Source organism: uncultured Stenotrophomonas sp. (assembly GCF_963519925.1).
In the GTDB taxonomy this organism is placed as follows: domain Bacteria; phylum Pseudomonadota; class Gammaproteobacteria; order Xanthomonadales; family Xanthomonadaceae; genus Stenotrophomonas; species Stenotrophomonas maltophilia_AE.
This window is the reverse complement of the sequence record NZ_CAUQPH010000022.1, coordinates 1-44521: the sequence shown is the minus strand read 5'-3', so window position 1 is coordinate 44521 and position 44521 is coordinate 1. Positions and strand designations below refer to the sequence as shown.

The window sequence follows — 44521 nt, the reverse complement described above, 5'->3', positions numbered from 1 at the left end:
GCCTGGCCCTGCACGCGGCTCTTTTCGCGTGCCACGGCCGGCGCACGCGGGGTCGGCGGCACCCAGCGCCGCGCCTCGTTGAACACGGCGATGCCGACCACGCCGATATTGTCCGGGCGCCCGGTGCGGTCGGCGTAGCTGTTGCCTGGGTCGGTGAACACGAACTGCGCCACCTCGTGCCGCGACTTGCGCCACCCGGTGATGTCCGCGCTCTGCCACGGGTCCAGCACGTAGCCGGTCTGGTCCGGCGAGGCGACCTCGCCGCTGATCGCGTTCAGGCCGTCCACCGACAGGACCACCAGCACCCGCTCGGGACTGTTGTTGCGCAGACGCACCGCATACGGGGTGCCCTGGCTGCCGGCCACCCAGCGCTGGCCACGGTGCGGCCAGGCGGGCAGTTCCCGGCGCTGGTCGCGATCGACCAGGACCAGGGTGACCGGGCCGACATCGGCGCGGGGCGGTACGACGGGCTTGAAGCCACACAGGGCCAGCACGGCAAGCAGGGGCAGGGTCAGGCGTTTCATGGCAGGGGCCTTCGCGGTTGGGTAGTGCATTCAACGCGCCGGGCCGGGCAACGGGGTTGCGCGCGGGCAGGTAAACTGGGGGTGTTCAACTGTCCGTAATGATTCCCACATGACCACCCGCGTTCTTACCGGCATCACCCCCTCCGGCACGCCCCACCTGGGCAACTATGTCGGCGCCATCCGTCCGGCCATCGCTGCCAGCGCTGCGTCAGGCATCGAGAGCTTCTTCTTCCTGGCCGACCTGCACAGCCTGATCAAGGCGCAGGAGCCGGAGCGGACCCAGCGCTCGACCCTGGAGATCGCCGCCAGCTGGCTAGCGTGCGGGCTGGACCCGGACAAGGTCTGGTTCTACCGGCAGAGCGACATTCCCGAAACCACCGAACTGATGTGGTTCCTGACCGCCATCGCCAGCAAGGGCATCCTCAACCGCGCCCATGCCTACAAGGCGGCGGTGGACAAGAACCGCGAAGAACAGCTCGACGAAGATGCCGGGATCAGCGCCGGGCTGTTCATGTACCCGGTGCTGATGGCCGCCGACATCCTGATCTTCAAGGCCAACCAGGTGCCGGTGGGTCGCGACCAGATCCAGCACATCGAGATGGCGCGCGATTTCGCCCAGCGCTTCAACCACGTCTACGGCAAGGAGTACTTCCCGTTGCCGGAGGTGGTGATCGACGAGCAGGTCGCCACCCTGGCCGGGCTGGACGGCCGCAAGATGAGCAAGAGCTACCACAACACCATTCCGCTGTTCGCCCCGCGCGCGGAGCTGAAGAAGCTGGTGTTCTCCATCCTCACCGATTCGCGCGCGCCGGGCGAGCCGAAGAGCACCGAAGGCTCGGCGCTGTTCCAGATGTTCCAGGCCTTCGCCAGCCCGGAACAGACCGCCGCGTTCGCGCAGGCCTTCGCCGACGGCATCAGCTGGGGCGATGCGAAGCAGCAGCTGTTCGAGCGCATCGACGCCGAGCTGACCCCGCTGCGCGAGCGCTATGACGCGCTGATGGCCGAGCCGGAAAAGATCGAGGCACTGCTGCGCCGTCGCGGCCAGCAGCTGCGCGAGCAGTACGCCGTGCCGCTGCTGAAGGAGCTGCGCCATGCGGTGGGCCTGCGCGACCTGTCCAGCGCCGGCGACATCGCCGCCGAGGACGGTGGCGTGGCCCGCGCTGCGCCGCCGCTGTTCAAGCAGTACCGCGAAAAGGATGGCCGTTTCTACTTCAAGCTGCAGGCCGGCGACGGCACCTTGCTGATCCAGAGCGAAGGCTTCGATTCGCCACGCGATGCGGGCCAATTGATCGGCGTGCTCAAGCAGACCGAGCACGGCGATGGCCTGCAGAGCGAGCTGTTCAAGCTCGAAGCGGAAGTTGACGTGGTGTTGGCGGCATTGCAGGAACTGCGCGAGCAGGCGTGAGGTTACGGCGTACCGACCAACGGTCGGTACCTACCGGGGCTGGCGGATCCATGGTGTGCGATACATCCAACGCGGTCGGAACGGCACGGTAGCCACCGACCGTTGGTCGGTGGACACGTAAACGGAGGAAACCACGATGGCCTGGTTGTCGTTGTTGCTGTTCCTGCCCTGGTTCATCCTGCTGGGCACCGTGTACTGGCTGTTCCCGCGCCAGCCGCGCCACACCGCGCGGCGCCTGTTCGACGGCACCGCGTTGCTGCTCGCCTTCGTGCTGAGCATCCTCGCCATGTTGTGGGGCCACCACATCGGCGTGGTGCAGAGCGACGCCGGCCCGATCTGGCGACAGGTACTGGCGGTGCTGTATGCCTACGGCGCGTTCCTGGCGGTGATGGTGGCCGCAGTACTGCTACGCGGGGGATGGCTGGCCGCGCGTGCGACCAAAGCCGCATCGAAGTCGGCCGGCGACACGGCCTAGAATCAGGCGTATACCGCCTGCTGCCAGGGATGAGCCGATGTCCTCCGACCCCAGCATCTACACCATCGACACCGCGTTCCAGCGCAACGATTTCGACGCCGCCTACCTGATCGTCGAGAATGGCCGGGCAGCGTTCATCGATTGCGGCACCGGCCTGGCCGTGCCGGCCATGCTGGCCGCGCTCGAACGTGCCGGGTGCACGCCGGAGCAGGTCGATTGGCTGGTGCTTACCCATGTCCACCTGGATCACGCCGGCGGTGCCGGCCTGCTGATGCAGCAGCTGCCCAACGCTACCCTGGTGGTGCACCCGCGCGGCGCCCCGCACATGGTCGACCCGACCCGGCTGCTTGCCGGTGCCACCGAGGTGTATGGCGCCGAAGAAATCGCGCGCAGTTACGGCCCGGTCCTGCCGGTGCCACCCGCCCGCATCGTCATTGCCGAAGACGGCCACCGCGTCGACCTGGCCGGGCGAATCCTGCTGTGCCTGGACACCCCGGGCCATGCCCGCCATCACCTGTGCGTGTGGGACGAGCGCAGCCGCAGCCTGTTCACCGGTGACACCTTCGGCCTGTCCTACCGCGAACTCGACAGTGCACGCGGCGCCTTCATCATTCCCACCTCGTCGCCGGTGCAGTTCGACCCGGAACCGCTCAAGCACTCCATCGCGCGGCTGGTCGCGCTGCAGCCGCAGGCGGTATACCTCACCCATTACGGGCGGGTGGAGAACATTCCCGCATTGGCCGCCGACCTGATCGAGCAGATCGACGCGATGGTGGAGATCGGGCGCCAGTGCGACGAACGTCCCGACCGCCACCGCTGCCTGGTGGCCGCACTCACCGCGCTGTACCAGGAACGCGCGCAGGCGCATGGCTGCCCCCTCGACGACACTGCGGTGGCGCAGGTGCTGGCGATGGACATCGAACTCAATGCGCAGGGCCTGGCGTGCTGGCTGGACCGCGACCGGCGCTGACCGCGTCCACGTGGTGTGCAGGCGGCGTGCACGGTAACTGAAGTGTCACGTTACACTTCGGCCTTCCGTTTTTTGAACTGGTGTCTGCCGTGAATCCGATGCGCATGCTGCTGTTGTCGTCCTGTCTGTTCGTGGGCGGGCTGGCCCACGCGGCCAATGACCTGCCGGGCGGCGGCATCGACCCGGAAGCGTTGTCGCGCCACGTGCGGATCCTGGCCTCGGACGAGTTCGAAGGCCGCGCGCCGGCTTCGCCCGGCGAAGAACGCACCGTGCAATACCTGATCGAGGAATTCCGCAAGTCCGGCCTGCAGCCCGGTGGCGTGGATGGCAGCTGGGTGCAGCCGGTGCCGATGGTGCGTGCCCAGGTGGACGGTCCGGTTAACGCGCAGCTGCGCCAGAAGGGCAGGAGCCGTGCGTTGGAAAACGGCGTGGACGTCACCCTGCAGAGCCTGCGCCCGCAGGCGGCGGTGGACATCCGCAACGCCCCGCTGGTGTTCGTCGGCTATGGCATCGATGCCCCGGAACGGCAGTGGAACGATTACAAGGACGTCGACCTGCACGGCAAGATCGCGGTGATGCTGATCAACGACGCCGACTTCGAAGCCGAGCGTCCGGGTGCCTTCGACGGCAAGGCGGTGACCTACTACGGCCGCTGGACCTACAAGTTCGAGGAAGCCGCGCGGCGCGGTGCGCAGGGCGTGCTGATCGTGCATGAAACCGCCCCGGCCGCGTATGGCTGGGCCACGGTGAAGAGCTCGGGCACCTCGCCGCTGTTCGACATCGAGCGCCCGCAGGCCCAGGCGCTGGCCCAGCACGTGCCGGTACGCGGCTGGATGCAGCGCGCGCTGGCCGAGCAGCTGTTCCGCGACGCCGGGCTGGATTTCGACGCCGAGAAGCGCAGGGCCATGACCCCGGCGTTCCAGCCGGTGGTGCTGGGTGACGCCACGCTGTCGGCGCAGTTCAAGCTCAAGCGGGAGCAGGTGGTCACCCGCAACGTGGTGGCCAAGCTGCCCGGTGGCGCGCACGCCGACGAAGCGGTCATTTTCTCCGCGCACTGGGACGCGTTCGGCATCGGCCAGCCCGATGCCAAGGGCGACCGGATCCGCCGTGGTGCGATCGACAACGCCACCGGCGTGGCCACCGTGCTGGAACTGGGCCGGGTGTTCGCCGCCGGCCCGCAGCCGCAGCGCACCCTGTACTTCGTGGCGCTCACCGCCGAAGAAAAGGGCCTGCTGGGCGCCAGTTACTACGCCGCACACCCGCTGGCGCCGCTGGACAAGACCGCTGCGGTGATCAACATTGAAATGTTCAGCCCCGACGGCGCCACCCGCGACATCGCCTCGTGGGGCAAGGGCCGGGTCTCGCTGGAAGGGGACCTGGAGCGCGTGGCCAAGGCGCGCGGGCGCAGCTACAGCCCCGACCCGAACCTGGAAGCGGGCTTCTTCTACCGCGCCGACCACTTCGCCTTCGCCCGTCTGGGCGTGCCGGCGATCACCATCGGACCGGGCCTGGACAAGCTCGACGGTGGCGTTGAAGCCGGCAAGGCGCTGCGCGAGAAGTACTTCGCCGACTGCTACCACCAGGCCTGCGACGCCTGGACCCCGAGCTGGGACCCGGCCGGCCATGCCGCCGACACCCTGCTGGTCTACGACCTGGGCGCGGAACTGGCCAACAGCCGCCGCTGGCCGCATTGGGAAGAGGGTTCGGAATTCCGCAAGGCACGGGAACAAAGCGAAGCGTCCCGCCGCTGATCCCTGCGTGGGTCACGACCAGAACGTCCTCGGGTAGATCACGACCGTTGGTCGTGATCCCCACGATCCCAAACGAAAAACGCCGGGCAATGCCCGGCGTTTTCGTTTTCCGTGCCGTGGCCGCTGGCCGCTGCCCGGTTATTTCCGCGTGCCATCCAGGTAGTTCGGGCCGTGGTTCTTCAGGAAGAACACATACACCACCAGCGACACCGCGATGATCGCCGTGACATAGATGGCGAAGTCGCCCACGCGGTCGGTCTTCAGCGCGCCTTGGTACAGCAGCGGCGCGGTACCACCGAACAGCGAGTTGGCTAGTGCGTAGCCGAAGCCCACGCCCAGCGCCCGCACATGGGTGGGGAACAGTTCGGCCTTCACCACCGCGTTGATCGAGGTATACCCGGTAAGGATCACAAACCCCAGCGCCAGAGTCAGGAACGCGATCAGCGGATCGTGCTGGTTCGGCAGCTCGGTGACCAGATACCAGCTGTACAGCACGCCACCCACGCCGAAGAACACCAGGAGGCTCTTGCGGCCGACGATGTCCGACAGCCAGCCACCAATCGGCTGCAGCACCATCAGGAAGGTCAGCACGCCCAGGTTGATCAGCGTACCGGTCATCACGTCGGTGCCGGCGAACGCGCTCTGGATCATCTTCGGACCGTTCACCGAGTAGGTGTAGAAGGCCACGGTGCCACCGGCGGTGATCAGGAAGCACAGCAGCAGCGGGCGCCACTGGTTCACGAACAGCTCGTACATCGAGCCCGACGCCTTGGCGCGGCCTTCGCGCGCGGCTTCGATGGAGTCTTCGCCCAGCGATTCATCCATCGAGCGGCGCAGCCAGAACACCACGATCGCGGCCAGGCCGCCGATGCCGAACGCGATGCGCCAGCCCCACGCCGAGATTTCCGGCTTGTCCCAGAACAGCAGCATGGTGAACAGGGTCAGCTGCGCCAGCACGTGGCCACCCACCAGGGTGACGTAGTGGAACGAGGACAGGAAGCCGCGGCGACCCGGAATGGCCGCTTCGGACATGTACGTTGCGCTGGTGCCGTACTCGCCACCGGTGGCGAAGCCCTGCAGCAGGCGCGCGAACAGCAGGATCAGCGCAGCCCAGCCGCCGATGGTGTTGGCCGTGGGGGTGAGTGCGATCAGGAACGAACAGGCGGCCATCATCGACACCGACACGGTCAGTGCCAGGCGGCGGCCATAGCGGTCGGCGAAGCGGCCGAAGTACCAGGCGCCGATCGGGCGCATCAGGAAGGTGGCGGCGAAGATCGCCCAGACGTAGATGGTGGAGTTCTTGTCGGCGGCCGAGAAGAACTGCGACTCGAAGTACACCGCGAATACCGAGTAGACGTAGACGTCGTACCACTCGACCAGGTTGCCCGCCGACCCTTTGAGGGTATTGGAGATCGAGCGTTTGAGCGCGGCCTTGTCAGAGGCGGGCGCGGAAAGGGTGGGGGAAGTGCTCATGCTGGAAAACGGTCCTCACGGTGGAGCGGTGGTTCTGCGACTTTTACCTTACCCCACGTGCATGACCGGTGGGCATTGCACCATGTAACTAGTCCGGGCACGACAGCGTGCCACCACAGGGCATGCCGGGCCTGCCGCAAAGGCCTAGAATCGCCACTCCCCCCGCCCGCTGGTCCCGCATGGCCGCTACCCCCGCAACCCCGCAGGCCGCCCCCCGCAGCGGCCTGGTCGTCCTGGCCCTGTTGCTGGTGTACGTGGTGTGGGGGTCCACCTACCTGGGTATCCGCTTCGCCCTGGAGGGCGGGGCGCTGCCGTTGACGACCGTCTCCGGGGCCCGGTTCATCGTGGCCGGCAGCCTGATGTACGCGGTGCTGCGCTGGCGGGGCATGCCCGCGCCCACCGGCCGCCAGTGGCGCAACCTGGGCATCATGGGCCTGACCATGCTGGTGCTGGGCAACGGCATGGTGGTGCTGGCCGAGCGCACTGTGTCCTCCGGCCTGGCGGCCACGGCGGTGGCCTCGGTGCCGCTGTGGATGGCCCTGTTCGGCGCCATGCGCGGCCAGCACGCCACCCGCGGTGAATGGCTGGGCATTGCCATCGGCTTGCTGGGCGTGGTCTGGCTCAACGCCGGCAGCAGCCTGACCGCGTCTCCGCAGGGCCTGATACTGCTGCTGATCGCGCCGATCGGCTGGGCCTTCGGCTCGATCTGGGCACGCGGCCTGGACCTGCCCAGCCCGTTCATGACCGCCGCCGGGCAGATGCTGTGCGGCGGGGTGATGCTGGTCGCACTCGGCCTTGCCACCGGCGAGCGGCCGACCAGCTGGCCCAGCATGGATGGCCTGCTGGCGGTGGCCTACCTGTGCGTGTTCGGCTCGATCGTGGCCTTCACCGCCTACGTGTGGCTGCTGCAGAACGTGCGCCCGGCGCTGGCCGCCAGCTACGCCTACGTCAATCCGGTGATCGCGGTGCTGCTGGGTGCGCTGATCGGGCATGAGCACTTCGGCCCGCGCGACCTGCTGGCCATGGGCGTGATCCTCGCCGGCGTGCTGGTGCTCACCCTGGCCCGGACCCGCGCCAAGTGAGCACGCCCGAACGCACCCCGCTGCAGGAACAGCGCCGTGGCCTGGCCATCACCGCGTTCACCTTCACCCTGTGGGGGCTGGTGCCGGTGTACTGGCACCTGCTCAAGGCGGTCCCGTCGCAGCAGATCATCGCCCACCGCATCATCTGGAGCACCGTGCTGGTGGTGGCCTGGCTGCTGCTCAGCCATGGCACCGGCTGGTGGAAGCAGATCGCCGCGCAGCCGCGCGCGCTGCCCACCCTGGCCCTGAGCAGCATGGCCATCGCCTTCAACTGGGGCCTGTACATCTGGGCGATCAACGCCGGGCACGTGATCGAAACCAGCCTGGGCTACTTCATCAACCCGCTGGTCAGCGTAGTGCTGGGCGTGGTGGTGCTCAAGGAGCGCCTGCGCGGCCTGCAGTGGCTGGCGGTGGCCTGCGCGGCGCTGGGCGTGGCGTGGCTCACCATCGACGCCGGCACCCCGCCGTGGATCGCGCTGGGGCTGGCCTGCTCGTTCGGGCTGTACGGCCTGCTGCGCAAGATGATCTCGGTGGACCCGGTGGCCGGGCTGGGCATCGAGAGCCTGTACCTGTTCCTGCCCGCGATCGGATTCGCGCTGTGGAGCGAGGCCGGCCACGGCGGCGGCTTCTTCGGCGGCTGGGGCTGGCGCAACGACCTGCTGCTGATCCTGGGCGGCGCGGTAACCGCCCTGCCATTGATCGGCTTTGTCTATGGCGTGAAGCGCATCCCGCTGTCGCTGGTGGGCATCCTGCAGTACATCGCCCCCAGCCTGGGCCTGCTGCTGGGCGTGTTCTTCTTCCGCGAGCCGTTCGACAGCGCCAAAGCGCTGGGCTTCGCCGCCATCTGGACCGGCCTGCTGCTGTTCATCGGCGACAGCCTGTGGCGCTCGCGGGGACCTGGGCGGGTCTGACATCCCGCAGCCACGCAGGGCGTGGCTCTACGCAGCTTGCGACGACCCGCATTGGCGCTGGCTCCGGACGTAGCGCCACGCCCTGCGTGGCTGCTCTACGCAGCTTGCGACCGACCTGGATTGGCGCCGCGCCCCGGACGTAGAGCCACGCCCTGCGTGGCTGCGCGGCATCCCACCATCCACGCATCATCCCGAATGATGCAATTCCCACACGCGCTTTCGCCCAGTTCCGATGTCTTTGCCTGGCGCGGGCTGCTCCACTCGATTGGCCCGCGCGTGCGGGTCTTGAGGGAGCACGAAATGAAGAACTTGGCGTGGTTGCTGCTGGCGGCGCTGCCGCTGCAGGGCATGGCGCAGGAGCGGATGGAAGATCCCATCGCGCGGCCCTGCTACTACTGTACCAACGACGAGATGTCCGAGCGTGCGAGGTCGCTGGGGGTGGGCGAACATTATGTTTACAACAGCGCAAGCCAGACCAATATCCAGGGCTTCAACGTAACCAATGTGGGCGGGGAGCTGGTGGCCACGCATTTCGTACCGCCGGCCTGGATTCGTACCCAGTACAACGCGATGATGAAGCTCTACCAGTCGTCCAGCGGCCGATTTGTCGACCAGTGGGGTACGGTGAACCTGCAGCCGCCGGGATCGCCGCATGTCTTCATGGAACAGATCCAGCGCGACACGGTGCTGTGGGGGCACCACGTCAGCGACCTCTACCCCCGCCACCTGGAAGCGAGGGAAACCGTTCGCCGCATGCTGACGCGCGCACCGCGCTTCGACTTCCTCAAGGCAGACACCGAGCATGGCCGCATCCTGCGCTTCGAGTCGCAGCTGCAGGGTGGGTCACCGTTGATCTCACGGCTCAACATCCTCTTTTTCCTGGGGTGGGTCGAGTCATTCTTCGATTACGACACCCGACAGTGGGTGTACCTGCAGTCGAGTGATGGCCGTAACCTCATCCAGGAATCAGCGGATGATTTCGTGCGCCCGGACGGCAGCCCGCGTCGCCTGACCAATGACCGGGAATTCGATCCCTACTTCAGGCAGCGCGCCGTCTGGGCGGGCGTGGACGTGGTCGGGACACTGCCACAGCGATATCGGGATGCAACCTACCTGTGTAGTCGCGAGGCAGGGAAAATCCAGTGCCTGCTCCAATCCGTGACCGTGCCCCCGGTGTGATGACATCGCCCTGCATCAGGTCTCCCGCAGGGCAGTGGTGATCGGCAGGCGCGCTGCGCGCAGGGCGGGGAACAACCCGCCCACCAGCCCGATCCCCAGCGCCCACTTCAGCCCGCTCCAGAGCAGCTCGGGCGACACCTTGAACTGGAACACCACCTGGCTGAAGTTGCTGCCGATGGTGGAGACGCTGTAGCCATTGAAGATGGCCCAGGCCACCAGGCCGCCGAGCAGGCCGCCGATCAATGCCAGCAGCATGGTCTCCAGCATGATCGCGGTGACCACCGGCACGCCACGGAAGCCGATCGCGCGCATGGTGGCGATCTCGCGTGCACGGGTGGCCACCGCCGCGTACATGGTGTTGAGCGCACCGAACACCGCGCCCACCGCCATGATCGCGCCGATCACCGTGCCCAGCACCTTGATCAGCGTGTTGAGCCCGCCGCCCTGCTTGGCGTAGTAGGCCTTGGTGGTTTCCACGTCCAGCTTCAGCCGCGGATCGGCGGCGACGCCGGCTTTGAACTGCTTGAAGCCGGCTTCGCCCTCGGTGCGCACGCTGATCGACTGCCAGGCGCTGCGCTGGTAGGTGTTAGCCAGGGTCTCGGCGTCGGTCCACAGCTCCGAATCATGCGCGTCGCCGGAGTTGAACACACCCACCACGGTCCACTGCTGGTTGCCCAGGGTGAGCGTCTTGCCCACCTCCAGCCCGCGGAACTGGCTCTGGGCGCCCTTGCCGACCACGATCTCGCGCAGGCCCGGATTGAAGCGGCGGCCTTCGGTGATCTTCACCCTGTCGTGCACCGCCCAGGCCATCTCGCCCACGCCCCGGAACTGCGCGTTGACGTCGGTACCGTCGCCCTTGGAGACCAGGTTCACCACCTGTGACAGCTCCGGCGAAATCATCGGCTTGCCGTGCGCGTCGCGGGCCACGCCCGGCAGCGTGGACAGCAGCGGCACCTGGTCGCGGGTGATCACCGAATTGGTCTCGGCCTGCGAACCGCCGCGCAGCACGATGGCCGTGGTGTCATCACCGGTGCTGTTGAGCGTGGCCTGGAAGCCCTGGCCCATGGCCAGCATCGCCACCAGCACGCCCACCACGCCGGCGATGCCCACCACCACCACCGAGGACGCACCCCAGCGCTGCGGCAGGCTGGCCACGCCGATGCGGGTGGCGGCCAGCGCCAGCCGCCCGCTGCGGGTGAACAGCAGCCACAGCACCACGCCCACCACCACCGCCAGCACGCCCTGCCACGGCAGCGCGATCCACACCGCCAGCGCGACCGCCAGCAGCAGCACCGACAGCAGATTTCCCACCCATTGCTTCTTCATGTCGGTTCTCCTCAGCGGCCCGCAAGGGCATCGACGATCTTCAACCGCTTGGCGCGCAGCGCCGGCAGCAGGCCCACCACCACCCCGATCAGCAGGATCAGTGCCACGCCCATCGCCCAGGTCGGGGTCGGTACATGCGGCGGCAGCAGCCCCTGCGTCTTCGGCGACAGCACCGGCAGGATGCTGGCGGCCAGGCCCATGCCGATCGCGCCGCCCAGCCCGATCAGCAGCACCGCCTCGATCATCACCAGCACCAGCACCGTGCTGTCCTTGAAGCCCAGCGTCTTCAGCGTGGCCAGTTCCGGAACGCGCTCGCGTACCGCCTGGGCCATGGTGTTGCCGGTCAGCAGCAGCAGGGTGAAGAACACCGCGCCCATGATCGAGGTGACGATCAGCCCGATGTCGGCGAACTGCTTGACGAAGGCCTGCTGGAACGCCGATTCGGTCTGGGTCTTGGTTTCATGGTCGGAGTTGGCCGAGATCGCATCGATGGCCTGGGCCACGCGCGAGGCATGGTCCGGGTTGTCCAGGGTGACGGTGAACCAGCTCACCTGGTTCTTGATGTAGTCGTTGGACTCGTCGAAGTACTTCCAGTTCATCATCAGCTGCCGTTCTTCATTGGCGGCCAGCGTGCGGTCCTTGGAGCGGAAGATGCCCACCAGCTGCAACGGCCAGTCGTTGCTGCCGCCGCGCGGGAAGATGGTGGCCTGCAGCGGGATGGTGTCGCCGATCTTCCAGCCGAACTCCTTTGCCAGGGTCTCGCCGACCACCGCGCCGGTGCGGGTGTCCTGGAACGCCTTGAGCTGCTCGGGCGGCAGCTGCAGTTCGCGGTAGACCTCGAAGTAGTTCGGCGCCACCGAGAAGTTGGCGAAGAAATTCTTCGGGTCCTGGTAGATGCCGCCGAACCACATGCCCGAGGTGACGTCCTTGACCCCGGGAACCTGCCGCACCTGCGGTTCCAGGCGGATCGGCAGGGACTGGGTGATGGACAGGCGCGAGGCGACGATCAGGCGGTTGGCGCCTTCCACGCTGCCGCCGGAACTGAAGGCCACGCGCACCGAGTCGAGCATGCCGAACAGCAGGAACGCGGCCACCACCGAAAGCAGGGTCAGCAGGGTCCGCGTCTTGCTGCGGAACAGCTGCGCCCAGATGAGCGAGAAATACTTCATCGCAGTGACCTCCGTCAGTGGGCCGCAGGCGCGGCGGCCAGCTCGCCCTTGTCCAGGTGCACCGTATGGGTGGCGTACTCGGCGGCCTTCGGGTCGTGGGTGACCATGATGATGGTCTTGCCGTGCTCGCGGTTGAGCTGCTGCAGCAGCAACAGGATCTCCTCGGCCGAAGCGCGGTCGAGGTCGCCGGTGGGCTCGTCGCAGATCAGGAAGGTCGGGTCGGAGACGATGGCGCGGGCGATCGCCACGCGCTGCTGCTGGCCGCCGGACAGCTCATTGGGGCGGTGGCTGCGGCGGTCGGCCAGGCCGACCAGGGTCAACGCGATCTCGGCATTGCGCTTGCGCTGGGCCGCGCCCAGGTGGGTGAGCAGCAGCGGCAGTTCCACGTTCTTCTGCGCGGTGAGCATCGGCATCAGGTTGTAGAACTGGAACACGAAGCCCACGTGGTGGCTGCGCCAGGTGGAGAGCTGGCCGCCGGACATGCGGTCGATGCGCTCGCCCTCGATCTCGATCTCGCCACCGGTCGGGGTGTCCAACCCGCCGATCAGGTTGAGCAGGGTGGTCTTGCCCGAGCCGGACGGGCCCATCAGCGCAACGAAGTCGCCCTTCTGGATGTCCAGGTCGATGCCGTGCAGCACCTGCACCTTCTCGGGACCGCGCTGGTAGGTCTTGGTGATGTTGCGGAGCGAAACCAGGGTGGACATGGGTGGTTCTCCGTGAATCGTTGGAAGAAGAAACCATGCAGGCAGCCGCGCGCATGCGCGCCGGGCCGGCACGGGAATCGCACACCTTCGGTTCGCGACCGGGTCGCGCTACCGCCTTGCTTATTGCGACTGCTTTTCCACCACCGCGCTGCCATCGCGCAGTTCCGGTGGCGGGTTGCTTACCACCTGCTGGCCGGCGCTGAGGCCGGCGGTGACCTGGCGGTCGTTGTTGAGCGCCACGCCTACCGTGACCGGTACCTGCTGCACGCGCTGGTCATCGCCCACCACGAACGCCACCGTCTTCTGCTCGCGCTCGACCAGTGCCGAGGCCGGCACGCGCACGCCCTTCGGCGCGGCGGCCTGGGCCGGCGCGGCCGATTCCAGGAAGCTCACCCGCACGCCCATTTCCGGCACGATGCGCGGGTCTTTCACCTTCAGTGCCACGCGCACCTTGACCGTGGCCTTGCCGCGGTCGGCGGTGGGAACGATCGCGATCACCTCGGCCGGGATCTTCCACTCCGGGTACGCATTGAGCGTGGCTTCCACCGGCATCTTCGGCTGCACGCGGCCAATGAAGGCTTCGCCGACTTCCACTTCGATCTCCAGCGAGTCCATGTCGACGATGGTGCCGATACCGGTGCGGGTGAAGCCGCCGCCGGCCGACAGCGGCGACACGATCTCGCCCGGCTGTGCCGCCTTGGCGGTGACCACGCCGGAGAACGGCGCGCGTACCACGTTGTTGTCCACGCCCAGGTCGGCAATCGCCAGCGAGTCGCTGGCGACCTTGGTATTGCGCTGGGCGGTGCGCAGCTGTGCGCGCAGGCTGTCGCGCTGGGCCATGGCCAGGTCGAACTGCGAGCGCGAGACCAGCTGCTGGTCCACCAGTTTCTGCAGGCGCCCGGCTTCGGCATCGGCCTGGGCCACCTGGGCCTGCAGGCCGGCCAGCTGGCTGCGCGCGGCTTCCAGCTGCGACGCCGACAGGCTGCGCTGGGCGTTGGCATCGATCGGGTCAAGGGTCGCCATGACCTGGCCTTCTTCCACCCGCATGCCTTCTTCGATCATCACCTCGCGTACCTTGCCGGTGATCTTGGCCGACACGGTGGCCATGCGCCGGGCCACCACGTAGCCGCTGGCGTCGAGCACCGAGCTGCTGGCGGTGCCCTGCTGGATCGCCACCACCGGCGCGGTGGTCACCTCGATGGGCCGTTCGCGACCGAACACGAACCAGGCGACAGCGCCCAGAAGCAGCAGGGCCACGATGGCCAGCACGATCCACAGGCCACGGCGTGGCGACGAAGGCGGCGGGGCCGATCCCTTCCTGCGGTCGATGCGGAGTTCCTTGAGCAGTTCAGCGGATGCGTTCATCGTGAGTCTGGACGTGGAATCGGGCCGAGTGTGACCGCAACCATGGTTGCGGGCAAACCGGCGGGGTGCCGGGTGGGGCAAAGCATGCCTGCGCGGCGGGGTCAGCGGCAGTGACAGCTGTCATCCGAACCAGGTGATTCAGTCCACTGCCCAAGCCAGCCCCGCCAAGGGATCGTAGAGCCACGCCCTGCGTGGCTGCGCGGTCCCCAGGCCAAGCGTGATCCAGGCACCGCGCAGCCACGCAGGGCGTGGCTCTACCCCACTGGAAGCTGCCATGATCGCGCCTCGACCCTCGTCCGACCGGGAACCCACCATGTTGCCCCGCTGGCTTGCCTCCCTGCTTCGCCCCGCGCCGGATTCGGCCGTGGCCGACAACCTGCGGCGGGGAAAGCCCGCCTGGTCCGACGCGGTGCACCTGTTGTGGACCGGCTGGGTCTTCCTCACCCCGATGTTCGGCGGTGGCTTCACCCTGCTCTGGCTGTGGCTCACCCTGCTGACCTACCCGGTATTCCTGGCCCTGTACGCCCGCCAGCTGCTGTCGCCGCGCCGGCATGCGCCGCGCTACGCGATGGCGATGGTGGCCATGGGCCTTGCGCTGCTGCCGTGGTACCCGTCGGGCATCAGCTACTTCATCTTCGGCTGCGTCACGCTACGGGTGTGCCGTACCGGCAGCGCGTGGCGCTACCTGGCGCAGCTGGCCGCGCTGAACGCGGCGTTCGTGGCCATCGCGCTGTGGGTGGGCTATCACTGGCAGCTGGTGGTGTGGATTCCGTCGATGGCGTTCATCATCGGCGTCATCATCAATGTGGAAAGTACCAACAAGGACCGCGATGCGGCCCTGCAGCTGTCGCAGGACGAAGTGCGCCGGCTGGCCGCGACCGCCGAGCGTGAGCGCATCGGCCGCGACCTGCATGACCTGCTCGGCCACACCCTGTCGATGATCACCCTGAAGCTGGAGCTGTCGCGCAAGCTGTTCGACCGCGACCCCGAGCGCGCCCGGCTGGAAATCACCGAAGCCGAGGCCGTGGCCCGGCAGGCGCTGGCCGAAGTGCGCAGCGCGGTCACCGGCATCCGTGCCAGCGACCTGGCCGCCGAACTGGCGGCCGCACGGTTGCTGCTGGAGTGCCAGCACGTGCACCTGCACTACAGTGCGCCGCCACCGATGCCGGTGGAGGTGGAACGAGGGCTGGCGCTGGTGCTGCGCGAGGCGGTCACCAACATCGCGCGGCATGCCGATGCGCGGCAGGCTTGGGTCTCGTTCGCGCAGGAAGGGCGCACGCTGTCGCTGCAGGTCCGCGATGACGGCCGGGGCGGCGTGCAGGTGGACGGCAACGGGCTGGCCGGCATGCGCGAACGCGTGGCGGCGCTGCGCGGCACGCTGCGGCTGCAGTCCACGCGCGGGGAGGGCACCACGGTGGCCGTGCAGGTGCCGCTGCCTGCGGCGACCACGTCCACGTCTGTGCAGCAGGAGCTGGCCCCGACGAAAGCGCCTGAGGCGAGCGTCACGCCGACCACGACCGTGGCAGCCGTTGCCGGTCTGCCCGCGCAGGCACTCGGCGAGGCGACGCCATGATCCGTATCGTGCTGGCCGAAGACCAGGCCATGGTGCGCGGCGCGTTGTCGGCGCTGCTCGGGCTGGAGCCGGACATCGAGGTGCTGGGTGCGGCCGCCGACGGCGAGGCGGCGTGGCGCATGCTGCAGCAGCTGCAGCCGGACATCCTGGTCACCGACATCGAAATGCCGGGATTGTCAGGCCTGGAGCTGGCGCAGCGGATCGCGCGGCAGGGGTTGCCGATCAAGGTGGTGATCGTGACCACCTTCGCGCGCTCGGGCTTCCTGCGCCGCGCGCTGGATGCCGGCGTGTGCGGCTACCTGCTCAAGGACGCACCGGCCGAAAAGCTGGCCGACGCACTGCGCCAGGTGCAGCACGGTGGCCGCGCCATCGACCCACAGCTGGCGCTGGATGCATGGTCGCAGGCCGACCCGCTGAACGACCGCGAGCGCCAGGTGCTGCGCCTGTCCGGCGACGGTCGCTCGGCCAGCGAGATCGCCACCCAGCTGGGCCTGTCGCACGGCACCGTGCGCAATTACCTCTCCGAGTGCATCGGCAAGCTCGGCGTCGCCAACCGCATCGAGGCCTATCGCCTGGCCCGGCAGAAAGGATGGTTGTAGCCACCAACGGTGGCGACAACCATCCGGTAGCACACGACCGTTGGTCGTGTGCCCTTGTCAATGGTCTCTCGGCCCCTTCGCCATCGCCTGGAACACCCCATCGCGCCGCACCCACAGGTGGAACAGCGCCGCACTCAGGTGCACCACCACCGTGGCGAACAACGCATACGCAAGCACGCTGTGCGCGCCGCGCAGCGCGGCATACAACGCCACGTCATGCGGCAGGATCGGCGGCAGCAGCACGCCCTTCCACATCTGGATCGGGTAACCACCGGCCGACAGCATCGCCCAGCCCACCAGCGGCATCGCCAGCATCAACCCGTACAGCACCCAATGCGACGCATGCGCCGCGAACACCTGCCACGCCGGCAGGTCGGCCGGCAGCGGCGGCGGCCGGTGCCGCAGCCGGTTCACCAGCCGCACCACCGCCAGCAGCAGGATCGCAATCCCCAGCGGCCGGTGCAGGTCCACCAGCATCGGCCGCCAGTGCAGCGACGCCACCATGGTCACGCCCACGAACAGCATGGTCAGGATCAGCACCGCCATCAGCCAGTGCAGGACGCGCGCGGTGAGATTGAAGTGGCCGGCATCGCGGTTCATTGCGCCTTCTCCTGGTCGCGCGCCGCCTTGCCGCCGGCAAGCTCCCGCTCGCGGCGGTTGAACGATTCGGAATACACCGCCGAGCGTGCCGCCAGGATCGGGTCATCGGTACCGGCGATGCCACTGGGCAGGATCAGCGGATCGAAGTTCACGTTGTTGCAGGCGCCGCCGGCCTGCGGCTGCATCGCGGTGAGGCTGAGCGTGCCGGCCTTTACCCGGCGCCGGTCGTCGGGCCAGGCAATGGAGGGGTCGTTGATGTCATCGCCATCGCCGGCCAGCGTCACCCACATGTCCCAGCGCACCGGCCCCTGCGCCAGCCGCTGCGCGAATTCGTCGGCCAGGTAATCCAGCCCGGCCTGCGCGCGCTGTTCGGGACTCATTGCTTCGAATGCGGCCTGCGGGCGCATGCTCCAGCGCACTGCGTGTTCGTTGCCATCGGCGGCGGTGAAGCGGAAGCTGTTCACCCCGTTGTAGTCGGTATTGGCCCAGCTGGTCGACCACGGCGCGCTCTTGGCCCATTCGCCGAACGCACGCGCGGACGGGTACTTCGCGGCGATGGCCGCCATCTTCGCCGGGTCCGGCTTGCCGGTGGCCGGGTCGGGAATGCCGGCGCGGGTCTGTTCCAGGAACGCCTCGGTGGTGGGCACGGCGAAGAACGGGAAGCTGTTCATCGCCATGCGCCATTCCTGGCCGTCGTCGGTCACCAGCTGCAGCGCCATGCTGCGGACCCGCGCGCTGGCGTCGGCACCATGCGGGTCACCGCCGCCGATCGACAGCCGGCCCAGCACCGGCACCTGCTGCTGGCGGAACACCCGCGCCGAACTCAGCGCGGCGCCGTCCGGCGAGCCCTGGAAGGTGCCGCTGACGCACACGCCCTTGCTGTGCGCGCGGCGGAAGCCGGGGTGGTTGGCGCCGGTGGCTTCAATGGTGTCGGTGAAGGTCTGCGCGGTAACGCGGTCGCGGCCCAGCCAGCCGGCCAGCCAGGCGAAGGCCAGTACCACCACACCGGCGATCAGCGCGATCAGCGCGATCCACAGCAGCGGCGAATGGGGCGGGCGCGGGGCATCCGGCTCGCGGCCGGCGCGGGTGTAGCGAAAGAGCGACATGGGCCGTTACCTGCCTTCTCGAACGTGAGCGGGGTGGGTGGGGCCCATGGTCGCAGAACCCCCGCCACGCCGATATTCACATTTTCGACAACATTCGGCCGATCAGGCGTAGCGCCCCTTCAACATCGTCCACGCCGACCGCAACGCCAGCGCCTCGCCACCGGCCGGGCGGCCCGGGCGTTCGCCATCGTTCCAGGCATACACGTCCAGGTGCGCCCACACCTGGCCTTCGCCGATGAAGCGTTCCAGGTATAGCGCCGCGGTGACCGAGCCGGCCATGCGCGAACCGGCGTTGGCCAGGTCGGCAATGCCGCTGTGCAGGTAGCGCAGGTACGGGCGCCACAACGGCATGCGCCAGACCGGGTCGCGGGTGCTCTCACCGGCCTGCAGCCACTGCTGGGCCAGCGTGTCGTTGTTGCTGAACAGCGCCGGCAGGTCCGGGCCCAGCGCGATCCGCGCCGCACCGGTGAGGGTGGCGAAGTCCAGCACGATCTCCGGGCTCTGCTCGCTGGCGTAGGTCAGCGCGTCGCACAGCACCAGGCGGCCTTCGGCGTCGGTGTTGTCGATCTCGATGCTCAGGCCCTTGCGGGTGGCGATGACTTCGCCCGGGCGGAACGCGTCCGGCCCGATCGCGTTTTCCACCGCCGCGATCAGCAGGGTCAACTGCACCGGCAACTCCTGCGCCATCACCAGCCCGGCCAGTGCCAGCGCATGCGCGGCGCCGCCCATGTCCTTCTTCATGTTGCGCATGCCGTCGGCCGGCTTGATGTCCAGCCCGCCGGTGTCGAAGCACACGCCCTTGCCCACCAGCGCCACGTGCGGGCGACCGGCCTGGCCCCAGCGCAGCGCGATCAGGCGCGGCGCGCGGTGCGAAGCGCGGCCCACGGCGTGGATGGCCGGGAAGTTCTGCTCCAGCAGCGCATCGCCCGTGATCACCTCGACCTGCGCACCGTGTGCGGCGGCCAGTTCACGCGCGGCGTCTTCCAGCTGCTGCGGGCCCATGTCTTCGGTGGGCGTGTTGACCCAGTCGCGCACGCGCAGGCTGGCGGTGATCACATCGCGCACTTCGGGTGCCGGGGTTGCCAGCAGCTGCGCCGGGGCGCGGTTGGGCTTGCGGTAGCGCGCGAAGCGGTAGCTGCCCAGGCCCCAGCCCAGGTGCAGCAGGGTTTCGATCTCGCCGGGCAGCGCGTCGGCCAGCTGCCAGACCGTGCCTTCCGGCAGCGCGAACGGCGCATGCGCATAGGCATAGGCATCGCCCAGGTCGCCCACGCCGACGATCGCGCCGGCCAGGCCGTGCGGGCCCGGCAGCAGCACCACGCTGCCACCGCTGCCGTTGAAATGCTGCGCGTCCAGCCAGGCAACCAGCGTCTCGTCCTGCTGCGCCCGCCATGCCGCGAACTGCTCGCGCTCCATGACATGCAGCGGCAGGGCCTTGGCCGAATCGGTGGTGAAGCCGGTGATCTGGGTCATGCGGGGTCGTGCTCCGTTCGTGGACGGGCGTGCTGCGCCGATGCGTTCGCATCGAGCCAGTCGGCCAGTCCGGTCAGGGTGTCGAACTGCAGGTCGGGCTGCAGCGAAGGATGGTGCCAGGTGTGTTCGACGCGGTTGATCCAGCAGCCGCGCAGGCCGGCCTGCATCGCGCCGACCACGTCCATCTCGACGTGGTCGCCCACGTGCAGCACCTGCGCCGGGGGCACGCCCAGGCGGTCGCAGGCGGCGTGGAAGATGCTGGCGGCCGGCTTGGCCGCACCGTGTTCGCGCGAGCCGAGCTGGAACACGAAGTGGTGGTCCAGGCCGATGCGGGCCAGGTCGGCATTGCCATTGCTGAGCGCGGCCACCGGCACCCGCGCGGCGATGCGGGCCAGCGCCTCGATCGCATCGGGGTAGCACTCCACCTGGTTGCGCGCGGCGTAGAACGCCTCGTAAGCCGGTTCCAGCAGGGCCAGGTCGGCGCCGCTGTTTTCCAGCGCTTCGCGCAGGGTCAACCGGCGCAGCGCGCTCAGGTCGTAGTGCAGGTGCGGGTTGTCGCGGAAGGAGCGCTCGCGCAGCTCACGCATCGCCGCCACCGGATACATCGCGGCGGTGGCGGGGCTGTGCTGGAGCATCCACTCGTGCAACACCTGGTCGATGCGGGCGCCGATGGGGGCGAACGGCCACAGGGTGTCGTCGAGGTCGAGGGTGATGGCTTGGACGGGAAAATTCACCCGGTCATTCTACGCCTGTGGGGGCAGCCACGCAGGGCGTGGCTCTACTCCAGCAGCTTCGCCCAGCCCTGGGTGCCGTCCAGCCGTGCCAGCACCAGCTTGATGCAGACCAGCAGCGGCACCGACAGCAGCAGGCCGACGATGCCCCACAGCCAGCCGAACACCATCAGCGCCAGGATCAGGATCAGCGGCGAAATCGCCATCTGCCGCCCCAGCACGATCGGGGTCACGATCTGCCCTTCGATGGTATGCAGGGCCAGGTAACACGCGGCCGGCAGCATCGCCTTGAACGGATCGCTGAACTCCACGAAGCCCATCAGCAGCATCAGGGTCACCCCGATCAGCGGACCCACGTAGGGCGCGAAGTTCAGCAGCGCGGCCACCGTGCCCCACAGCAGGGCTTCCTGCAGGCTGATCCCGAGCAGCAGCAACACCCCGGAAAACACCAGCCCCACCAGCGTGTTGATCACGGTGATGGTCAGCACGTAGCGCGACACCTCGCGTTCGATCGAACGCAGGATATCGGCGGTGAAGCGCTGCTGCTGGCGGCTGGGGAACAGGGCGATGGCGTGCCGCTGCAGGTTCTGTCCGTAGATCATGAAGAACAGGGTCAGCAGCACCACCGCCAGCACCGACGCGGCCAGCCGCGGCGCGCGGGTCAGCACCTTGTAGGGATCATCCAGCTGGGTGCGCACCACCTGTACCCGGCGGCTGCCTTCGCCGCCGGCCACGCGGGCGAAATTCTCCGCCGCCAGGTTGGCCTGCTGCACCGGCTTGGTCAGGTTCTGCACCTGGCGGGCGACCTTGCGCAGCTGCTGCGGGGCTTCCTGCGCCCAGTCCATTGCCGGACCGACCAGCTGCACGCCCAGCGCGGTGGCACCGCTCAGGCCCACCCCGATCACCAGCACCGCACCGAGGAAGCGCGGAATCCACAGCCGGCCCAGGAAGCGGATGATCGGATTGCCGACCAGCGCGAAGAACATCGCCAGCAGTACCGGCAGGATGACCTCCTGCGCGGCCCACAAGGTGAAGCACACCGCCAGGAAGGCCAGCACCACCAGCGACATTGGCGCGCGTGGGCGCGGTGCGGGCGGCGGGGGCGCGACGAGGTCAGCGTCGGCAGGGGAAGGCGCAGGAACGCTCATGCAGGTCGCACGCTGGAGAGGAGACGCATTATTGGGCAACCCGGGTGCGTGCGGCGTGTGGAGTCGGTAGCGTCGGCCGTTGGCCGGCCTACGGGTTACGGAGGGCCGGCCGACGGCCGGCGCTACCGGTCAACGTTCGGAAACGTCGGTGGCTGCTTCCGCCGGCTGCGGCTGTGGCTGCGCCGCTTCCTGCGTAGCGGTCACCCGGGCCCTGGGCGCAGCGGCAGGCGCTGCCGCCCGCACGGGTGCCACCGGGGTGGGATCGACCGCTTCTTCCACCTTGTCTGCCGCCTGCTCGGCGGTATCGGCGGCCTCGCTGGCCTGCATCGAGGCGAATGCCGCCTGCGCGCTGGCCATCAGGTTGGACACCGAACCGATCATCTGCAGCCAGCGCGCGCCATGGAAACGGGTCTTGCCCGGTTCCAGCTTGCCGGCGATGAAGCCGCCGACCAGGCCCACGCTGACGATGCGCAGCGGCGTCCAGCCCTCCCGCCAGGCCTGGCTGAGGGTGAACCAGTTGCACTGGGTCTCGTCGACCCGGATCGACACCACTTTTTCCGCGCGCTTGACGCGGTGGCGCAGGGCTTCGAATTTCATGGCGAACGCTCCGTGCCTTCGTCCTGGGCTTCGGCATCATCATCGCTGGGCTCATCGAACAGGCCCAGGCGCGCAAGCTGCCGACGCGTGGCATGCATGCCGGTATGGCGGAAGAAGAACGACACCCGCCAGATGGAGTAGCCGGTCACCGCCAGGCTGACCAGTGAGGTGATCAACAGCGACTGGAACCAGGACAGGCCCCAGCGCTGCATGAGCGCGATCAGGGTGCCGGCCAGCAACAGCCAGGCCGAGGCGCCGAATACGATCGCCACCCCGCTCCAGGCCAGCGCTCGACCGAACGCGCTGCGCGCCAGGGCGAATTCGAACGACGCCAGCCGCCGCAACGAACGCAGGGTGTGCTTGCCCGAATCAACGGTGGCACGCCCGGCCTGGCCGATCTCGCGGATGCTTTCATCCAGGCGCGGCGCGCCGGCATCGCCGTCGGGTGGAGCGGAGGCTCCACCGTCCGGGGTCGACTGTGCTTGATCGCTCACGCCGACTTACTTGTCGCCGCCGCTGCGGGCCAGCTTGGCAATGATCCAGCCAGCCGCGAAGGCCACGCCGAACGAGGCCAGCGGGCGCTCGCGGATCAGCTCGGCGGCGCTGTCGACCAGGTCCTTGCCCTTGTCCATCAGCGCATCGACCTGTTCCTTGGCGGCGGCACCGCCGAATTCAGCCGCGGCCAGACCCGACAGTGCGGTGTCGGACAGCTCGGCCTTGACGTTGGCACGGCCAATGCGCAGCTCGTCGCCGGCCGCACCGGTGGCGCCCTTGATCGCACCGCCGGCGGCGCTGGCGGCCGACTTCAGGTGCGAGCCGGCTTCGCCCAGGTGTTCCTTGAGGTTTTCGGTGTTGGTGGGGCTCATTATGTGTCTCCGTTAGGTAAGCGATGGGGCAGGTGACCGCGGAAGAACCCGTCGGCAACGAACACAAGGTAATAGCACCGGGCGGGTGTAGAGGGCGTCAGCTGGCGTGATCCGCACGCGAAGGCGGCCTGACCGGTTCAGCGCATCACCAGGTCGCCGCGCGCATTGCCGCGCACGATCCGCAGCACCAGCTGCTGCGGCGGCTTCTGGAAATTGGCGCGCCAGCTGGCCAGGTCGGCGAATTCACCCACGCTGGCCTGGATGATCACATCGCCCGCGGCCAGCCCGGAGTTCGCTGCACGGCTGCCGCGCTTGACCTCGCTGACCATGACCCCGCCGTCGCCGGCCTGGCGCAGCGTCTCGGGCAGGTCGACGAAGGTGGCGCCGGCCAGGCGCGGATCCAGCGACTCGCCGGCCACCGCACGCGGCTGTTCCTTCAGCGTGGCTTTGAGCTGCAGCGCCTTGCCGTCGCGGCGCACGTCCAGGTTCAGCGCGCTGCCCACCGGCTGCAGGCCTTCCACGTTGTGCAGCGCCTGCGCGCTGTCCACGCGCTGGCCGTTGGCCGCGACCACTACGTCGCCCGGCTTCAACCCACCCGCTGCCGCGCCGGAACCGGCCAGCACGCGGGTAACCAGCGCGCCACGCGCCTCGCTCAGGCCCAGGTTCTGCGCCAGCGCCTGGGTCAGGTTCTGCGCCTCGATCCCCAGCGTGCCGCGCACGACCACACCATGCTTGACCAGCTGGTCCACCACGTCGCGAGCCAGGTTGGTGGGAATGGCCAGGCCCAGGCCGATGTTGCCGGCCATGCTGCCCTGCGGATTGAAGCTGGCGGTGTTGATGCCCACCAGCTGGCCCTGCAGGTTGACCAGCGCGCCGCCGGAATTGCCCGGGTTGATCGAGGCGTCGGTCTGGATGAAGTTCTGGTAGCCCAGCCCACGGATGCCGGTGCGGCCGACCGCCGACACGATGCCCGACGTCACCGTCTGGCTGAAACCGAACGGATTGCCGATCGCCACCACGAAGTCGCCCACGCGCAGTTGTGCGCTGTCGCCGAGCGGCAGCGCGGTGAGCTTGTCCGCCGGAATGCGGATCAGCGCCACGTCGGTGTCGCGGTCCGAACCAAGGAACTCGGCCTTGACCGTGCGCCCATCCGACAGGGTCACCTGCACGTCGTCGGCGTTGTCGATCACATGGTGGTTGGTCAGCACCAGGCCCTCGGCAGCGTCGATGATCACCCCCGAGCCCAGCGATTCATTGATGCGCTCCTGCGGCACTTCCGGGAACAGGCGGCGGAAGAACGGATCATTGAAGTAGGGGTTGCGGACCCGCACCACCTGCTTTGTGTTGACGCTGACCACCGCCGGCATCACCCGTTCCAGCATCGGGGCCAGCGACGGCAGCGGCTGCCCGGCCACCGACGCCGGCAACGCAGCCGTGGCCGGAATCGCCAACGACGCCGGCGCCGCCTCGGCGCGATTGTCCAGGTGGGCGTTGATCGCGGAGGCGACGAAGCCACCGAAGGCGGCAGCAAGCGCGAGCGTAAGCAGGGTCGGAAGCGGTCGCATGGGAGTCCGGGTTGGGGCAGGGAACGGGTATACGGTAATTCAAGCGCCTCGAGTCTGTCCGGCAACGCCTGAAAACCGGATGAGCGGCGCCCCCCACACCCGGTCGCCGTTACAGCGGATCCCGCTCGGCAGGGAGCGGCCGGACTGCACCAGGTCGCCAGAAAACCGTCGCACCTCCCCGGTAGGGTCGGTCCCCAGACGACCGCCAATAGCGCCCATCGCCCCGGTAACGCATGGACCCCAAACGAAGAAACGCTCCACAGCCCGAGCAGAAATTCCCCCACATCCAGCGCACTTGTGCAGGAAAGGGCAACGGAATGTCCGCGCACGACCATCAACTCCAGACCCGCACCACCCGCCGCCACGCACGCGAAACGCGCCACGCGTGCACGCGCGGGAAACACGCGCACCGCTGTTTTAAAGCGCTTTTCCACACCAGCACGGCACACGCGTGTTGCATTCGTCGCATCTCCCCAGCACATCCGCGCCTCATCCGCTGCGACAAGACCGTTCCACCCGGGACCGCGCCGGTATAGCATCGCCAGCGAAATCACTGACCAGGCCCCTCAGGAGGGCAACATGAGCAACGGAAATGGTGTGACCGCGACCCTGTCGCAGGGCGTCGAGAGCGTGAAAGAAACCGCCGAAGGCGTGGGCGAAACCATCGCGCACACCGCCGAAGAAGTGGTCGCCAAGGTAAAGAAGACCGCCAAGCGCGCGCGCAAGGCTGCCACCACCCAGGTGGCCAAGGTCACCAAGGCGGTCAAGAAGGCTGAGAAGACCGTCGCCAAGAAGGCCGACAACGCCGCCAAGTCGGTGGGCAAGACCCTGGCCAGCGCCAAGAAGAAGCTGGAAGCGGCCAAGTCCAATGCCAAGGCCGAAGCGGCTGCGCTGACCAAGAAGGTCGCCAAGAAGAAGGCCGCCGCCGACAAGGCCGTGACCAAGACCACCAAGGCCGCCAAGAAGGTTGCCGGCAAGAAGGTCGCCACCGCCAAGAAGGCCGTGACGAAGAAGACCGCTGCGGCCAAGAAGGTCGCCGGCAAGAAGGTCGCAACTGCCAAAAAGGCTGTCGCCCGCAAGTCGGCCACCGCCAAGAAGGCCGTGACCAAGAAGACCGCGACCGCCAGGAAGGTTGTCGGCAAGAAGGTCGCTACCGCAAAGAAGGCCGTTGCCAAGAAGTCGGCCACCGCCCGCAAGGTTGCTGGCAAGAAGACCGTGGCCGCGCGTAAGACGGTTGGCAAGAAGGTCGCCACCGCCAAGAAGGCGGTCGCCCGCAAGTCGGCCGCCACCAAGAAGGCCGTTGGCAAGAAGACCGCCGTTGCCCGCAAGTCGGTCGGCAAGAAGGTCGCCGTCGCCAAGAAGACCGTTGCCCGCAAGTCGGCAGCCACCAAGAAGGCCGTCGGCAAGAAGACGGCCGTGGCCAGGAAGGCCGTCGCCCGCAAGGCCGCCCCGGCCAAGCGCGCTGCCAAGACCGTGGCCCGCAAGGCCCCGGCCAAGCGCGCCCGCAAGTAAGCGTCAGCACGGCGCCTGCCCCCGGGCGGGCGCCGTGAGCACCCACGTGAACACGCCGCAGCAACGCGGCTTCCGGTAGAACGCAGGACCATCCAGCCACCACGGCGGGGAGTCTGCACACCGATGCGCAACCTGGACTTCAGTTCCTGGCAGGCCATGCTCTCGACCCTGGTCGGGCTGGCCGTCATCACCCTGGTCGGCGTGGGTATCCGCCTGGTCTTCATGCAGACCCTGCAACAGCGCCGCGAGCGCGAGAACCGCCAGATCAACGAGCGGCTGCGTACCTTGATCGCCGCTTACAAGACCCTGGGTGGGTCATTCACCGGGGCGCTGCACGTCGACCCCCGCCACCTGCGCGACCTGCGCCAACTGCCCAGCGAAGAAGACGACACCCTGGATCTGCCGCTCAACACCGGTAGCGACCGTGCGCGCCGGATCCGCGATGCGGTAGAAGCGGCGCTGTCCGACATCGTGCTACTGGGTACCGACGAACAGGTGCGGCTGGCCGCGCATGCCGCCAATGAACTGGCCGAAGGCCGCGCCGTGCCCACCGCCGAACTGGTGGTGTCGCTGCGCGACTTCATCCGCGAAGCGCTGGACCTGGCGCCCATTCCCAGCAGCGTGACCATTCCCCGCCAGGGACCCGCGCGTCCCGCGCCGGGGGGCGCGCGCGGCAGACCTGATGGCGGCGACGGCAGCGGCGGGAAGGGCGGTGCAGGCGGCGGCATGGGGGGCATGGGCGGTGGCATGGGCATGGGCAGTGCGCACCGCATGGACGACGACAGCAGCCATACCCGCTGAACCGGGTGGGTGGCTGCCTGCGTCGTCGCCGCCGTCCGGTCGAGGATTACCGCTTGCCGCCCAGATCCACGATCGGAACGAAGCCGCCATAGATCATCCGCTTGCCGTCGAACGGCATCGGGTTTTTCTCCGGATCCATGCGCGGGTCGCTCATCATCTTCTCCATGCAGGCATCGCGCGTGGACTTGTCCGGCCACTCGACCCAGGAGAACACCAACGTTTCATCGTCCTTGGCTTCGACCGCGCGGAAGAAGTCGGTCTGCTTGCCGCGGGGGACATCATCGGCCCAGCATTCGACGACGCGCGTGGCGCCGAAGTCGATGAATACCGAGTCGCCTTCATTGGCGTGATCGATGAACTTCTGTTTGTTGGCGGTGGGTACGGCCAGTACGAAACCGTCGATATAGGACATCTGCAGCCTCCGGTCACCGGTGCGCCAGGCTGGGCACCTTCACAGGTACGACGCATGGGCGTGGGGGAAATCGACAGTGCGCCTGGCCTCCGTCAAATCACGTGATGGCTCCCTGTTCATGCGGTGTCATCGCGCAGAATCAATCGCTTGTGCGCGGCGCGAGCCACACGGGAGTGGGGCCGGGGTCAGAAAAACCCTAACCACAGTGAGGAACATCCTGATGTTTACCGGACCGTGTTCAGCACACTATGCAGAAGCCGGGCAGGGCCTACCCCAAGAGACCTGCGGTGCGACGCCCCTGCTGCGTCAGCCGGTGCAATACGGAAGATGGGCGCGTTAGCCGACTACTCCCCAAGAGCGGCTTCCCCAACGCGCGACGCCCCGCGAGGGTATCGTCGTGACCGGATTCCATTCTGCGTTGCCGTGCCGTTCTGGCCGGTATGCCGCTCCAGGATTGTTTGCGAACGCTCAGCTACCGCGCTGACACGCATGGCGTGTCACTACGTCACGCGTTGTGCACGGCACGAAATTGCATTGCGCGCGTATGACACGCGCCGACTGAATGGTTGCCGAAAATTCGCTGCGTTGAAGGCGGCCTACTTCAGGGCGCGTTGTGTCGAATAACGGAGAATTTACATTCCCGATGCAGAAGCCGCTTGCGACACTGCACGACCGAACAAGAAAAGGTGTACCCCCATGAAGACTTCCCTGATTGCCCTGGCGCTGGCCGCCGCTCTGCCTTTCGCTGCTTCCGCTGCCGAAGGCCTTTCCTACAATTACGCCGAAGGCGACTACGTCAAGACCGATGCCGACGGTGGCAAGGCTGACGGTTGGGGTGTCAAGGGTTCGTACGGTTTCCTGCCGAACTTCCATGCGTTTGGTGAGTACAGCCAGCAGAAGACCGACATCGGCGACTTCAAGATTGACCAGTGGCGCGTGGGCGTGGGCTACAACCACGAAATCGCCACCAGCACCGACTTCGTGGGCCGCGTTGCCTACAACAAGTACGACCCGAAGGAAGGCCTGGACTTCAACGGCTACAGCGCCGAAGCCGGTATCCGCACCGCGTTCGGCGACCATGCCGAAGTCTATGCCATGGCTGGCTACGAGGATTACAGCAAGAAGCGTGGCATCAACCCGGACGGCGAGTTCTACGGTCGCCTCGGTGGCCAGGTAAAGTTGAACCAGAACTGGGGCATCAACGGCGACATCAAGATGGATCGCCACGGTGACAAGGAATGGTCGGTCGGCCCGCGCTTCAGCTGGTAAGCGGCGTCTGATTGCTCCGCTGCGCGCCTGACCGGCGCAGCGACAAGGCCCGGTACATTGCCGGGCCTTTTTTGTGCGCGCGAAAAGCGTACCGACCAACGGTCGGTACCTACCGCCGCACCCATCGGTTGGCGGCCACCACGGATGGTCGCGCGTCCGAAGCAACGGTTGGCGGCCACCACGGATGGTCCCGGGTGCACAGCACACGGTAGGCGGCCACCGTTGGTGGTCGCGGGCCCGCAGGCGATAATGCCGCCGCCCCCCGGAGAATCCCATGTCCCAGCCGACCCCACTGCAACAACCCCGCGTCGGCTGTGGCGCCGTCATCCAGCGTCCCGATGGTGCCGTCCTGCTGGTCAAGCGCGGGCGTCCGCCCGAGCAGGGCCACTGGGGCCTGCCCGGCGGCAAGGTCGATTGGATGGAGAAGGTGGAAGACACGGTGGTGCGCGAAGTGCGGGAAGAAACCGGGCTGCATGTAGCGGTAGTGCGCCTGCTGTGCGTGGTGGACCACTTTGAACCCGAGCTGGAGCAGCATTGGGTGGCGCCGGTCTATCTGGCGCGCACGTTGGACGACACCGAGGCCGCATCGCTTGAGCCTGAGGCGATCCTCGCGCTGGACTGGTTCACCGCCGATGCATTGCCTGGCCCCTTGACCCGGTCGGCGCTATCCGGGCTGTCCGCGCTATCAATGCTGCGCTGAGCTAAGCTCGGTCCCATGCTCACGCTGCCTTCTATTCCTCGTAGCGAACTGGCCCATGTCCTGCATCTGCTTGAGCGAGGCTGTGCAACCACTTCGCCGGACGACGTGCAGGTCTTGGTACAGGGCATGCCAATCCGCTTTCCTTATCGCGTGTACTACGCGCGCGAGGACTTGCGCGATGCCTGCGGCGTTCCTGGGGTGACCGGCAGGATTGCGCTGTGCTTGGGAACGCGCCACAACGACGGCTATGTGCGTGAGGAGTGCATGCGGGCTCTGCTGCTCGCAGATGAGCCATGGGTGGTGCCGTTCGTGCTGCAGTTGCTGGGTGAATATGTCCTGGAGATCGTGACCTGCATCGACAGCGCGCTTTCTGAGCAGCCGCCCGCACGGTACGTCTCGTTTGCGCAGGAGAATCCGCTGTACATGCAGCGGCTAGGTCAGCAGGCCACCAGCTACTGGAACGAGTACTACCGCCGCACCTATCGACGGCGCGACGAGTACCCGGCGCTGCGCTTGCTCGGACGACTCTCCCGCCTCTCCGGGTAGTCCTGCAGCTCGTTAGCGCCGCGCGGCGGCGCCGTCACCGCGCGCCACCGCCTCCACTTCCTCGCGGCTGGTACACGCGGCATCGCCCGGCGTGGACATCGCCAGTGCGCCATGCGCCGCGCCGAGCTCCACCGCCGCCTGCTCGCCCAGCCCTTCCAGAAGGGCATGCACCACGCCGGCCACGAACGCATCGCCGCCGCCGACCCGATCCAGCAGGTCGACTTCGCGCGCGGCGGAGACGAACAGCGCCTGCCGATTGCGCAGCGCGCCGGCCCAACCGTTGCGGGCCGCGTTGCTGGCATCGCGCAGGGTGAACGCCACCGCCTGCAGGTTCGGGAACCGTTCCATTGCGCGGAGCGCGGCCGCATCGGCCGGTCCCACATCCATCGGCGTCTCGCGCCGGCCCAGGTCGGCCAGGTCCATGCCCAGGCAGGCCGCGAACGAGTACTCATCGCCAATGAGCAGGTCGCACTCGGCGGCGATGGCGCAGTTGGCGTGCCGTGCCGCGTCCGGGTCCGGATGGCTGTTCCACAGGCTGGCGCGGTAGTTGAGGTCGTAGGACACCGCCACGCCATGCCGGCGCGCCGCGCGCACGGCAGCGATGGCCGTCTGCGCGCTGCGCTCGGACAACGCCGCGAAGATGCCGCCGGTGTGCAGCCAGCGCACCCCGTGCACGCCGAACAGCGTGTCCCAGTCGTATTCGTCGGCTTGCAGCTGTGAGGCGGCCGAGTACGCCCGATCGGAAACCCCCAGCGGCGCGCGCACGCCGAAGCCGCGCTCGGTGAAGTTCAGCCCCATCCGCGTGTTGCGGCCAATGCCGTCGTACTCGCGCCAGAGGATCTGGCTGCTGTCCACGCCGCCGGCCTGGATCAGCTGCTGGGCCAGCAGGCCCAGTTCGTTGCGCGGCAGTGCGGTCAGCACCGCCGTGGCATGGCCGAAGGTGCTGCTCAACCCGCGTGCCACGTTGTACTCGCCGCCGCCTTCCCATACCTGGAACTGGCGGGCGTTGCGCACGCGGCCTTCGCCCGGGTCGAACCGCAACATCACTTCACCCAGCGCCATCGCGGCCCAGCGTGGGCTGGCGTGACGTGCCAGCTGGAACTGCTGCGTGCTCATCGTGCCTTGCACCCGAGCACGGCCAGGTCCACGCCATCGGCCATGCGCCGGTAGCCTTCATCGTTGGGGTGCAGGAAATCGCGGGTGATCGCTTCCGGCAGGAACTCCGGCTTGGCCGGATCTCGCAGGATCTGGTCGAAGTCGATCAGCGCATCGAAGCCACTGCGCCCACCGCGCATCCAGGTGTTGAGCGTGGTGCGGGTGCCGGCCGATACGGGTTCGTAGCGGTCAGAGCCGCCGAACGGCGTCATCGTTGCGGCAATGGCGCGGATGCCGTTGCTGTGCAGGCGCTCGGCCACCTGCCGGTAGCCCAGCACCATGTCATCGGCGTTGCGGCCGGCCACCGGCGGGGTGCCGCCGTCATGGCGGATATCGTTGATGCCTTCGAACAGGATCACCCGGTCCACGTGCGGCAATGCGATCACATCGCGGTCCAGCCGGGCCAGCGCGCTGTGGCTGCGGCCATGGTCCATCACCTTGTTGCCGCTGATGCCGGCGTTGACCAGCACCACCTGGTCCGGGCAGGCCTGCTGCAGGCGGGCGGCCAGCAGCGAAGGCCAATCACCATTGCTGCCGCGCGTGGCGGTGGCACCTTCGGTGATCGAATCGCCCAAGGCCACCACGACGATGGGTTTACTGCTGCGCTCGGCCAGCACCGCCGACACCACGTTCTGCCGGTAGGCCAGCTTCACCTTGTCGGCGACCTCGGCTTGGCGGCCGTCGGCAACGCGCAGCGCGGTGCGCCGCACCGCCGGCTGGGTGGGTTCGGGGAAATACACGGTGAGGGAGACATCAGCCAGCGCCGGCACCGCCATCGGCACCGGGTCGCTGAGCAGCACCGCGCCCACTGGCACGGTGACCTCGCTGCGCCCGTTGAAGGTCACCAGCTTGGCCGGCGTGGCCGTGCCGGTGCGCTGTGCGGTGGCGCCGCCGATATGCAGCGGCGCCACGCCCAGCTCGTTGGTGATGCGGAAGCGCAGCGCGGTGGCCGAGCTGGCCAGGCGCATGTCCTGGCGCACGGTCTGGTTGGCGAACTGCACCGGTGCTTCCGGCGTGCCGTCCTGGCGGTCGGGCGCCGGCGAGGCGGTCCAGGCCGGTACCCAGACCTGGGCCTGGGTGGGCAGCGCCGCGGCGCTGGTGGCAAGTGCAAATGAAAGTGCAGTGATCCAGCGCAGCATGGCGGCCCTCCCAGGCGGTCAGCGGTCTATCAGGAGAAGTAGGTGCCGCCGTTGACGTCGACGTTGGCACCGGTGATGAAGCCGGCCGCGTCCGAGGCCAGGTACACGGCGGTGTCGGCTGCTTCCTGCGGGCAGCCTTGGCGGCGCAGCGGGGTGTTGCCGGCCACGGCGGTGCGCACTTCCGGCTTGGTGAACTCATCGTGGAAGCGGGTGGCAATCATGCCGCAGCACAGCGCGTTGACGCGGATACCGCGCGGGCCCAGTTCCTTGGCCATGGCGCGGGTGAAGGTCATCACGGCGGCCTTGGCGGTGGCGTAGATCGACGCGCCCGGTCCACCGCCATCGCGGCCGGCCTGCGAGGCGAAGTTCACGATCGCGCCGCCTTCGGGCATGTGCGGCACCACCGCATGGGTGGTCAGGTAGACCGAGCTCATGTTGAGGTCCATCACCTTGTGGAAGAACGCCGGGTCGATCTCGGCCAGCGGGCGGCGCTGCACCATGCCACCGGCCACGTTCACCAGCACGTCGATCCGTGGCCCGAACGCAGCCTGCGTGGCGGCAACCATGCCGGCCACGGCCTGCGCGTCGGTCACGTCGGCGCGGTGCACGATGGCGGTGCCGCCGGCGGCCTGCACCTGCTGCAGGGTTTCCTGCGCGCTGGCTTCGTCGTTGGCGTAGTTGATGCACACCTTGGCGCCGGCCGCGGCCAGCTTCAGCGAGATCTCACGGCCGATATCGCGGCCGCCACCGGTGACGATCGCCACCTTGTCCTTGAACTGATTCATTCGTTACTCCAGTGATGCGAGGGGGAAAAGGAAATTCAGCGGTGCGGCGGCGCGTCGACCTTCTCGACGCGTCCGGTCACCAGCCACAGGGCGAGCAGGGAGGCGGGCACCAGCGCCGCCACCAGGATGAAGATCGGTGCGTAGGACTCGCGGGTCATCACCGGCACCAGCCAGGTGGTGATCAGCGTGCCGGCCACCGCGGCCATGCCGCCCAGCCCGGCCAGCGAGCCCACCGATTTGCCGCTGAAGATGTCGCCGGGCAGGGTCTGGATGTTGCCGATGGCGATCTGGAAGCCGAGCAGCACGAAAGCGATGGTCACCACCGCCCAGACCGGGTCGGTGGCCAGCACCGCGCCCACCAGCGCAGGCGCCATGATCGCCCCGCCCAGGGTGATCACCCATTTGCGCGCGCGGTCCACGCTCCAGCCGGCGCCGATCAGCCGGCCGGACAGCCAGCCGCCGCCGAGGCTGCCGATCATCGCGCCCACGTAGGGCACCCAGGCGAAGATGCCGATCTGCTTGATGTCGAAGCCGAAAGTATCGGCCAGGTAGATCGGCAGCCAGGACACGAACAGCCACCAGATCGGATCCAGGAAGAAGCGCGAGATCAGGATGCCCCAGGTCTGCCGGTGGCCCAGCAACTGGCGCACGTTGGGCGCGTACTCGGCCTTGGGCACCGCCGGCTGTTCGGCCGGCGCGTCCAGGATCAGCGCGCGCTCGGCCGCGCTTACCCACGGATGTTTGTCCGGGCCGGCGCGGTAGATGATCAGCCATGGCAGAAGCCAGACGAAACCGATCGCGCCGATCAGGATGAACGTGCCGCGCCATCCCAGCCACAGGAACAGCACCGCGATCAGCGGCGCCGACACGATCGCGCCAACGGACGCGCCGGCATTGAACACGCCCTGCGCCAGGGCCCGTTCGCGCGCCGGGAACCATTCCGCATTGGCCTTCACCGCACCCGGCCAGGCGCCGGCTTCGCTGATGCCCAGCATGGCGCGCACGATGCTGAAGGACAGGATCGAATGGGTGACCGAGTGCAGTGCGATCGAGATCGACCACACCGCGATCGACAGGGCAAAGCCCAGCCGGGTGCCGATGATGTCGAACAGCCGGCCGAACACGAACTGGCCGGCGGCGTAGAACAGCATGAACACCGTGACCAGCAGCGCGTAGTCTTCCTTGGTGGCGCCCACGTCCTTGGAGATCTGCGGCCACATCACCGCCAGTGCGTTGCGGTCGATGTAGTTGATCACCGTGGCCACCGCGATCAGGGCCACGATCAGCCAGCGTACGTAGGACGTTGCCTTGCTCGTGATCTTCATTTGCCGTCCTTGCCGCTGGCGGTGTCGAAGCGCTTCCAGCCGCCGGTCCAGGTCCAGCGCTGGCCGTTCCCGCTCACTTCGTGCGTGCCGCCCTTGGACGGATCATCGGCCACCCCCAGTGCCACCCGCTTGCCGCCCGCCAGCGCCAGCACCAGCACGCTGGCGTCCTTGCCACGGTAGTGGGTGATCGCATCGATGCGGCTGTTGGCGCCGCGCACGGTTTCGGCCGTGCCGTCGTACTGCCCATGCGGTTCCAGCACGCCGTAGAAGGTGGTGCTGGCCTGGCCATCCACGCGCTGCAGCAGCAGCGGCTCGCGGCGCAGGTTGAACGACGGGTCGTTGGCGCCGCTTTCGCCGATCAACGCGCGCGACGGCGCGGTGCTGGCGAAACGGTAGGTGTAGAAGCGCCCATCCAGCAGCCAGGTCAGGCTGCGGGCCTCGGTGGAGGGGTCGCTGGAGGCATCCACCCACACGTGCTGGTAGCCGTTGGCCGTGCCCAGCACCGGCCGGGTGGCCACGGCCGACTGCGCCTTGAAGCCGACGTCCATGATGTGGCCGTTGAAGTGCAGCGGCAGGTCGTAGCGGGCCGGTTTGTTGCCGTCAACGCGCAGCAGGTCCAGCACCACCGGCTGGCCCAGCGAGGGGTGCGACAGCAGCGCCTGGGTGCGGGTGAAGCTCACGCCGTCGTACGCACCGTCCATGCGTGCCGACACGATCTGGGTGTCGTCGGTCACCGCGAACAGCAGCGGGGCCGGCGACAGCGGCTGGCCCTTCTTCCAGTCACCGCCGAAGTGGCTCTGCTCGTTCACCACCAGCGTGTTGTGCGCCAGCGTCTGCCGCGCCCAGCTGGTGTTCTCGGGCAAGTAGATGCCGCCGGACTTGGCTTCGATGTTGAGGAAGCGCGCCGCGCCGTAGTCGGTGACCACGCGCTGGCGGTTGTCGTAGAACAGCCAGTTGAGCTTGTCGAAGTGGCCGTGGCCCATGCCCTGCTTGGTGTTCTTCATCACCAGCGCCTGGCCGTCCTCGCCACCCATGCGCAGGATCGCCAGCGCGCCTTCGGTGCCGTCCGGACCGTCGCGCAGCAGGGTGGGCACGAAGTCATAGGGCTTGGCCTTGTTTTCAGCCAGCGCCTTGGCCACCTGCAGCCCTTCGGGCGAGAGCAGCACGCGCTTCTGGTCCTTGGCGACCGACAGCAACCGTGCATCTCCGGTGTTGGCGTACGCGATGTCGATGCCTGCCACGAGCTCTTCGGTGTCCAGGCCCTTGTCCAGGATCGCGTCGTTGATCGGGATGAAGTAGCCGCCATAGCTGCTCTGCACCAGCGCATCCACCGCCTTGAGCAGCACCCCGTCGCGGCGCTTGAAGATTCCGCGGTCGGGTTCGTTGCGCTGTACAGCGTTGGCGAACAGGATGAACGGCGCCAGCGCATACCGCTGGTAGTACAGGCCTTCTTCGTAATAGCCATCCGGCGAGAACAGCTGGTCCACCTGCTTGAGGAAGCCGGCGCTGCCATCGCGCCTGCTGCCTTCCAGCGCCTGGTCCACCAGCACCGGATCCCGCAGCACGTAGCCGGTCATGCCGGTGGCGGCCACCGCCCAGGTCGCGTGGTTGTGGATCTTGTCGAAGTTCTCCGGGCTGCCGCTCAGGAACCGTGCCATCGCCCGGAACACGTTGTCGTCGATGGTGCGGCGCTCATCGGCGCTGAGGCTGTCGCGGATCGCGTCGTAGCCCTGCACGGCGTTGACCAGCCACACCGAATCATTGAGGGTCTGCCAGAACAGTCGCCCGGGAATCTGCCCGCGTCCTTCCGGATGCGCCCCCAGGCCGGGGTACAGCTTGGCGTAGCCGAGGAGCACATCGCGCGCGAAGTTCGCATACGCCTTGTCGCCGGTGAGCCGGTACAGCGCGCCCGCGGCCTGGATGGCCTGGTAATTGCGCTTGTGCTGTTCGTGGGTGTAGCCGCCGCCCTTGTCCTTGGGTACCGGCACGTCGATGCCGGCCTTCATCATGGCACGCACGAGTTTTTCCGCACGCGCCTGTTCCCTGGCGAACATCGGGTAGCCGGCACCGTCGCGGCGCATCTGCTCCCACTGCGCGGCGGTGACCAGCACCGGTGCGGTGTCGGCCTGGGTGCCGCGCGCGGCGGCGCTGGGCGCCTGCGCGTGCGCGACGGGCAGCGCGCAGGCGCTGAAAGTGGCCGCCAGCAGCAGCATCAGGGGCGTGGAACGCGTCATGGCAAAGTCTCGGCTGGAAGATCGGACTGCAGCGCCGCCGTAGCGGTGAACGTGGTGTTGCGCAGGCGCAGCGTGGGCTCGCCGGTCTGGTGGGTGAATCGCACCCGGCCGCTGCGCAGCCACGTGGTGTCGCTCAGGTGGGCCTGCTGCACGCCGTGCAGGCGCAGGCTGGTGTCGCCGGCGTTGCCGACCTGTTCCAGGCGGCTGCCGCGCAGCTGGAAGGCCGGGCCGAAGGTGCTTTCATCGGTGCCGCCGCGGTAGAGGTTCACCAATGGGCCGCCGACCCGCTGGAACACCGAATCGATGATCTCCACGGTTTCGGCGTTGTAAGTGCCCAGGTCGTCGGTCTCGGCGGCAGCGGCGATCACGCTGCCGCTGATGTCGCGCACCGTCACCCCCTGCAGCCGGATCGACGCGGCAAACGTGCCCTTGCCGGTGTTGATCACATCGAAGGCCTTGTTGCTGCTCAGGTCGTGGATGCGGCTGTTGGCGATCTCCAGCGTGTAATCGAAGGCCTGGCTGCCCGGCGGCACGCGGATAACCGCATTGCCGGCGGCGTCCGGCGCCAGGCTGCCGTCGATGTCCAGCCCGGCCAGGCGCAGCGAACCGCCGGGGCGGATCTCGAACAGCGACGGGCGCGAAAAGCGCAGCGTGGCCTTGCCCTTGGCCGGACCCACCACGCTCAGCGGGTGGCCCACCGCCAGCACTTGGCTGATGCGGTAATCGCCGGCCTGCAGCTGCAGGCGGTCGCCCGCGGCGCTGGCCGCCACCGCTGTCACCAGCGAGTCTTCGCCCGGCGCCACGCGGTGCTCGCGGCCGCTGTCCAGCGCGGTCCGGGTCAGCTGCTTGGGATACCACGCCACCCCGACCTGTTCGCGCGGCACCGGCGCCAGGTCGCGCGGTGCGCCGACCTCGATGCCGGCCGGCGGATACAACAGCCCGTTGGCCGCGCGCTGCAGGGTGAGGCTACGGCCCTGAACGCCGTTGGGGAAACCGGGCGATGCCGTGGGGCTCTGCAGGTTGCCGCTGAAGGCAATGCCGGAAAGGTCGCCCTGCGTGCGCAACAGCTCGCGGCTGCCATCGCCGACGAACAGGTTGTCGGCGATCCGGCTGCGCACCGGCATGGCGTTGCGCTCCTCGTCCAGCCCTGCACCGAGGAACAGGTAACGCGCCTGCACGAAGCTGTTGTGGCGGATCAGCGCGTTGTCGACCTGCTCATAGCGGTTGAGCGGTGCATCGCGGGTGCCGGCCATCACCGCCAGCGCCGCGGCGAAGCCGTCGCCGGCCACCCCTTCGAAGTAGTTGTCGCGCACGATCTGGTCGCGGTTGATCACCCGCACCCCACCGGTGTGCGCCTTGCCGTTGCCCAGGAACACATTGCGCTCCACCACATTGCCGTGGCCATGGCGCAGCACCATCGAGCCGCGCGACTCCTTGAACACGTTGCCGCGGTAGAGGTTGCCGCCGGACTTGTTGGAGACGATCTCCACTTCGCCATCGCAGTGCTCGAACCAGTTGTTCTCCATCACCGTGTTCGAGGCCGACTGCGAATCGTGGCTGGTGCCCACCCGGATGGTCTCGCCGCCGTTGCTGCCCAGGTTGGGGCGTGGCCCGAACCAGTTGTGGTCGATGCGGTGGCGGTTGTCCAGGCCGCTGGTGGCGTTGCGTACCACCACCAGGGTGGTGCCGGCGTTGGTCTTGCCCACCAGCTGGTTGTGGTCGAAGCGGTTGAAGCGGCCGTACATCGCCACCCAGTTGTCGGACTGGGCGCGGTCGGGCTTGTTATAGCCATCGATGACGATGCCGGTAACCCGGCTGTGCTCGGCCCAGGCACTGGAGGAGCGGCGGAAGCTCACCACCTCGCCGCCCGGCGCCCAGCCATCGCGGAACACCAGGTTGGACACCTCCAGATAGGTGCCAGCCAGCCGCAGCTGCGACTGCCCGCTGAGGATCACTTTGCCCGGCGTCTGTGCAGTCAGACGAATTGGTTGACCAATTTTACCGGTGCCCGTCAGCAGCAGGTCCACATCCCGCCAGATTCCGTCAGCCAGAACGACGGTATCGCCCGGTTTCAAGCCCTTGGCAGCGGCGGCGTACCCGGCCGCGTCGTGCACAAGGTACTCTGCCGACCAGGCAAACCCAGGACAGAGGAGCAGTGCCAGAATGGTAGGGGCGGTTCCCAAACGCCCGCCCGTACGGCCAATCGGCGCTTTAACGCACGGACCCCACCAACACCAACGCTTCACCGCCTCACCCGGACCCACATCATGTTGCTGTGCCACCGGCTAACCCTCCCAGATCACCATGGACGCCAACGCGAGTCCGGATGGTAACAGCCTCCACCGCGCAACAGTCAACCAGAATCGCATACCACTTTAGACGCATCTGGTAAGCGCTTTGCGCAAAATCCTGCTGCATGCGCACATAAAAGTGGTCCTAAGTGGTCTAGGCACATCACCGGGGTAGACTTTAGTACCAATTCATTGACATTGGTCTTCCAACCGTGAATCTTCCGGATCGAATCCGTGTAGTCGGACGATCCATCCTGGGAGGGAGATCACGATGTTGCATGACCGCCGTACGGCCTCGCCACGAGGCTTCCGCCACACCGCGCTGCACAGCGCGCTGTTCTATGCCCTGTGCGCTACCGCAGCCGTGCCGCTGGTGCACGCGCAGGACGCCGCCCCGGCCACCCCGCCGGCGCAGCAGGCCACCACGCTTGACCAGGTCCAGGTGACCGGGACCCGCGGCACCATCCAGACCTCGATCGACAAGAAGCGGGAGGAGACCGTGGTCTCCGACGTGCTGTCGGCGGAAGACATCGGCGACCTGCCGGCGCTGTCCATCGGCGAAGCCATCGAAACCATCACCGGCGCGTCCACCCACCGCGAAAAGGGTGGCGCCTCGGAAATCTCGATCCGTGGCCTGGGTCCGTTCCTGGGCTCGTCCACCTTCAACGGGCGCGAGGCCACCAACGGCAGCGGCGACCGCTCGGTGAACTTCAACCAGTTCCCGTCGGAGCTGATCAACACCGTGGCGATCTACAAGACCCAGCGCGCCGACTTTGTCGAAGGCGGCGTCGCCGGCACGGTCAACATGGAAACCGTCAAACCGCTGGAGTACGGCAAGCAGACCATCCAGCTGGACGGCCGCGGCACCTGGCAGGAGTACGACGACCGCCTCAAGGACGGCGATGGCGTGGGCTGGCGCGGTACCGCCAGCTACATCGACCAGTTCGAGTTCAGCAACGGCGGCAAGCTGGGCGTGTCGCTTGGCCTGCAGGCGCTGGAAGGCAGCAACCCGGAAGAAATGTTCTCCAGCAGCACCACGTGGGCCGCCTGCGATGGCCGCGAAGTGGTCGGTGCCACCCGCAACTGCACCCAGGTCAACGGCAACGACGTCGCCAACGGCGTGCCGTACTACTTGGTGCCCGGCAGCCGCCTGTACCGCCAGTTCATCGAACACGACAAGCGCGATTCACAGTTCGGCGCGCTGCAGTGGCGGCCCAACGAAGCGGTCGAAGTCAACCTGGATTACCAGCACTCCAAGCGCGACTACACCGAAGACCGCTCCGACCTCACGCTGTCGTCGATGATGCGCAACATCAACAACCGCGTGGTCAGCGATGACGGTGCGCTGCTCAGCCACACCGGCAGCACCACCATCGATTCCACCGGCAATTTCCTCGAGCGCAACGAGGAATACACCGGCGGTGGCCTGAACCTGATCGTGCGGCCCAGCCCGGCGTGGATGCTGTCCACCGACCTGTCCTACTCCAATACCGAACGCTCGCAGATTGAACGTTCCACCCGCCTGCGCGCCGGCCGTACCGACGTCAACGGCAACCCGGTCGCGGGGATCAAGAACACCCGCTACGTGGACTACTCCTACGACTACAGCGGCGACGTACCCAGCATCCATCTGGATCCGGCGTTCGACGTCAACAACCCGGACAACTTCACCGATTCGGCGCTTATCCGGCGGCGCCAGCAGGACCGCGAGCACACCATCCGTGCCGGCCGCTTCGATGCGGCGTTCACGCCGGAGAGCGGCTTCTTCACCGCGCTGAAGGGTGGCCTGCGGCGTTCCGAAGCGACCTACACCGACTTCACCGACACCGTGGATGTCACCACCACCAATGTCGCTGCGATCCGCGCTGCCAACCGCGCCTGCCGCCAGGCCTTCCCGCAGGACGACTTCCTGGCCAATGCCAGCGGCAACACCATCGACCAGTGGGCCACCTTCGACAGCCGCTGCCTGTTCAAGGCGTTCACCGGCGCCGACGACACCGGCCTGAGCGCGGACCTGCGCGACCCGGCCAACAACGACGTGACCGAGAAGACCAGCGCCATCTACCTGATGGGCGACTACAGCAGCGAATGGTTCGGTGTGCCGGTTACCGGCAACATCGGCGTGCGCTGGGTGCATACCGACGTGCGGTCGATGGGCCTGCGCAGCGGGCTGGACGTGGTCAACAACCCCGACGGCACCGTGACCCTGCGGCCCACCGGCGACTTCACCCGGCAGGTGCTCAAGTCCAGCAACAACGAGTGGCTGCCGAGCTTCAACGCCGCCTTCGAACTGCGCCCGGACCTGCTGCTGCGCGTGGCCGCCTACCGCGCGATGTCGCGCCCCGACCTGGCCGCACTGGGTTACGGCCGCAGCTTCAACCTGGACGAAGTGGACACCGAGTTCGGCAGCGTCGCCGACGCGCTGGGCAACATCACCGCCACCGGCAACCCGCGCGCCACCCCGCTGATGTCGTGGAATGCCGATGTGTCGCTGGAGTGGTACGCCAATGCCGATTCCATGCTCTCCACTGCCGTGTACTACAAGCAGTTCAACGGCGGCTCGGTGCCGGTGGTGGTGGGTGAGGCGTTCGACATCGATGGCGTGAGCGTGACCGTGCCGGTCGAGCAGCTGGCCACCAGTGACCAGAAGAGCGACCTGATCGGCTTCGAGCTCACTGGCTCGCATGCCTTCTCCTACCTGCCGGGCATCTTCTCCGGGCTGGGCGTGAAGGCCAGCTACAACTACGCCCATTCCAACTTCAAGACCGAAGACCTGCGCCTGGGCGAGTCCACCGATCCGGCCACCGGCCTGGTCACCCCGGGCATCGTGGAGCCGGCCAACATCTTCGGCCTGTCCAAGCACGTGGCCTCGGCGCAGGTGTACTGGGGCCTGGGCAAGCTGGACCTGCAGGCGATCTACAAGTACCGCTCCGACTACTACCAGCAGTTCGTTGGCGACCCCGCGCAGAACCGTTATGTCCGGGACAATGGCTCGCTCGACTTCCGCGCCACCTACAAGGTCAACAGGAACCTGTCGGTATCGTTGTCGGCCAGCAACCTCACTGACGAGCCCCGGGTGTCGGATATGCCCATCCTGGGCAGCTTCCGCGAGTACACCACCTACGGGCGGCGGTATTATCTCGGGGTACGCTACCGGTTCTAAACGAGCGTGATGGTCCCCAGCCACCGTACAGCCAGGCCTTGATGATGTCCGAACCCCGCCTTTACCAGTCCATTGCCGCCGAAATCGTCGCGCTGATCGAGAAGGGCGAATTCCCGCCCGGCTCGCGCCTGCCCGGCGAACGCGACCTGGCCGAACGGCTGGGAGTGAGCCGGGTGACCGTGCGCGAGGCGGAGATCGCACTGGAAGCGCAGGGCCTGATCACCATCAAGACCGGCTCGGGCGTGTATGTGAAGGCGCGCCCGTCGGCGGCGCCGGGGGCATTGCCGGACGTCTCGGCCTTCGACCTCACCGCCGCGCGGGCGGTGATCGAAGCCGAGGCGGCGGCGATGGCGGCCAGCCGCATCACCGATGCCGAAGTGGACATGCTGGAAGGCCTGATCGCGGCCATGACCGACCCGGCTTCGACCGAGGCGGCGGCCAGCGAGGCCGATCGCCAGTTCCACCTGGCCATTGCGCGGATTGCCGGCAACCCGGTGGTGGAGCACTGCGTGCAGCTGATCTGGCGCATGCGCAACGAGCTGCCGCGCGTGCGCCAGGTATATGCCAACGTGTGCCACAACGACGGCGACACCCGCAACGACGAACACACCGCCATCCTCGATGGCCTGCGCCAGCGCGACCCGGGTGCGGCCCGCACGGCCATGCGCAATCATTTCCAGCGGCTGTTCGAATCGATGCTGGAAGCTACGGAAAATGAAGCGCTGGCGGAGATCCGCCGGCGCACCCAGCAGGACCGCGAGCGGTTCCTTGCTGCTACCGCGCGTTGATGGATCCAGCCACGCAGGGCGTGGCTCTACGGGGTGGTGGCACAACGCGTTGGCAGAGGGCGGTAGAGCCACGCCCTGCGTGGCTGCCGCAATGCCAACCAGCACCCTACGGGGCGACGATCATTCGCCCTGGTACTGCTTTTCTTCCACCAGCTGCGAACCGGCCAGCCGGTTGATCTCGTTCTTCACCTTCGAGCGTTCGCCGTTGGTGCCATATACGCCACGCGCCAGCTGGATGAACTGATCATCGAACACCTGCGCCGCTTCCTTGTCGCGCAGCTGGTCCTGGATGTCCCACATCTGCACGTTGATGTCCTTGAGCCGCGCCTTGAGCGGCTCCAGCCCCGGCTGCGCGGCCAGCAGCTCCTGCCACAGCGGCAGCAGGCCTTCCAGTTCGGTGCGCACATTGGCCACCTTGCCCGCATCGGTGATGCGTTCGGCCTTGATTTCCAGGATGGTGATCTTGTCGATCAGCTCGCCAATCGACACCGGGGTCAGGATCGCGTCCACGCCATTCTCGCTGCAGGTCAGTCAGGACCGACATGATAGCGCGGCCCGTCCGTAGCGCCGGCCGTTGGCCGGCAGGGCGGTCCAGGGAGCCATGGGTTGGCAGGATTCCACTGCAGCTTTTACGCCGAATTTGCGCGGAGTGCGGCCGCGCCACATGGCGCCTTTACGCCTGCGCTCAACACACTACGCACCTCGACGGCGCGGCCGTTTTCTTGAGTGGTGGACGTGGTGGCAATACAGGAAACACGGCGCAGCGTGCGCCGGATCGGTGGTCTGGTGCTCGGCCTGGCGCTGAGTGGCGCGGCATCTGCCGCCGTGAGCGGCAACGCCACGCTGACCACGGACTACGTGTGGCGCGGCAGTTCGCAGACCCTGGAAGATCCCACCGTGCAGGCCGGCGTCAAGCTGGGCAGCGCATCAGGCTGGTATGCGTCGGTATGGGGGTCGGGGGTGTCGTTCGAGCCGGACGTGGGCGCGCGGAGCGAGTTCGACATCGTGGCCGGGTGGGGCGGCCAGCTGGCGCCGGACTGGGCACTGGACGTCAACCTCACCCGTTACCTGTACCCGTCCACCCGCGTGGACCTGGACTGGACCGAGCTCAACAGCACCCTGACCTGGAAGGAGCGTTACTGGGTGAGCGTCGGCGTTTCCGACGATGCATTGGCCAGCGGCACCACCGGCACCTATGCGCAGATTGGCGCGCGGCTGCCGCTGGGCGAGCAGTGGCGGATCGAAGGCGCGGTGGGCCAGTACTGGCTCGACAGCGCGTACGCCGACGACTACCTGCACGGCCAGCTGAGCGCCATCTGGAACGTGCAAGGGCCGTGGGAAATTCGCCTGACCGCGCACGACACCGATGGCGCGGCGAAGCGATTGTTCGGAAGCAACGCCGGGTCACGCGTGGAGTTCGCCATACAGACCACGTTCTGAACCACCGGCGCTGCTGGAAACCGCGCTTCTCCGGCAAAGGTCATGCCCAACCGGGGTACCCACCCGCGCGTGCGGTCGATAGGGATGCGACCCTACCCATGCGGGCGCCATGCCGGCCATGCCGGTCATGCCGGGCCATGCCGGGCCATGCCGGCCATGCTGGGCCATGCCGACCATGCCGACCATGCTGGGCCATGCCGGCCATGCCGGCCACGCCGGTCATGCCGGGTCATGCCGGGCCATGCCGGTCATGCCGGTCTTGTCGGCAATGCCGGCAATGTCGGCCACGCCCGGCATGCCCGCCATGCCCGCCATGCCCCCCATGCCGGGGCGCTGGCCCGGTAGGGTCGGTTCCCAAACGACCGCCGATAC

Annotated in this window: 39 protein-coding genes and 1 pseudogene; 17 read left to right on the top strand and 23 right to left on the bottom strand. The window is 67.7% G+C overall.

Going from position 1 to position 44521, the window contains the following annotated elements:
• Positions 1–524 (bottom strand): annotated as a pseudogene (locus tag RWO33_RS06560) (hypothetical protein); the annotation flags it as partial.
• A 109-nt stretch (positions 525–633) separates the two neighbouring features.
• Here RWO33_RS06560 and RWO33_RS06555 point away from each other — a divergent pair.
• The 4 genes from RWO33_RS06555 (at position 634) to RWO33_RS06540 (ending at position 5125) form a co-directional block, all read left to right on the top strand.
• Entirely contained in the window at positions 634–1929 is a 1296-nt protein-coding gene (locus RWO33_RS06555; protein WP_314103427.1) for a tryptophan--tRNA ligase, read from the top strand.
• 136 nt (positions 1930–2065) lie between these two features.
• Positions 2066–2404 (top strand): hypothetical protein, encoded by a 339-nt coding sequence (locus tag RWO33_RS06550; RefSeq protein WP_314103425.1) that lies wholly within the window; start codon positions 2066–2068, stop codon positions 2402–2404.
• 37 nt (positions 2405–2441) lie between these two features.
• Positions 2442–3374: an MBL fold metallo-hydrolase gene (locus tag RWO33_RS06545; RefSeq protein WP_314103422.1), complete on the top strand. Its 933-nt coding sequence runs from the start codon at positions 2442–2444 to the stop codon at positions 3372–3374.
• Positions 3375–3472: 98 nt separating this feature from the next.
• Positions 3473–5125 (top strand): M28 family metallopeptidase, encoded by a 1653-nt coding sequence (locus RWO33_RS06540; RefSeq protein WP_314103431.1) that lies wholly within the window; start codon positions 3473–3475, stop codon positions 5123–5125.
• Between the two features lie 138 nt (positions 5126–5263).
• Here RWO33_RS06540 and RWO33_RS06535 read toward each other — a convergent pair whose 3' ends face one another.
• Entirely contained in the window at positions 5264–6598 is a 1335-nt protein-coding gene (locus tag RWO33_RS06535) for an MFS transporter (RefSeq protein WP_314103420.1), read from the bottom strand.
• Between the two features lie 179 nt (positions 6599–6777).
• On the opposite strand from RWO33_RS06535, the gene yedA reads away from it, so the two are divergent.
• The 3 genes from yedA to RWO33_RS06520 all read left to right on the top strand — a co-directional run bounded on the left by yedA (position 6778) and on the right by RWO33_RS06520 (position 9770).
• Positions 6778–7680 carry a drug/metabolite exporter YedA gene (gene yedA, locus RWO33_RS06530; protein WP_314103417.1) on the top strand — a complete coding sequence of 301 codons (903 nt, stop codon included), beginning with the start codon at positions 6778–6780 and terminating at the stop codon, positions 7678–7680.
• Positions 7677–8591, top strand: a complete 915-nt coding sequence (gene rarD / locus RWO33_RS06525) for an EamA family transporter RarD (RefSeq protein WP_314103414.1) — start codon at positions 7677–7679, stop codon at positions 8589–8591. Before yedA ends, rarD begins: the two co-directional genes overlap by 4 nt.
• Positions 8592–8891: 300 nt before the next feature.
• Positions 8892–9770, top strand: a complete 879-nt coding sequence (locus RWO33_RS06520) for a hypothetical protein (protein WP_314103412.1) — start codon at positions 8892–8894, stop codon at positions 9768–9770.
• 15 nt (positions 9771–9785) lie between these two features.
• Here RWO33_RS06520 and RWO33_RS06515 read toward each other — a convergent pair whose 3' ends face one another.
• From RWO33_RS06515 to RWO33_RS06500, 4 genes are all read right to left on the bottom strand, one after another.
• Complete coding sequence (locus tag RWO33_RS06515; RefSeq protein WP_314103409.1) at positions 9786–11096, bottom strand: ABC transporter permease; 1311 nt, start codon at positions 11094–11096, stop codon at positions 9786–9788.
• A gap of 11 nt (positions 11097–11107) precedes the next feature.
• Positions 11108–12265, bottom strand: a complete 1158-nt coding sequence (locus RWO33_RS06510) for an ABC transporter permease (protein WP_145481058.1) — start codon at positions 12263–12265, stop codon at positions 11108–11110.
• 14 nt (positions 12266–12279) lie between these two features.
• Positions 12280–12969, bottom strand: a complete 690-nt coding sequence (locus RWO33_RS06505; protein ID WP_314103406.1) for an ABC transporter ATP-binding protein — start codon at positions 12967–12969, stop codon at positions 12280–12282.
• 120 nt (positions 12970–13089) lie between these two features.
• Positions 13090–14334 carry an efflux RND transporter periplasmic adaptor subunit gene (locus RWO33_RS06500; RefSeq protein WP_314103403.1) on the bottom strand — a complete coding sequence of 415 codons (1245 nt, stop codon included), beginning with the start codon at positions 14332–14334 and terminating at the stop codon, positions 13090–13092.
• A gap of 313 nt (positions 14335–14647) precedes the next feature.
• Here RWO33_RS06500 and RWO33_RS06495 point away from each other — a divergent pair, with 313 nt between their 5' ends.
• Together RWO33_RS06495 and RWO33_RS06490 are read left to right on the top strand one after the other, a co-directional pair.
• Positions 14648–15907 (top strand): sensor histidine kinase, encoded by a 1260-nt coding sequence (locus RWO33_RS06495; RefSeq protein WP_314103400.1) that lies wholly within the window; start codon positions 14648–14650, stop codon positions 15905–15907.
• Positions 15904–16506: a response regulator transcription factor gene (locus RWO33_RS06490; RefSeq protein WP_314103398.1), complete on the top strand. Its 603-nt coding sequence runs from the start codon at positions 15904–15906 to the stop codon at positions 16504–16506. Before RWO33_RS06495 ends, RWO33_RS06490 begins: the two co-directional genes overlap by 4 nt.
• A gap of 57 nt (positions 16507–16563) precedes the next feature.
• On the opposite strand, the gene RWO33_RS06485 is transcribed toward RWO33_RS06490, so the two are convergent.
• The 9 genes from RWO33_RS06485 to RWO33_RS06445 form a co-directional block, all read right to left on the bottom strand.
• Complete coding sequence (locus RWO33_RS06485; protein ID WP_314103396.1) at positions 16564–17106, bottom strand: cytochrome b; 543 nt, start codon at positions 17104–17106, stop codon at positions 16564–16566.
• Entirely contained in the window at positions 17103–18212 is a 1110-nt protein-coding gene (locus RWO33_RS06480) for a catalase family peroxidase (protein WP_314103393.1), read from the bottom strand. The genes RWO33_RS06485 and RWO33_RS06480 overlap by 4 nt, the downstream gene beginning before the upstream one ends.
• Before the next feature lie 102 nt (positions 18213–18314).
• Positions 18315–19682, bottom strand: coding sequence for a leucyl aminopeptidase family protein (locus RWO33_RS06475; protein WP_314103391.1), 1368 nt, complete (start codon positions 19680–19682; stop codon positions 18315–18317).
• On the bottom strand, positions 19679–20416 hold the full coding sequence (locus tag RWO33_RS06470; RefSeq protein WP_314103389.1) for an HAD family hydrolase: 738 nt from the start codon (positions 20414–20416) through the stop codon (positions 19679–19681). Before RWO33_RS06470 ends, RWO33_RS06475 begins: the two co-directional genes overlap by 4 nt.
• 44 nt (positions 20417–20460) lie before the next feature.
• On the bottom strand, positions 20461–21561 hold the full coding sequence (locus RWO33_RS06465) for an AI-2E family transporter (RefSeq protein WP_314103387.1): 1101 nt from the start codon (positions 21559–21561) through the stop codon (positions 20461–20463).
• A 129-nt stretch (positions 21562–21690) separates the two neighbouring features.
• The gene (locus RWO33_RS06460) at positions 21691–22158 is read right to left on the bottom strand and encodes a protein sip-5 (RefSeq protein WP_314103384.1); all 468 of its coding nucleotides are present in this window, start codon (positions 22156–22158) and stop codon (positions 21691–21693) included.
• Positions 22155–22652, bottom strand: a complete 498-nt coding sequence (locus RWO33_RS06455; RefSeq protein WP_314103380.1) for a phage holin family protein — start codon at positions 22650–22652, stop codon at positions 22155–22157. Before RWO33_RS06455 ends, RWO33_RS06460 begins: the two co-directional genes overlap by 4 nt.
• A 6-nt stretch (positions 22653–22658) precedes the next feature.
• Positions 22659–23024, bottom strand: a complete 366-nt coding sequence (locus RWO33_RS06450) for a hypothetical protein (RefSeq protein ID WP_070208571.1) — start codon at positions 23022–23024, stop codon at positions 22659–22661.
• A gap of 137 nt (positions 23025–23161) precedes the next feature.
• A complete protein-coding gene (locus RWO33_RS06445) occupies positions 23162–24589 on the bottom strand; it encodes a Do family serine endopeptidase (protein ID WP_145481080.1) in 1428 nt (475 codons plus the stop codon).
• A gap of 579 nt (positions 24590–25168) precedes the next feature.
• Between RWO33_RS06445 and RWO33_RS06440 the strand changes: the two genes are divergently transcribed.
• Together RWO33_RS06440 and RWO33_RS06435 are read left to right on the top strand one after the other, a co-directional pair.
• Positions 25169–26101, top strand: coding sequence for a histone (locus RWO33_RS06440; RefSeq protein ID WP_314103376.1), 933 nt, complete (start codon positions 25169–25171; stop codon positions 26099–26101).
• 123 nt (positions 26102–26224) lie between these two features.
• Positions 26225–26902 (top strand): hypothetical protein, encoded by a 678-nt coding sequence (locus tag RWO33_RS06435; protein WP_314103374.1) that lies wholly within the window; start codon positions 26225–26227, stop codon positions 26900–26902.
• Between the two features lie 46 nt (positions 26903–26948).
• Here RWO33_RS06435 and RWO33_RS06430 read toward each other — a convergent pair whose 3' ends face one another.
• Positions 26949–27314, bottom strand: a complete 366-nt coding sequence (locus RWO33_RS06430) for a DUF1428 domain-containing protein (RefSeq protein WP_314103372.1) — start codon at positions 27312–27314, stop codon at positions 26949–26951.
• A gap of 696 nt (positions 27315–28010) precedes the next feature.
• Between RWO33_RS06430 and RWO33_RS06425 the strand changes: the two genes are divergently transcribed.
• The 3 genes from RWO33_RS06425 to RWO33_RS06415 all read left to right on the top strand — a co-directional run bounded on the left by RWO33_RS06425 (position 28011) and on the right by RWO33_RS06415 (position 29829).
• Complete coding sequence (locus RWO33_RS06425; protein ID WP_145481088.1) at positions 28011–28583, top strand: Ax21 family protein; 573 nt, start codon at positions 28011–28013, stop codon at positions 28581–28583.
• 274 nt (positions 28584–28857) lie between these two features.
• Positions 28858–29283, top strand: coding sequence for an NUDIX domain-containing protein (locus tag RWO33_RS06420; protein ID WP_314103369.1), 426 nt, complete (start codon positions 28858–28860; stop codon positions 29281–29283).
• A 15-nt stretch (positions 29284–29298) separates the two neighbouring features.
• Complete coding sequence (locus tag RWO33_RS06415; protein WP_314103367.1) at positions 29299–29829, top strand: hypothetical protein; 531 nt, start codon at positions 29299–29301, stop codon at positions 29827–29829.
• A 12-nt stretch (positions 29830–29841) separates the two neighbouring features.
• Here the strand turns inward: RWO33_RS06415 and RWO33_RS06410 are convergent, their stop codons facing one another.
• From RWO33_RS06410 to RWO33_RS06385, 6 genes are read right to left on the bottom strand one after another with little or no spacing between them, the layout of a single operon-like run.
• Positions 29842–30945: a sugar kinase gene (locus RWO33_RS06410; RefSeq protein WP_314103365.1), complete on the bottom strand. Its 1104-nt coding sequence runs from the start codon at positions 30943–30945 to the stop codon at positions 29842–29844.
• Positions 30942–32123: a GDSL-type esterase/lipase family protein gene (locus RWO33_RS06405; RefSeq protein ID WP_314103362.1), complete on the bottom strand. Its 1182-nt coding sequence runs from the start codon at positions 32121–32123 to the stop codon at positions 30942–30944. The genes RWO33_RS06410 and RWO33_RS06405 overlap by 4 nt, the downstream gene beginning before the upstream one ends.
• A gap of 29 nt (positions 32124–32152) precedes the next feature.
• Positions 32153–32908 carry a glucose 1-dehydrogenase gene (locus RWO33_RS06400; RefSeq protein WP_314103360.1) on the bottom strand — a complete coding sequence of 252 codons (756 nt, stop codon included), beginning with the start codon at positions 32906–32908 and terminating at the stop codon, positions 32153–32155.
• Positions 32909–32943: 35 nt separating this feature from the next.
• Positions 32944–34233: an MFS transporter gene (locus tag RWO33_RS06395; protein ID WP_314103358.1), complete on the bottom strand. Its 1290-nt coding sequence runs from the start codon at positions 34231–34233 to the stop codon at positions 32944–32946.
• A complete protein-coding gene (locus RWO33_RS06390) occupies positions 34230–36446 on the bottom strand; it encodes an oligoalginate lyase (RefSeq protein ID WP_314103429.1) in 2217 nt (738 codons plus the stop codon). The genes RWO33_RS06395 and RWO33_RS06390 overlap by 4 nt, the downstream gene beginning before the upstream one ends.
• Before the next feature lie 17 nt (positions 36447–36463).
• Entirely contained in the window at positions 36464–38581 is a 2118-nt protein-coding gene (locus RWO33_RS06385; protein WP_314103356.1) for a polysaccharide lyase 6 family protein, read from the bottom strand.
• A 448-nt stretch (positions 38582–39029) separates the two neighbouring features.
• Here RWO33_RS06385 and RWO33_RS06380 point away from each other — a divergent pair, with 448 nt between their 5' ends.
• Complete coding sequence (locus RWO33_RS06380; RefSeq protein ID WP_314103354.1) at positions 39030–41921, top strand: TonB-dependent receptor; 2892 nt, start codon at positions 39030–39032, stop codon at positions 41919–41921.
• 44 nt (positions 41922–41965) lie between these two features.
• Entirely contained in the window at positions 41966–42709 is a 744-nt protein-coding gene (locus tag RWO33_RS06375) for a FadR/GntR family transcriptional regulator (RefSeq protein ID WP_145481106.1), read from the top strand.
• A gap of 120 nt (positions 42710–42829) precedes the next feature.
• Here the strand turns inward: RWO33_RS06375 and RWO33_RS06370 are convergent, their stop codons facing one another.
• A complete protein-coding gene (locus RWO33_RS06370; protein WP_314103351.1) occupies positions 42830–43219 on the bottom strand; it encodes a DUF6165 family protein in 390 nt (129 codons plus the stop codon).
• Positions 43220–43474: 255 nt separating this feature from the next.
• Here RWO33_RS06370 and RWO33_RS06365 point away from each other — a divergent pair, with 255 nt between their 5' ends.
• Positions 43475–44149: a TorF family putative porin gene (locus tag RWO33_RS06365; protein WP_314103348.1), complete on the top strand. Its 675-nt coding sequence runs from the start codon at positions 43475–43477 to the stop codon at positions 44147–44149.
• The last annotated feature ends 372 nt before the right edge of the window (positions 44150–44521 follow it).

What these genes read in the sequence shown, in the direction of transcription:
- RWO33_RS06555 (WP_314103427.1), top strand. Translation starts at nt 634, where the DNA reads ATGACCACCCGCGTTCTTACCGGCATCACCCCCTCCGGCACGCCCCAC.
- RWO33_RS06550 (WP_314103425.1), top strand. Translation starts at nt 2,066, where the DNA reads ATGGCCTGGTTGTCGTTGTTGCTGTTCCTGCCCTGGTTCATCCTGCTG.
- RWO33_RS06545 (WP_314103422.1), top strand. Translation starts at nt 2,442, where the DNA reads ATGTCCTCCGACCCCAGCATCTACACCATCGACACCGCGTTCCAGCGC.
- RWO33_RS06540 (WP_314103431.1), top strand. Translation starts at nt 3,473, where the DNA reads ATGCGCATGCTGCTGTTGTCGTCCTGTCTGTTCGTGGGCGGGCTGGCC.
- RWO33_RS06535 (WP_314103420.1), bottom strand. Translation starts at nt 6,598, where the DNA reads ATGAGCACTTCCCCCACCCTTTCCGCGCCCGCCTCTGACAAGGCCGCG.
- yedA (WP_314103417.1), top strand. Translation starts at nt 6,778, where the DNA reads ATGGCCGCTACCCCCGCAACCCCGCAGGCCGCCCCCCGCAGCGGCCTG.
- RWO33_RS06520 (WP_314103412.1), top strand. Translation starts at nt 8,892, where the DNA reads ATGAAGAACTTGGCGTGGTTGCTGCTGGCGGCGCTGCCGCTGCAGGGC.
- RWO33_RS06515 (WP_314103409.1), bottom strand. Translation starts at nt 11,096, where the DNA reads ATGAAGAAGCAATGGGTGGGAAATCTGCTGTCGGTGCTGCTGCTGGCG.
- RWO33_RS06510 (WP_145481058.1), bottom strand. Translation starts at nt 12,265, where the DNA reads ATGAAGTATTTCTCGCTCATCTGGGCGCAGCTGTTCCGCAGCAAGACG.
- RWO33_RS06505 (WP_314103406.1), bottom strand. Translation starts at nt 12,969, where the DNA reads ATGTCCACCCTGGTTTCGCTCCGCAACATCACCAAGACCTACCAGCGC.
- RWO33_RS06500 (WP_314103403.1), bottom strand. Translation starts at nt 14,334, where the DNA reads ATGAACGCATCCGCTGAACTGCTCAAGGAACTCCGCATCGACCGCAGG.
- RWO33_RS06495 (WP_314103400.1), top strand. Translation starts at nt 14,648, where the DNA reads ATGTTGCCCCGCTGGCTTGCCTCCCTGCTTCGCCCCGCGCCGGATTCG.
- RWO33_RS06490 (WP_314103398.1), top strand. Translation starts at nt 15,904, where the DNA reads ATGATCCGTATCGTGCTGGCCGAAGACCAGGCCATGGTGCGCGGCGCG.
- RWO33_RS06485 (WP_314103396.1), bottom strand. Translation starts at nt 17,106, where the DNA reads ATGAACCGCGATGCCGGCCACTTCAATCTCACCGCGCGCGTCCTGCAC.
- RWO33_RS06480 (WP_314103393.1), bottom strand. Translation starts at nt 18,212, where the DNA reads ATGTCGCTCTTTCGCTACACCCGCGCCGGCCGCGAGCCGGATGCCCCG.
- RWO33_RS06475 (WP_314103391.1), bottom strand. Translation starts at nt 19,682, where the DNA reads ATGACCCAGATCACCGGCTTCACCACCGATTCGGCCAAGGCCCTGCCG.
- RWO33_RS06465 (WP_314103387.1), bottom strand. Translation starts at nt 21,561, where the DNA reads ATGAGCGTTCCTGCGCCTTCCCCTGCCGACGCTGACCTCGTCGCGCCC.
- RWO33_RS06460 (WP_314103384.1), bottom strand. Translation starts at nt 22,158, where the DNA reads ATGAAATTCGAAGCCCTGCGCCACCGCGTCAAGCGCGCGGAAAAAGTG.
- RWO33_RS06450 (WP_070208571.1), bottom strand. Translation starts at nt 23,024, where the DNA reads ATGAGCCCCACCAACACCGAAAACCTCAAGGAACACCTGGGCGAAGCC.
- RWO33_RS06445 (WP_145481080.1), bottom strand. Translation starts at nt 24,589, where the DNA reads ATGCGACCGCTTCCGACCCTGCTTACGCTCGCGCTTGCTGCCGCCTTC.
- RWO33_RS06440 (WP_314103376.1), top strand. Translation starts at nt 25,169, where the DNA reads ATGAGCAACGGAAATGGTGTGACCGCGACCCTGTCGCAGGGCGTCGAG.
- RWO33_RS06435 (WP_314103374.1), top strand. Translation starts at nt 26,225, where the DNA reads ATGCGCAACCTGGACTTCAGTTCCTGGCAGGCCATGCTCTCGACCCTG.
- RWO33_RS06430 (WP_314103372.1), bottom strand. Translation starts at nt 27,314, where the DNA reads ATGTCCTATATCGACGGTTTCGTACTGGCCGTACCCACCGCCAACAAA.
- RWO33_RS06425 (WP_145481088.1), top strand. Translation starts at nt 28,011, where the DNA reads ATGAAGACTTCCCTGATTGCCCTGGCGCTGGCCGCCGCTCTGCCTTTC.
- RWO33_RS06420 (WP_314103369.1), top strand. Translation starts at nt 28,858, where the DNA reads ATGTCCCAGCCGACCCCACTGCAACAACCCCGCGTCGGCTGTGGCGCC.
- RWO33_RS06415 (WP_314103367.1), top strand. Translation starts at nt 29,299, where the DNA reads ATGCTCACGCTGCCTTCTATTCCTCGTAGCGAACTGGCCCATGTCCTG.
- RWO33_RS06410 (WP_314103365.1), bottom strand. Translation starts at nt 30,945, where the DNA reads ATGAGCACGCAGCAGTTCCAGCTGGCACGTCACGCCAGCCCACGCTGG.
- RWO33_RS06405 (WP_314103362.1), bottom strand. Translation starts at nt 32,123, where the DNA reads ATGCTGCGCTGGATCACTGCACTTTCATTTGCACTTGCCACCAGCGCC.
- RWO33_RS06400 (WP_314103360.1), bottom strand. Translation starts at nt 32,908, where the DNA reads ATGAATCAGTTCAAGGACAAGGTGGCGATCGTCACCGGTGGCGGCCGC.
- RWO33_RS06395 (WP_314103358.1), bottom strand. Translation starts at nt 34,233, where the DNA reads ATGAAGATCACGAGCAAGGCAACGTCCTACGTACGCTGGCTGATCGTG.
- RWO33_RS06390 (WP_314103429.1), bottom strand. Translation starts at nt 36,446, where the DNA reads ATGCTGCTGCTGGCGGCCACTTTCAGCGCCTGCGCGCTGCCCGTCGCG.
- RWO33_RS06380 (WP_314103354.1), top strand. Translation starts at nt 39,030, where the DNA reads ATGTTGCATGACCGCCGTACGGCCTCGCCACGAGGCTTCCGCCACACC.
- RWO33_RS06375 (WP_145481106.1), top strand. Translation starts at nt 41,966, where the DNA reads ATGTCCGAACCCCGCCTTTACCAGTCCATTGCCGCCGAAATCGTCGCG.